General features: G+C 64.5%; 49 protein-coding genes and 1 tRNA gene. 40 read left to right on the top strand and 10 right to left on the bottom strand.

Annotated features, from left to right (window positions below; translation table 11 throughout):
- Positions 1–58: 58 nt before the first annotated feature.
- The 27 genes from rpsJ (at position 59) to rplQ (ending at position 13,518) form a co-directional block, all read left to right on the top strand.
- Positions 59–370 carry a 30S ribosomal protein S10 gene (rpsJ, locus tag AWR35_RS04210; protein WP_058574720.1) on the top strand — a complete coding sequence of 104 codons (312 nt, stop codon included), beginning with the start codon at positions 59–61 and terminating at the stop codon, positions 368–370.
- A 174-nt stretch (positions 371–544) separates the two neighbouring features.
- Positions 545–1,189, top strand: a complete 645-nt coding sequence (gene rplC / locus AWR35_RS04205) for a 50S ribosomal protein L3 (protein WP_058574719.1) — start codon at positions 545–547, stop codon at positions 1,187–1,189.
- Between the two features lie 11 nt (positions 1,190–1,200).
- Positions 1,201–1,809 (top strand): 50S ribosomal protein L4, encoded by a 609-nt coding sequence (rplD, locus tag AWR35_RS04200; RefSeq protein WP_058574718.1) that lies wholly within the window; start codon positions 1,201–1,203, stop codon positions 1,807–1,809.
- A complete protein-coding gene (locus AWR35_RS04195; RefSeq protein ID WP_058574717.1) occupies positions 1,806–2,099 on the top strand; it encodes a 50S ribosomal protein L23 in 294 nt (97 codons plus the stop codon). Before rplD ends, AWR35_RS04195 begins: the two co-directional genes overlap by 4 nt.
- Positions 2,100–2,117: 18 nt before the next feature.
- Positions 2,118–2,945: a 50S ribosomal protein L2 gene (gene rplB / locus AWR35_RS04190; protein WP_058574716.1), complete on the top strand. Its 828-nt coding sequence runs from the start codon at positions 2,118–2,120 to the stop codon at positions 2,943–2,945.
- A 22-nt stretch (positions 2,946–2,967) separates the two neighbouring features.
- Positions 2,968–3,243: a 30S ribosomal protein S19 gene (gene rpsS / locus AWR35_RS04185; protein WP_058574715.1), complete on the top strand. Its 276-nt coding sequence runs from the start codon at positions 2,968–2,970 to the stop codon at positions 3,241–3,243.
- Positions 3,244–3,255: 12 nt separating this feature from the next.
- Positions 3,256–3,588, top strand: coding sequence for a 50S ribosomal protein L22 (gene rplV / locus AWR35_RS04180; protein WP_058574714.1), 333 nt, complete (start codon positions 3,256–3,258; stop codon positions 3,586–3,588).
- A 9-nt stretch (positions 3,589–3,597) separates the two neighbouring features.
- The gene (rpsC, locus tag AWR35_RS04175; protein WP_058574713.1) at positions 3,598–4,269 is read left to right on the top strand and encodes a 30S ribosomal protein S3; all 672 of its coding nucleotides are present in this window, start codon (positions 3,598–3,600) and stop codon (positions 4,267–4,269) included.
- 28 nt (positions 4,270–4,297) lie between these two features.
- Positions 4,298–4,711 (top strand): 50S ribosomal protein L16, encoded by a 414-nt coding sequence (rplP, locus tag AWR35_RS04170; RefSeq protein WP_058574712.1) that lies wholly within the window; start codon positions 4,298–4,300, stop codon positions 4,709–4,711.
- Positions 4,711–4,902: a 50S ribosomal protein L29 gene (rpmC, locus tag AWR35_RS04165; protein ID WP_058574711.1), complete on the top strand. Its 192-nt coding sequence runs from the start codon at positions 4,711–4,713 to the stop codon at positions 4,900–4,902. Before rplP ends, rpmC begins: the two co-directional genes overlap by 1 nt.
- Position 4,903: 1 nt before the next feature.
- Positions 4,904–5,173: a 30S ribosomal protein S17 gene (gene rpsQ / locus AWR35_RS04160; RefSeq protein ID WP_058574710.1), complete on the top strand. Its 270-nt coding sequence runs from the start codon at positions 4,904–4,906 to the stop codon at positions 5,171–5,173.
- 11 nt (positions 5,174–5,184) lie between these two features.
- On the top strand, positions 5,185–5,553 hold the full coding sequence (rplN, locus tag AWR35_RS04155; protein WP_058574709.1) for a 50S ribosomal protein L14: 369 nt from the start codon (positions 5,185–5,187) through the stop codon (positions 5,551–5,553).
- Positions 5,554–5,564: 11 nt separating this feature from the next.
- On the top strand, positions 5,565–5,885 hold the full coding sequence (gene rplX / locus AWR35_RS04150; RefSeq protein WP_058574708.1) for a 50S ribosomal protein L24: 321 nt from the start codon (positions 5,565–5,567) through the stop codon (positions 5,883–5,885).
- Positions 5,886–5,899: 14 nt separating this feature from the next.
- A complete protein-coding gene (gene rplE / locus AWR35_RS04145) occupies positions 5,900–6,439 on the top strand; it encodes a 50S ribosomal protein L5 (protein ID WP_058574707.1) in 540 nt (179 codons plus the stop codon).
- 18 nt (positions 6,440–6,457) lie between these two features.
- Positions 6,458–6,763, top strand: a complete 306-nt coding sequence (gene rpsN, locus AWR35_RS04140) for a 30S ribosomal protein S14 (RefSeq protein ID WP_058574706.1) — start codon at positions 6,458–6,460, stop codon at positions 6,761–6,763.
- A 12-nt stretch (positions 6,764–6,775) separates the two neighbouring features.
- Positions 6,776–7,168 carry a 30S ribosomal protein S8 gene (gene rpsH / locus AWR35_RS04135; RefSeq protein WP_058574705.1) on the top strand — a complete coding sequence of 131 codons (393 nt, stop codon included), beginning with the start codon at positions 6,776–6,778 and terminating at the stop codon, positions 7,166–7,168.
- A gap of 15 nt (positions 7,169–7,183) precedes the next feature.
- Positions 7,184–7,711: a 50S ribosomal protein L6 gene (gene rplF, locus AWR35_RS04130; protein ID WP_058574704.1), complete on the top strand. Its 528-nt coding sequence runs from the start codon at positions 7,184–7,186 to the stop codon at positions 7,709–7,711.
- Positions 7,712–7,725: 14 nt separating this feature from the next.
- Entirely contained in the window at positions 7,726–8,079 is a 354-nt protein-coding gene (rplR, locus tag AWR35_RS04125) for a 50S ribosomal protein L18 (RefSeq protein WP_058574703.1), read from the top strand.
- Positions 8,080–8,091: 12 nt separating this feature from the next.
- On the top strand, positions 8,092–8,607 hold the full coding sequence (rpsE, locus tag AWR35_RS04120) for a 30S ribosomal protein S5 (RefSeq protein WP_058574702.1): 516 nt from the start codon (positions 8,092–8,094) through the stop codon (positions 8,605–8,607).
- A complete protein-coding gene (gene rpmD / locus AWR35_RS04115) occupies positions 8,604–8,801 on the top strand; it encodes a 50S ribosomal protein L30 (protein ID WP_058574701.1) in 198 nt (65 codons plus the stop codon). Before rpsE ends, rpmD begins: the two co-directional genes overlap by 4 nt.
- On the top strand, positions 8,801–9,229 hold the full coding sequence (rplO, locus tag AWR35_RS04110) for a 50S ribosomal protein L15 (protein WP_058574700.1): 429 nt from the start codon (positions 8,801–8,803) through the stop codon (positions 9,227–9,229). The genes rpmD and rplO overlap by 1 nt, the downstream gene beginning before the upstream one ends.
- Positions 9,230–9,232: 3 nt before the next feature.
- On the top strand, positions 9,233–10,567 hold the full coding sequence (secY, locus tag AWR35_RS04105; RefSeq protein ID WP_058574699.1) for a preprotein translocase subunit SecY: 1,335 nt from the start codon (positions 9,233–9,235) through the stop codon (positions 10,565–10,567).
- 80 nt (positions 10,568–10,647) lie between these two features.
- Positions 10,648–11,004, top strand: a complete 357-nt coding sequence (rpsM, locus tag AWR35_RS04100; protein ID WP_058574698.1) for a 30S ribosomal protein S13 — start codon at positions 10,648–10,650, stop codon at positions 11,002–11,004.
- A 34-nt stretch (positions 11,005–11,038) separates the two neighbouring features.
- Positions 11,039–11,428 (top strand): 30S ribosomal protein S11, encoded by a 390-nt coding sequence (gene rpsK, locus AWR35_RS04095; RefSeq protein WP_058574697.1) that lies wholly within the window; start codon positions 11,039–11,041, stop codon positions 11,426–11,428.
- A gap of 28 nt (positions 11,429–11,456) precedes the next feature.
- A complete protein-coding gene (rpsD, locus tag AWR35_RS04090) occupies positions 11,457–12,080 on the top strand; it encodes a 30S ribosomal protein S4 (RefSeq protein ID WP_058574696.1) in 624 nt (207 codons plus the stop codon).
- 20 nt (positions 12,081–12,100) lie between these two features.
- Positions 12,101–13,096 carry a DNA-directed RNA polymerase subunit alpha gene (gene rpoA / locus AWR35_RS04085; protein WP_058574695.1) on the top strand — a complete coding sequence of 332 codons (996 nt, stop codon included), beginning with the start codon at positions 12,101–12,103 and terminating at the stop codon, positions 13,094–13,096.
- Positions 13,097–13,119: 23 nt separating this feature from the next.
- Complete coding sequence (gene rplQ / locus AWR35_RS04080) at positions 13,120–13,518, top strand: 50S ribosomal protein L17 (RefSeq protein WP_058574694.1); 399 nt, start codon at positions 13,120–13,122, stop codon at positions 13,516–13,518.
- A 98-nt stretch (positions 13,519–13,616) separates the two neighbouring features.
- Here rplQ and AWR35_RS04075 read toward each other — a convergent pair whose 3' ends face one another.
- Positions 13,617–14,006, bottom strand: coding sequence for a DUF302 domain-containing protein (locus AWR35_RS04075; RefSeq protein WP_058574693.1), 390 nt, complete (start codon positions 14,004–14,006; stop codon positions 13,617–13,619).
- 248 nt (positions 14,007–14,254) lie between these two features.
- On the opposite strand from AWR35_RS04075, the gene AWR35_RS04070 reads away from it, so the two are divergent.
- A complete protein-coding gene (locus AWR35_RS04070) occupies positions 14,255–14,869 on the top strand; it encodes a hypothetical protein (RefSeq protein WP_058574692.1) in 615 nt (204 codons plus the stop codon).
- A 76-nt stretch (positions 14,870–14,945) separates the two neighbouring features.
- Here the strand turns inward: AWR35_RS04070 and uvrB are convergent, their stop codons facing one another.
- Positions 14,946–16,994: an excinuclease ABC subunit UvrB gene (gene uvrB / locus AWR35_RS04065; protein ID WP_058574691.1), complete on the bottom strand. Its 2,049-nt coding sequence runs from the start codon at positions 16,992–16,994 to the stop codon at positions 14,946–14,948.
- A gap of 239 nt (positions 16,995–17,233) precedes the next feature.
- On the opposite strand from uvrB, the gene rnr reads away from it, so the two are divergent.
- The 9 genes from rnr (at position 17,234) to AWR35_RS04020 (ending at position 27,989) form a co-directional block, all read left to right on the top strand.
- Positions 17,234–19,633, top strand: a complete 2,400-nt coding sequence (gene rnr / locus AWR35_RS04060) for a ribonuclease R (RefSeq protein ID WP_058574690.1) — start codon at positions 17,234–17,236, stop codon at positions 19,631–19,633.
- Between the two features lie 11 nt (positions 19,634–19,644).
- Entirely contained in the window at positions 19,645–20,415 is a 771-nt protein-coding gene (gene rlmB / locus AWR35_RS04055) for a 23S rRNA (guanosine(2251)-2'-O)-methyltransferase RlmB (RefSeq protein ID WP_058574689.1), read from the top strand.
- A 140-nt stretch (positions 20,416–20,555) separates the two neighbouring features.
- Entirely contained in the window at positions 20,556–21,737 is a 1,182-nt protein-coding gene (locus AWR35_RS04050; RefSeq protein ID WP_058574688.1) for a pyridoxal phosphate-dependent aminotransferase, read from the top strand.
- A gap of 86 nt (positions 21,738–21,823) precedes the next feature.
- Entirely contained in the window at positions 21,824–22,867 is a 1,044-nt protein-coding gene (recA, locus tag AWR35_RS04045) for a recombinase RecA (RefSeq protein WP_058574687.1), read from the top strand.
- 15 nt (positions 22,868–22,882) lie between these two features.
- Complete coding sequence (locus tag AWR35_RS04040) at positions 22,883–23,368, top strand: regulatory protein RecX (RefSeq protein ID WP_197408128.1); 486 nt, start codon at positions 22,883–22,885, stop codon at positions 23,366–23,368.
- Positions 23,369–23,464: 96 nt separating this feature from the next.
- Complete coding sequence (gene alaS / locus AWR35_RS04035; RefSeq protein WP_058574686.1) at positions 23,465–26,080, top strand: alanine--tRNA ligase; 2,616 nt, start codon at positions 23,465–23,467, stop codon at positions 26,078–26,080.
- Between the two features lie 146 nt (positions 26,081–26,226).
- Positions 26,227–27,459 carry an aspartate kinase gene (locus AWR35_RS04030; RefSeq protein WP_058574685.1) on the top strand — a complete coding sequence of 411 codons (1,233 nt, stop codon included), beginning with the start codon at positions 26,227–26,229 and terminating at the stop codon, positions 27,457–27,459.
- A gap of 79 nt (positions 27,460–27,538) precedes the next feature.
- Positions 27,539–27,736, top strand: a complete 198-nt coding sequence (csrA, locus tag AWR35_RS04025; RefSeq protein WP_058574684.1) for a carbon storage regulator CsrA — start codon at positions 27,539–27,541, stop codon at positions 27,734–27,736.
- Positions 27,737–27,896: 160 nt separating this feature from the next.
- Positions 27,897–27,989: transfer RNA gene (locus AWR35_RS04020), tRNA-Ser, on the top strand.
- 69 nt (positions 27,990–28,058) lie between these two features.
- On the opposite strand, the gene AWR35_RS04015 is transcribed toward AWR35_RS04020, so the two are convergent.
- The 3 genes from AWR35_RS04015 to AWR35_RS04005 all read right to left on the bottom strand — a co-directional run bounded on the left by AWR35_RS04015 (position 28,059) and on the right by AWR35_RS04005 (position 30,944).
- A complete protein-coding gene (locus AWR35_RS04015) occupies positions 28,059–29,111 on the bottom strand; it encodes an NAD(P)-dependent alcohol dehydrogenase (RefSeq protein WP_197408127.1) in 1,053 nt (350 codons plus the stop codon).
- A gap of 195 nt (positions 29,112–29,306) precedes the next feature.
- Complete coding sequence (locus tag AWR35_RS04010) at positions 29,307–29,663, bottom strand: cyclophilin-like fold protein (RefSeq protein ID WP_058574682.1); 357 nt, start codon at positions 29,661–29,663, stop codon at positions 29,307–29,309.
- Positions 29,664–29,783: 120 nt separating this feature from the next.
- On the bottom strand, positions 29,784–30,944 hold the full coding sequence (locus AWR35_RS04005) for a carboxymuconolactone decarboxylase family protein (protein ID WP_066185067.1): 1,161 nt from the start codon (positions 30,942–30,944) through the stop codon (positions 29,784–29,786).
- Between the two features lie 419 nt (positions 30,945–31,363).
- Between AWR35_RS04005 and AWR35_RS04000 the strand changes: the two genes are divergently transcribed.
- Entirely contained in the window at positions 31,364–32,266 is a 903-nt protein-coding gene (locus AWR35_RS04000; protein WP_058574721.1) for an AraC family transcriptional regulator, read from the top strand.
- Positions 32,267–32,285: 19 nt separating this feature from the next.
- Here AWR35_RS04000 and AWR35_RS03995 read toward each other — a convergent pair whose 3' ends face one another.
- The 5 genes from AWR35_RS03995 to glyQ form a co-directional block, all read right to left on the bottom strand.
- Positions 32,286–33,059, bottom strand: coding sequence for an SDR family NAD(P)-dependent oxidoreductase (locus AWR35_RS03995; protein WP_058574681.1), 774 nt, complete (start codon positions 33,057–33,059; stop codon positions 32,286–32,288).
- A gap of 11 nt (positions 33,060–33,070) precedes the next feature.
- Positions 33,071–33,997 carry a fructosamine kinase family protein gene (locus AWR35_RS03990; RefSeq protein ID WP_058574680.1) on the bottom strand — a complete coding sequence of 309 codons (927 nt, stop codon included), beginning with the start codon at positions 33,995–33,997 and terminating at the stop codon, positions 33,071–33,073.
- Entirely contained in the window at positions 33,963–34,712 is a 750-nt protein-coding gene (locus AWR35_RS03985) for a lysophospholipid acyltransferase family protein (RefSeq protein WP_058574679.1), read from the bottom strand. The genes AWR35_RS03990 and AWR35_RS03985 overlap by 35 nt, the downstream gene beginning before the upstream one ends.
- A 10-nt stretch (positions 34,713–34,722) precedes the next feature.
- Positions 34,723–36,801, bottom strand: coding sequence for a glycine--tRNA ligase subunit beta (gene glyS, locus AWR35_RS03980; RefSeq protein WP_058574678.1), 2,079 nt, complete (start codon positions 36,799–36,801; stop codon positions 34,723–34,725).
- 74 nt (positions 36,802–36,875) lie between these two features.
- Positions 36,876–37,802: a glycine--tRNA ligase subunit alpha gene (glyQ, locus tag AWR35_RS03975; RefSeq protein WP_058574677.1), complete on the bottom strand. Its 927-nt coding sequence runs from the start codon at positions 37,800–37,802 to the stop codon at positions 36,876–36,878.
- A gap of 694 nt (positions 37,803–38,496) precedes the next feature.
- Here glyQ and AWR35_RS10720 point away from each other — a divergent pair.
- Positions 38,497–40,035, top strand: a complete 1,539-nt coding sequence (locus AWR35_RS10720; protein WP_156413929.1) for a hypothetical protein — start codon at positions 38,497–38,499, stop codon at positions 40,033–40,035.
- A 177-nt stretch (positions 40,036–40,212) separates the two neighbouring features.
- Positions 40,213–40,790 (top strand): anthranilate phosphoribosyltransferase (trpD, locus tag AWR35_RS03970; protein WP_066185066.1); only part of this gene is annotated, 578 nt, incomplete at its 3' end.

The following is a 40,790-nucleotide window of genomic DNA, read 5'->3' as shown; positions in this document are numbered from 1 at the left end:
TGAAGGCGGTCGTACCGTCGGCGCTGGCGTCGTTTCCAAGATCATCGAGTAATCAGATATGGCAGGACAAACGATTCGCATCCGGCTGAAGAGCTTCGATCACCGTCTGATCGACCGTTCGACCGCGGAAATCGTCGAGACCGCGCGCCGCAGTGGCGCGCGGATCAAAGGCCCGATTCCGCTGCCGACCCGCAAGGAGCGGTACACCGTGTTGACTTCGCCGCACGTCAACAAGGACGCGCGCGACCAGTACGAGATCCGCACCCACAAGCGCGTACTCGACATCGTCGACCCGACCGACAAGACGGTCGACCTGTTGATGCAGCTTGACCTGGCCGCAGGCGTGGACGTTCAGATCCGTCTGAACTGATCCAGCTCCTCGCAGCCTGAACGCGCCGGCCAAAACGCTTTTGGCTCGGCGCGTTTTCTGTTATAGTGCCGCGCTCTTGTTCAGCCCGATGCGTGCTAAACGCGCGTCGGGCTGGTTTTTTCCGGCGATCCGGTCAATCGAAATCGGCGTCGAAGTACATAAGAGGAAACAACAATGGCTTTAGGTGTTGTCGGTCGTAAGGTCGGCATGACCCGAGTATTTGACGACTCCGGCGTTTCCACGCCGGTGACCGTCATCGAGGTCGAGCCGAACCGTGTGACTCAGAAGAAGGTTCAGGATGTCGACGGTTACACCGCGCTGCAGGTGACCGTGGGCGAGCGCCGTCCCAACCGCGTGACCAAGCCGATGGCGGGTCATTTCGCCAAGGCGGAAGTGGCTGCCGGCCGTGCCGTGCGCGAATTCCGCGTCGACGAGGATGCTCTGGCGAACTACGAGACCGGCAGTGAGATCACTGTCGAGATCTTCGCCGAGGTCCCGTCGGTCGACGTGACCGGCACGAGCAAGGGTAAGGGCTTCGCGGGCACGGTAAAGCGTCACAACTTCCGTACCCAGGACGCCACCCACGGCAACTCGCTGTCCCACCGCGTGCCGGGCTCCATCGGTCAGAACCAGACCCCGGGTCGCGTGTTCAAGGGCAAGAAGATGGCCGGTCACATGGGTGACGAGCGCGTCTCCGCGATGAACCTCAAGGTGGTTCGCGTGGATGCCGAGAAGGGTCTGCTGCTGGTCAAGGGTGCCGTTCCGGGCGCCACCGGTGGCGACGTGCTCGTTCGCCCCTCGGTCAAGATCAAAGCGTGAGGTCGTCAGGTATGGATATCCAAGTAAAGAATGGTTCCGCGCTGAACGTCTCCGAACAGGTCTTCGGCCGGGAATACAACGAAGCGCTGGTACATCAGGCCGTGGTCGCGTTTCTGGCCGGCGGTCGTGCCGGGACCAAGAAGCAGCTGAGCCGCTCCGAGGTTTCCGGTGGCAACACCAAGCCGTGGCGCCAGAAGGGCACCGGCCGCGCCCGTGCCGGCACCACTCGTGGTCCGATCTGGCGCACCGGTGGTGTCACCTTCGCCGCTCGTCCGCGTGACTTTGCGCAGAAGATGAACCGCAAGGCGTACCGCGCCGCGATGCGTTCGATCCTCTCCGAGCTTCTGCGTCAGGACCGCCTGGTGGTGGTCGAGTCGCTGTCCGTCGACGCGCCGAAGACCAAGCAGGTCGTCAAGGCGCTCAACGATCTCGGCGTGGACAAGGGCAAGCGCCTGATCGTCACCGAGGCGATGGACGAGGCGCTGCTGCTGGGTTCGCGCAACGTCGTCGAGCTGGGCTACCGCACCGCGGGCACGCTCGATCCGGTCAGCCTGGTGGACGCAGACCAGGTGGTCATCACCCAGGGCGCCCTGAAGATGGTTGAGGAGTGGCTGTCATGAATTCGGAAAAGCTTTACGACGTGCTGCGCGCTCCGGTGGTCACCGAGAAGACCGCCCGCGCCGGCGAGTTCAATCAGTACGTGTTCCAGGTCGCCACCACGGCCTCCAAGCCGGAGATCAAGGCGGCTGTCGAGCAGGTCTTCGAGGTGAGCGTCAAGGCCGTCCAGGTGGTCAATCAGCGCGGCAAGGTGCGTCGCTTCCGCGGCATGCCGGGTCGTCGTGCCGACACCAAGAAGGCATACGTCACGCTGGCCGAAGGGCAGACCATCGACTTCGGCGCGGCCGGCTAATCCAAGGGGAATCAACTCATGGCTATCAAAGTTGCAAAACCGACTTCTCCGGGTCGCCGTGGCGTCGTCGAGACCGATCGTTCCGGTCTCTACAAGGGCAAGGCCTACGCGCCGCTGCTCGAGAAGAAGCACGGCTCGGGCGGCCGTAACAACGCCGGCCGCATCACCAGTCGTCACATCGGCGGTGGTCACAAGCACCACTACCGGAAGATCGACTTCAAGCGCAACAAGGACGGCATCATTGCCGAAGTCGAGCGGGTCGAGCACGATCCGAACCGCTCGGCGCACATTGCGCTGCTGAAGTACGCCGATGGCGAGCGTCGCTACATCATCGCCCCGCGCGGCGTGAAGGCGGGCCAGAAGCTTGTCTCCGGCGTCGAGGCGCCGATCAAGCCGGGCAACGCCCTGCCGCTGTACGCGATTCCGGTGGGTACCACCATCCACGGCATCGAGCTCAAGCCGGGCAAGGGTGCCCAGCTGGCGCGCAGCGCCGGCGGCGCCGCTCAGCTGGTCGCTCGTGAAGGCTCCTACGCGACGATTCGTCTGCGTTCGGGCGAGATGCGCAAGGTGCTGTCCGAGTGCCGCGCCACGATCGGCGAAGTCGCCAACCAGGAGCACAGCCTGCGCCAGCTCGGCAAGGCCGGTGCCAAGCGCTGGCGCGGTGTTCGTCCGACCGTGCGCGGCGTGGTGATGAACCCGGTCGACCACCCGCACGGTGGTGGTGAGGGTCGTACCTCCGGTGGTCGCCACCCGGTCACCCCGTGGGGCGTGCCGACCAAGGGTTACAAGACGCGTACGAACAAGCGTACTGACAAGTACATCGTTCGCCGTCGTAACAAGAAATAACGCAATTTAAGAGGGCTTCAAGGTGCCACGTTCACTCAAGAAAGGTCCTTTCGTGGACCATCACCTGATGCAGAAAGTGGAAGAGGCCGCGGCCGCCAACAGCCGCCGGCCCATAAAGACCTGGTCGCGCCGCTCGATGATCCTGCCCGACATGATCGGGTTGACCATCGCGGTGCACAACGGTCGTCAGCACGTTCCGGTGCTGATCAACGAGAACATGGTTGGCCAGAAACTCGGTGAGTACGCGCCCACGCGCACTTACCGGGGTCACGCCGCCGACAAGAAAGCCAAGCGTTAAGGAGGTTTCGCGATGCAAGCAAAAGCACTACACCGCTTCGCGCGGATCTCCCCGCAGAAGGCGCGGCTGGTAGCTGACCAGGTACGTGGCGCGAACGTCGCCGCTGCCCTGGAAAACCTCCAGTTCTCGACCAAGAAGGGTGCCGCGATCATCCGCAAGGTCGTCGAGTCAGCGATCGCCAACGCGGAGAACAACGAAGGCGCGGACGTCGATCGTCTGTGCATTTCCGAGATCATGGTCGACGAAGGCCCGACTCTGAAGCGATTCCGTGCGCGGGCGAAAGGCCGCGGTGTGCGGATCCTCAAGCGGACCAGCCACATCAAAGTCGTCGTCAGCGAGCGCTAAGGAGCAGTCATGGGTCACAAAGTACATCCGGTAGGCTTCCGGCTTGGGATCTCCTCCGACTGGAGCTCTCGCTGGTACGCCGACAACAAGAGTTTTTCCGATCACCTCGAGCAGGACGTCCGTACTCGCAAGTACATCCGTCAGCGTCTGAAGGATGCGTCCGTCTCGCGGGTCCAGATCGAGCGCCCGGCCCGTTCGGCCGCGGTCACCATCCACACCGCGCGTCCGGGCATCGTCATCGGCCGCAAGGGTGAGGACATCGAGCGTCTGCGCACCGAGATCGCCCCGATGCTGGGCCTCGAGCGCAGTGCCGTTAAGGTCTCGGTCGAAGAGATCCGCAAGCCGGAGCTCGACGCCCAGCTGGTCGCCGAGTCCATCGCCCAGCAGCTCGAGCGTCGCGTGATGTTCCGCCGCGCCATGAAGCGCGCCGTGCAGACCACCATGCGTCTGGGTGCCGGTGGCGTGAAGGTCAACGTGGCCGGTCGCCTGGGTGGTGCCGAAATCGCGCGTACCGAGTGGTACCGCGAAGGCCGCGTGCCGCTGCACACCCTGCGTGCGGACATCGACTACGGCATGGCAGAGGCCCAGACCACCTACGGCATCATCGGTGTCAAGGTCTGGATTTTCAAAGGCGAGGTGTTCGGTGTGCCGGGCAGCGACGACGGCAAGTCGGCCGCCTGATCAACGAATTGAAGTGGAGCTTTGAAAAATGCTGCTGCCAAAACGCACAAAATTCCGCAAGCAGTTCAAGGGCAAGAACCGCGGTGTTGCCAACAACGGCAACAAGGTGAGCTTCGGCGAGTTCGGCCTCAAGACGCTTGAGCGCGGAAACATTACTTCCCGTCAGATCGAGGCTGGCCGTCGTGCCATCTCTCGTCACGTGAAGCGGGGCGGTAAGATCTGGATCCGGATCTTCCCGGACACCCCGATTACCCAGAAGCCCCTGGAAGTCCGTATGGGTAAGGGCAAGGGCAGTGTCGAGCACTGGGTCGCCAAGGTGCAGCCCGGCAAGATGCTGTATGAAATCGAGGGGGTCAGCGAGGACGTGGCACGCGCGGCATTCGAGCGTGCGTCCGCCAAGCTGCCCGTGAAGACCACGTTCGTAACACGGTTGGTGATGTGATGACTGCAACAGAATTGCGTGAAAAATCCGTCGACGAGCTGCGCGAAGAGCTGGTGGCCGTCAAGCGCGAGCAATTCAACCTGCGCATGCAACATGCCACGGGCCAGGAAGTGAAGACTCACCTGGTTCGCGAGGCGCGGCGCAACGCTGCTCGTATCAAGACCGTGATTGCGGAAAAGGAGCGTGCCTGAGATGACGACGGTATCCGAAGAAAAGAACGTACGTACCCGCGAAGGGGTCGTAGTCAGTAACAAGGGCGACAAGTCCATCACGGTGGCGGTCGAGCGTCGCGTTCAGCACCCGCTGTACGGCAAGTACATGACGCGCACCAGCAAGCTGCGCGTGCATGACGAGGAAAACACCTGCCGTCAGGGTGACCGCGTCGAAGTGCGCGAGACGCGTCCGATCTCCAAGAACAAGAGCTGGACCCTGGTCCGCGTTGTCGAGCGCTCTGCTGAGTAAGGAGTTTCGTCATGATCCAGATGCAAACCGTGCTGAATTCGGCAGATAACAGTGGCGCGCGCAAGGTCCAGTGCATCAAGGTGCTGGGCGGCTCGCACCGCCGTTACGCCGAGATCGGCGACGTAATCAAGGTGTCCGTCAAGGACGCGATCCCGCGCGGTCGCGTCAAGAAGGGCGAAGTCTACAACGCGGTCGTCGTACGTACCGCAAAGGGTGTTCGTCGTCCGGACGGCTCGCTGATCCGTTTCGACGGCAACGCGGCGGTCCTGCTGAACGCCCAGCTCCAGCCGATCGGTACCCGTATTTTCGGCCCGGTCACCCGTGAGCTGCGTGGCGAGAAGTTCATGAAGATCGTCTCGCTGGCGCCGGAAGTTATTTAAGGGGGTTCGAGATGCGCAAGATTCGTCAGGGTGACGACGTAGTCGTCGTTACCGGCAAAGACAAGGGTCGTCGCGGCACCGTACTCCGGGTCGTCGAGAACGGCGCGCGGGTGGTCGTCGAAGGGGTGAACATGGTGAAGAAGCACCAGAAGCCCAACCCGATGATCGGTCGGACCGGCGGCATCATCGAAATGGAGAAGCCCGTTGATATCTCCAACGTGATGCTGTTTAATCCCGCCTCCGAAAAAGGCGACCGGGTCGGCTTCAAGACGCTTGAAGACGGTCGGAAGGTTCGTTACTTCAAATCCAACGGCGAAGTCGTTGACGCTTAATAGGAATCAGAGAAATGGCTCGACTTCAGGAATACTACTCCAACACGTTGCGTGACGAGCTGAAGCAGAAGCTCGGCCTCGACAACGTAATGGCCGTTCCGAAGCTGACCAAGATTACGTTGAACATGGGCCTGGGTGATTCCGCTCGTGACAAGAAAGTAATCGATAACGCAGTGGAAGAAATGGGCCTGATCACCGGTCAGCAGCCGGTGGTAACGTATGCGCGCAAGTCGATCGCGGGCTTCAAGCTTCGCGAGGGCATGCCGCTGGGTGTCAAGGTCACCCTCAGGGGACGTACGATGTACGAATTCCTCGATCGGTTGATCCATGTGGCGAGTCCCCGCATCCGCGACTTCCGTGGCCTGAGCCCGAAGTCGTTCGATGGTCGTGGCAACTACAGCCTCGGGGTTCGTGAACAGATCATCTTCCCGGAAATCGACTTCGACAAGGTCGACCAGGTCCGGGGTATGGATATCACGATCACAACGACTGCGAAGGACAACGACCAGGCCCGGGCACTGCTCGATGGCTTCGGTTTCCCCTTCCGTCGTTAACAGAGACGAAACGAGACTATGGCTAAGAAAAGCATGATTGCTCGCGAGGCCAAGCGCCAGAAGCTGGCTCGCCAGTACGCCGACAAGCGCGCCAAGCTGCGCGCGATCGTCGCGGATCCCGACGTGGATTTCGACGAGAAGATGGCGGCCTCCGCCGAGCTGCAGAAGCTGCCGCGCGACTCTTCTTACACCCGCCAGGTGCGCCGTTGTGCGCTGACCGGTCGTCCGAAGGGCGTTTACCGGAAGTTTGGCATGGGGCGTAACAAGCTCCGTCAACTGGCAATGGCCGGGGAAATCCCGGGCCTGCGCAAGTCCAGCTGGTAAGGAGATAGCGCGATGAGTATGAATGATCCGATCGCGGATATGCTGACGCGCATCCGCAATGGCCAGGCCGCGAACAAGGCGGAAATCAGCCTGCCGGCCTCCAAGTTCAAGAAGGCGGTTGCCCAGACGCTGCAGGACGAAGGCTACATCGCCGACGTTCGCGTCGAAGGCGACAAGAAGCCGACGCTGGTCCTCGGTCTGCGCTACTTCGAAGGCAAGCCGGTAATCGAGAAGATCGACCGCGTCTCCCGTCCGGGTTCGCGCAAGTTCTTCGGCGCCGAGAACCTGCCGCAGGTCCTGGGTGGCCTGGGCGTTGCCGTGGTATCCACCTCTGAAGGTGTGATGCCGGACCGTGAAGCACGTCGCCGCAACATCGGTGGCGAAGTCGTCTGCTTTGTATCGTAACCGGTTGGGGGATTTATGAGTCGAGTAGCACGAAAGCCGGTCGCGGTCCCCTCGGGTGTCGAGGTCAAGCTCGATGACCGTGTCCTGTCCTTCAAGGGCAAGAACGGTGAGCTGACCCTGAACGTTCACCCGACGGTCGGTGTGACCTTCGAGGACAACCAGATTCAGTTTACGCCGAACAGCGATGACGATGTTCCGATGGCGGGCACCATGCGCTCCCTGGCGCAGGGCAGCGTCGACGGCGTCGCCAACGGTTTCGAGGTCAAGCTGCAATTGGTCGGCGTGGGTTATCGCGCTCAGGTTCAGGGAAACAACCTGAACCTGCAGCTCGGTTACTCGCATCCGATCGACTTCCCGCTCCCGGAAGGCGTCACGGCCGAAACGCCGTCGGCGACCGACATCGTTATCAAGGGCGCGGACAAGCAGAAGGTCGGCCAGGTGGCTTCCAACGTACGGGGCCTGCGTCCGCCGGAGCCTTACAAGGGCAAGGGCGTTAAGTACGCGGATGAGCGCATCCTGCGTAAGGAAGCCAAGAAGAAATAATCGAGGGTGACGCGATGAACGAAAGTACCAAACAGCGGCTCCGCCGCGCACGTCGCGCCCGGGCCAAGATCAAGTCGCTCGGCGTGCATCGCCTGAGCGTGCACCGGAGCAGCAACCACACCTACGCGCAGCTCTTCGCGCCGGAAGGCAAGGTCGTAGCGACCGCGTCGACGGTTGGCAAGGGCGTGCTGGCCGACGGCGAGTACGGTGGCAACGTGGCCGCCGCCAAGAAGGTGGGCGAGGCCATCGCCAAGGCAGCCCTGGACAAGGGCATCGACACCGTGGCGTTCGACCGCTCGGGTTTCATTTACCACGGGCGTGTCCAGGCTGTCGCCGATGCGGCGCGCGAAGCCGGCCTGAAGTTCTAAAGAGGTAATGCAATGAGCCGTAATGCAAACGACGTCTCGAACGAAGGCCTGATCGAGAAGCTGGTCACGATCAACCGTGTATCCAAGGTGGTCAAAGGTGGTCGTCAGTTCTCCTTCACTGCGCTGACCGTGGTGGGCGACGGCGAAGGCCGTGTCGGCTTTGGCTACGGCAAGGCCAAGGAAGTCCCGGCTGCCATCCAGAAGGCGATGGAGCGGGCGCGCAACAGCATGGTCGACGTGCCGCTGCGCGACGGGACCCTGTACTACCAGACCAAGGGCGTTCACGGCGCCGGCCGCGTCTTCATGAAGCCGGCCTCCGAAGGTACCGGCGTCATCGCCGGTGGCGCGATGCGTGCCGTCTTCGAAGCCGCGGGTGTCCGCAACGTACTGGCGAAGTGCATCGGGACCCGGAATCACATGAACGTGATCCGGGCGACCATCAACGGTCTCTCCCAGATCCAGTCGCCGGAAGCGGTTGCCGCCAAGCGGGGCAAGCGCGTCGAGGAAATCCTGGGGGATGAAGCATGAGTCAGAAGGGTAACGGCAAGATCCGGGTGCGCCTGGTTCGGTCGATGAACAATCGACTCGAGTCCCACAAGGCCTGCGTTCGCGGCCTGGGCATCCGTCGTATGCACCAAGAGGTGGAAGTGGCCGATACCCCGGAGAACCGGGGCATGATCAATCGCGTCCACTACATGCTCGAAGTACAGGAAGCAAAGTAATGCGTTTGAACAAACTCTCTCCTGCCGAGGGTAGCCGCAAGGACGCGACCCGTGTGGGTCGCGGCATCGGCTCCGGCGTCGGCAAGACCGGCGGTCGTGGTCACAAGGGCCAGAAGTCCCGTTCCGGCGGCTTCCACAAGACCGGCTTCGAGGGCGGTCAGATGCCGCTGCAGCGTCGCCTGCCGAAGATGGGCTTCAAGGCGGCCAAGTCGCTGAGTCGGGCCGAGATCCGCACCGCGGAACTCAACCGTCTCGACGGCGAGGTCACGCTGGACTCGCTCAAGGCGGCCAACCTGATCCGCAACGACGTCAAGAGCGTCAAGATCATCCTTCAGGGTGACGTGACCAAGGCCGTCCAGGTGAAGGGCATTCCGGTTTCCAAGGGCGCTCGTCAGGCAATCGAAGCGGCCGGTGGTTCAGCGGAGTAAAGCGTGGCACAGGCAAACACAGGGATAGGCGCACTTGCCGGGGCCGGTCGACTGACCGAGCTCCGGCAACGTATTTTCTTCGTCATCATGGTGCTCGTGGTGTACCGGATCGGGACGTTCATCCCGTTGCCGGGCATCGACGTCGACGTCATGAAGGCGCTGTTCGAGCAGAACTCGGGCGGCATTCTGGGCATGGTGAACATGTTCTCGGGTGGCGCTCTCTCTCGGATGTCCCTGTTTGCACTGGGCGTGATGCCGTACATCTCCGCGGCGATCATCGTGCAGCTGCTCACGGCCGTGGTGCCGTCGCTGGAGAAGCTGAAGAAGGAAGGCGAAGCCGGCCGGCGCAAGATCACCCAGTACACCCGCTACGGGACGCTGGGTCTGGGTCTGGTCCAGGCGCTGGGCGTGTCGATCGCCCTGCAGGGCCAGTCCGTCGGCGGTTCGCCGCTGGTGTTCGCTCCGGGGCTCGGCTTCCTGTTCATCGCCACCCTGACACTGGTCAGCGGCACGATGCTGTTGGTCTGGCTGGGCGAGCAGATCACCGAGCGTGGTGTCGGTAACGGCATCTCGCTGATCATCTTCGCCGGCATCGTCGCGGGTCTGCCGAGCGCGATCGGTGGCACGGCCGAGCTGGTCCGTACCGGCGAGCTGCACGTGTTCACCATGCTGATCCTCGGCGTGCTGATCCTGGCGGTCACGGCATTCGTGGTCTTCGTCGAGCGCGGTCAGCGCCGGATCACGGTGAACTATGCCCGCCGTCAGCAGGGTCGCGGCATGGCAGGCCAGCAGTCCTCGCACCTGCCGCTGAAGCTGAACATGGCCGGTGTGATCCCGCCGATCTTCGCCTCGAGCATCATCCTGTTCCCGGCGACGGTGGGTAACTGGTTCGGTCAGCAGGAAGGCATGGGCTGGCTTGCGGACCTGTCCAACACGCTGTCCCCCGGTCAGCCGTTGTACGTGCTGTTCTACGCCGCGGCGATCATCTTCTTCTGCTTCTTCTATACCGCGCTGGTGTTCAACGCTCGCGAGACGGCGGACAACCTGAAGCGTTCCGGCGCCTTCGTTCCGGGCATCCGCCCGGGCGAGCAGACCGCCCGCTACGTGGACAAGGTGCTGACCCGCCTGACGTTCTGGGGCGCGCTCTACATCACTGCGGTCTGCCTGCTGCCGGAGTTCCTGATCCTGTACTGGAACGTTCCGTTCTACTTCGGGGGCACGTCGCTGCTGATCATCGTGATCGTGCTGATGGACTTCATGTCGCAGGTCCAGTCGCACCTGGTCTCGCACCAGTACGACAGCCTGGTTCGCAAGGCTCATTTCAAGAACGGGCTGTAACGAAACGGCCCGTCACATCCGTTTGCTATTGACGGCGCATTGCGTTAAGCTCTCGCGCTCTTTTTTGGGGTGATAAATCGATGGCACGTATTGCAGGGATCAACATTCCCGTACAAAAACATGTGGTCATTGGCCTGACTTCCATCTACGGAATCGGTCATACCCGCGCTCAGCAGATCTGTGAAGCCACTGGCGTGGCTCCGGACCGCAAGGTGCGCGACCTGTCCGAGGCAGAGGTCGAGTCTCTGCGTGCGGAAGTCGGCAAGTATGTGGTTGAAGGCGATCTGCGCCGTGACGTATCCATGAACATCAAGCGTCTGATGGACCTTGGTTGCTATCGTGGTCTGCGTCATCGTCGTGGTCTGCCGCTGCGTGGTCAGCGCACACGCACGAACGCACGGACTCGCAAGGGTCCGCGTCGCCTGGTCAAGCGCTAATCAGGCTTAATATTCTTTCGAGAGTAGGATCTTAATGGCTAAAGCAAGTCAAGGTACCCGTAAGAAGGTAAAACGCGTCGTCACCGATGCGATCGCGCATATCCATGCGTCGTTCAACAACACGATCGTGACGATCACCGACCGTCAGGGCAACACGCTCAGCTGGGCGACTTCCGGGGGCTCCGGCTTCCGTGGTTCGCGCAAGTCCACGCCGTTTGCCGCCCAGGTGGCGGCCGAGCGTGCCGGCGAAGCGGCGAAGGTCTATGGGGTCAAGAACGTCGACGTCGAGGTCAAGGGCCCCGGCCCGGGCCGCGAATCGACCATCCGCGCACTGAACGCGGTTGGCTTCAAGGTCGGCGTGATCACTGACGTCACCCCGATCCCGCACAATGGCTGCCGCCCGCCCAAAAAGCGTCGCGTTTGACGGTGCGTTTGTAAGGAGTATTTGACTTATGGCTCGTTATCTCGGTCCTACCTGTAAACTCGCCCGGCGCGAAGGCACGGATCTGTTCCTCAAGTCCGGCGTGCGCGCACTGGAAGACAAGTGCCATCACGACCGCGCCCCCGGTCAGCACGGTTCCGGTCGCCGCCAGAAAGTGTCGGACTACGGTCTGCAGCTGCGTGAAAAGCAGAAGCTGCGCCGGACCTACGGCGTTCTCGAGCGCCAGTTCCGCAACTACTACAAGCGCGCTGCGCAGATGAAGGGCTCCACCGGCGAGAACCTGCTGCAGATTCTCGAGTGCCGCCTGGACAACGTCGCATACCGCATGGGTTTCGGCGCCACTCGCGCCGAAGCGCGTCAGCTGGTCTCGCATCGCGGCATCATGGTCAACGGCGAGGTGGTCAACATCCCGTCGTACCAGGTATCCACCGAAGACACCGTCTCGGTGCGCGAAAAGGCGAAGAAGCAGCAGCGCGTCAAGGACGCCCTCGAACTGGCCGCTCAGCGCGAAGTCGTGCCGTGGATCACGGTCGACTCCAGCAAGATGGAAGGCGTCTTCAAGGCCATCCCGACCCGGGATGAACTGCCGGCGGACATCAACGAATCGCTCGTCGTCGAGCTGTATTCGAAGTAAACGGTTTTCGGGGGTACGTAATGCAACTGGGTTCTACAGAGCTTCTCAAGCCGCGCCTGGTCGACGTGGAAACGATCGACGACACCCATGCGCGCGTGGTGCTGGAGCCGTTGGAGCGTGGGTTCGGCTACACGCTGGGCAATGCGTTGCGGCGTATCCTGCTCTCGTCCATCCCGGGCGTTGCCGTCACCGAGGCGGAGATCGAAGGCATCCTGCACGAGTACAGCGCACTCGAGGGCGTCCAGGAGGACGTGCTCGAGATCCTGCTCAATCTCAAGGGTCTCTCGATCACCATGCACGGCCGTGACGAAGCGGTCCTGAGCATCAAGAAGACCGGTCCGGGCACCGTGACCGCCGCCGACATCAAGGCGGACCACTCGGTCGAGATTATGAATCCGGACCACGTCATCGCGACGCTGCGTGACGACGCCGAGCTGAACATGACCTTCAAGGTCGAGCGTGGCATGGGGTACGTCCCGGCCAGCGCCCGTCGCGAAGACGAGGAGACCGCGGTCGGTCGCCTGCTGATCGACGCGTCTTTCTCGCCGCTGCGCCGCGTGGCCTATTCGGTCGAGCGGGCTCGTGTCGAGCAGCGCACCGACCTCGACTCCCTGGTGCTGGACATCGAGACCAACGGTTCCATCTCGGCCGAAGATGCCATCCGCCAAGCGGCCGGCATCCTGGTTGACCAGCTGTCCGTGCTGGTCGACCTGAAGGCCGAGAAGGCCGAGCCGGTCGAAGAGCAGGCCCCGTCGGTTGATCCGGTCCTGCTGCGTCCGGTGGACGACCTGGAGCTGACCGTGCGTTCGGCCAATTGCCTCAAGGCAGAGAACATCTACTACATCGGCGACCTGATCCAGCGGTCGGAAATGGAGTTGCTCAAGACCCCGAACCTTGGCAAGAAGTCCCTGACCGAGATCAAGGACGTCCTCGCCAAGCAGGGCCTGTCCCTGGGGCAGAAGCTGGAGAACTGGCCGCCGGCCGAGCTCCAGAATCTGAGCGAGTCCAAGATTTAACGATATTTTTTGGAGTATTTGACATGCGTCATCGTCAATCCGGTCGGCAACTGGGTCGCAACGCCTCTCAGCGCAAAGCGCTGATGCGTTCGCTGACCAACGCCCTGATCGAGCACGAAGTCATCAAGACCACCGTCCCGAAGGCCAAGGAGCTGCGTCGGGTCGCCGAGCCGCTGATCACCCTGGCCAAGGAAGACAGTGTCGCTGCGCGTCGCCGTGCCTTCGCGAAGGTCGGTAACAAGGCGACCGTCGGCAAGCTGTTCTCCGACGTCGGTCCGCGTTTCAAGGAGCGTAACGGTGGTTACCTGCGCATCCTCAAGTGCGGCTACCGTGCCGGCGACGCGGCCCCGATGGCCTACGTCGAGCTGGTCGAGCGCAGCGCCGAGCCGGCGACTGCCACCGAGGAAGCAGCCGCCGAGTAATCGGTCGCTGCCGGCGGTGCCTCGCCGGTCCCAATCCAGAAAAGCCCGCCTTGATGGCGGGCTTTTTGTTTGATCGGTCGGCTCGTGGGTGGCTAGGCTCAGTGGCCGATCGTTTCCTCGATCATGCGCCCCATGGTCTGCTCGACATCGCCTGCGACCTCGGCCAGCTTGGCATCGTCGCTGAGCGTGGCGAGCATCTCGGTGGGTCGGATCATCGAGACGATCACCTCGCCATCACGTTCGTAAACCGCAATGCGGCACGGCAGGGCGTTGGCCAGGTCCATGCGCACGGCGAGGACTTCGGCGGCCCGCTTCGGGTTGCAGACCTCGAACACCCGGCACTGCGGTGCGAAGTCGACGCCCTTGGCGTTGAGCGTGCCGTGGATGTCGTGGGTGTGCAGAAGGCCGAAGCCATTGGCGGGAACTGCGTCGGTGAGACGCTGGCAGGTGGTCTCGAAGTCGTGCGGGCTGGTTTTCTCGTCGATCATGTCTGGGCTTTGCCTCTTGTCCGATGGATTGACCGCCGAGCTTAGCAAAGCTCCCCGCCTAGGCGGGGCGGGGCATGCGGCTTGGTTGATATGTGTGGCGGCCTCTCCTAGGATGCAGGAACCCTTTCGATGCCGCTTGTCGTTCCGACGGAACTTTACGTCGGGGCGCGAGGTCGCACGATTTCAATGGGTTTCGGTGCCCCGCATTTGGGATGCAAAGCCGACACATTTAAACGAGGAGTGATTGCATGTCCGTTTGGAACCAGAAGTTGCGCAAGACCATGATGGCCGCCGGCGTGTCCGCGGTGCTCGCCGTCAGCGGCGCGGCGGTGGCCCAGCAGGGTGGCGCGCCATCGGGTCAGGGGCAGATGCCCGAGCTGACCCCGGAGCAGCGCCAGCTGATGGAAGAGATGCGCGCGGTTCGACAGGAACTCCAGCAGACCCAGGCCAAACTCAGCCAGATCGAGCAGCAGGCCTACGAGAACAATCCGGAGCTGGGCGAGCAGCGTGATGCGCTGCAGGACAAGATCGCCGAGAAGATGTCGGACGACGGCTACGACGCGAAGCAGGAATTCAAGCAGATGAAGGCCAAGATGGCCGAGTACCAGCAGGGTGACAAGCAGCCGAGCCAGGCTGAGGTCCAGGCGTTCCGCGAGAAACAGCGCGAATTCCAGCAGCGCCAGCAGAAGGCCTTCAAGGACAAGGAAGTGCAGAGCATGGCTCAGGACCTCCGCGCCGACGTGAAGAGCGAGATGGAGCAGAGCAACCCGGAAGCCAAGGAGCTGTTCGCCGAGATGGAGAAGAAGGCGAAGGAAATGCAGCAGCTGCGACAGAAGGCAATGCAGATGCAGCAGGGCGGTTGATCCCCCTGCCATTGGCATAAAAAAAGGCCGGCCCGATGGGGTCGGCCTTTTTTGTTTGGTCAGTCGGCCGGTGGCGCTAGTCGTCGCTGTAGCCGGGCTCGATGGCGCCGAAGAACCCCTCCTTGAGTTTCTGCAACTCGTCGCGCGCCTGGGCGGCGGCCTCGAACTCGAGGTCGCGGGCATGACGGTGCATGTCGGCCTCCAGCTGCTTGATCCGCTTGGCCGCCTGGTCGGGTGACAAGGCGGCGTAGTCGGCCGCCGGTTCGGCCGCCTTTTCGCTGCCGCGACGTTTGCGACCCGGGCGGGCGCCCGGGATCCGTGATTCGCCCGCCTCGAGGATGTCCTCGACACTCTTCTCGATGCCGCGCGGCGTGATGCCCATGGCCTCGTTGTGCGCCAGCTGCTTTTCGCGCCGACGTTCGGTCTCGTCGATCGCCTTGCGCATGGCATCCGTGATGGTGTCGCCGTAGAGGATCGCCTTGCCCTCGAGGTTGCGCGCCGCCCGGCCGATGGTCTGGATCAGCGAGCGTTCCGAGCGCAGGAAGCCCTGCTTGTCGGCATCGAGGATGCCGATCAGAGACACCTCGGGGATGTCGAGGCCCTCGCGCAGCAGGTTGATGCCCACCAGCACGTCGAACTCGCCCAGGCGCAGGTCCTGGATGATCTCCATGCGTTCGACCGTGTCGATGTCCGAGTGCAGGTAGCGCACGCGCACATCGTGCTCCATCAGGTAGTCGGTCAGGTCCTCGGCCATGCGCTTGGTCAGCACGGTCACCAGGACCCGCTGGTTCTTTTCCGTGCGCAGGCGGATTTCGGAAAGCAGGTCGTCGACCTGGCTCGCCACCGGGCGCACCTCGATCTGGGGGTCGACCAGGCCGGTGGGGCGGACCACCTGCTCGGCGACCTGGTCGGCGTGGCTCTCCTCGTAGGGCCCCGGCGTGGCCGAGACGTAGACCGTCTGAGGCATCAGTCGCTCGAATTCCTCGAATTTCAGCGGGCGGTTGTCGAGCGCCGAGGGCAGGCGGAAACCGAAGTTGACCAGGGTCTCCTTGCGCGAGCGGTCGCCCTTGTACATGCCGCCGAGCTGCGGGACGGTCACGTGCGACTCGTCGATGATCAGCAGGGCGTCGGCGGGCAGGTAGTCGTAGAGGCACGGCGGCGGCTCGCCGGGCTGACGTCCGGAGAGGTAGCGCGAGTAGTTCTCGATGCCGTTGCAGTAGCCGAGCTCCTGGATCATCTCGATGTCGAAGCGGGTGCGCTGGGCGAGGCGTTGTGCCTCGACCAGCTTGTCCTGCGACTCGAGCTCCTTGAGTCGCTCGTCGAGTTCGACCTTGATCTGTTCGATCGCGTGCAGCAGCCGTTCGCGCGGCGTGACGTAGTGCGAGGAGGGGTAAACCGTGTAGCGCGGCACCCGGCGGCGTACCTGGCCGGTGAGCGGATCGAACAGCGTGATCTGCTCGATCTCGTCGTCGAACAGTTCGATGCGCACACCCTCGTCGTCGGCCTCGGCCGGGTGGATGTCGATGACGTCGCCGCGGACGCGATAGGTGCCACGGCGAAACTCCATGTCGTTGCGGGTGTACTGCATCTCGGCCAGCCGACGGATGATCTGGCGCTGGCTGACCTCCTCGCCGCGCACCAGGTGCAGGATCATCTTGAGGTAGGCCTCGGGGTCGCCCAGGCCGTAGATCGACGAGACGGTGGCGACGATGATCACGTCGCGGCGCTCGAACAGTGCCTTGGTGGCCGACAGCCGCATCTGCTCGATGTGCTCGTTCACGGAGGCGTCCTTCTCGATGAAGGTGTCCGACGCCGGTACGTAGGCCTCCGGCTGGTAGTAGTCGTAGTAGGAGACGAAGTACTCGACCGCGTTGTGCGGGAAGAAGCCCTTGAGCTCGCCGTAGAGCTGCGCGGCCAGTGTCTTGTTAGGTGCGAGCACCATCGCCGGGCGCTGCACCTCGTTGATGACGTTGGCCATCGTGAAGGTCTTGCCCGAGCCGGTCACGCCCAGCAGGGTCTGGTGCATGAGCCCGTCGCCGAGCCCCTCGACAAGCGTCTCGATGGCAGCCGGCTGGTCGCCGGCCGGCTGATAGTCTGTTGCGATCTGGAAACGGTGTTCGGACATGGGGTGGGAGTATATAGGTTGGGGCGTCGGCTTACCGATGCTGGTCGCTTCGGGAGAGTCGGCCCGAATGGCTCGTGCGCCTTCGGAGCAACGCCTTGATGGCAAACGGGCCGGCAAGCCAGAGACATTGGCTATTCGGGCAATGTTTCCTTTATGATGGCCGGCTATATCTCTCGCCGACACGTCAGATTAAGTCCGTGTTTCGCGAGCGACTTTCCAGACGCACTTTTCAGGTATCCATGACCGATTCAAACCTCGAAGACCCGAACGCCCCGCGTGAAGCCGAGAAATACGACAACCCCGTCGCCAGCCGCGAGTTCCTGCTCGATCTGCTGGCCAAGCAGGACGGGCCGATCACGCTCAACAAGCTGATCAGCGAACTCGGCTACGACGGTGACGAGGAGCGCATCGAAGGGCTGCGCCGTCGCCTGCGGGCGATGGAGCGTGATGGCCAGGCCATCCGCAACCGCCGCGGCGGCTACGTGCCGGTCACCAAGGCGGAGCTGGTGCGCGGCCGGGTGATCGGTCATCGGGACGGTTTCGGCTTTCTGGTGCCGGACGAGGGCGGCAACGACGTCTTCCTCTCGCCGCGCATCATGCGGGCCCTGTTGCACGGCGACCGCGCCGTGGTGCAGGTGGTCGGCGAGGATCGTCGCGGCCGTCCCGAGGGCGCGCTGGTCGAGGTGATCGAGCGGGCCAACGCCGAGGTCGTCGGTCGACTGGTGATCGAGGCCGGCGTGGCCTTCGTCATCCCCGACAACACCCGCATGACCCAGGACGTGCTGATCCCGATGGAGGCCCTGGGCGGTGCGAAGGACGGCCAGATCGTCCGGGTCGCGCTGGTCGAGCAGCCCACCCAGCGACACAAGCCGGTCGGCAAGGTGATCGAAGTGCTGGGCGACCACATGTCGCCGGGCATGGAGATCGACGTCGCCATCCGCGCCCACGGCATCCCGCACGAGTGGCCGGAGCCGGTCAAGAAGCACGTCGAGGACATGAGCGACCAGGTCGCCGAGGAAGACAAGGTCGGCCGGGTCGACCTGCGCGACGTGCCGCTGGTGACCATCGACGGCGCGGACTCCAAGGACCTCGACGACGCGGTCTTCTGCGAACCCACGCCCAAGGGCTTCCGCCTGCTGGTGGCGATCGCCGACGTCTCGCACTACGTGCGCATCGGGTCGGCGCTCGACGAGGAAGGCTTCCGCCGCGCGACCTCGGTGTACTTCCCGGGTCGCGTGGTGCCGATGCTCCCCGAGATCCTTTCCAACGGCCTGTGTTCGGTGAACCCGGACGTTGATCGCCTCTGCCTCTGCGCCGAGATGCTGATCAATAGCCAGGGCCAGATCATCCGCTCGCGCTTCTTCGAGGGCGTGATGCGCAGTCACGCGCGCCTGACCTACGACAACGTCGCGGCCATGCTGCTCGACAACGACCAGGAAGAGCGCGACAAGCACAGCCACGTGATCAAGCCGCTCGAGGCGCTGCACTCGCTCTACAAGGTGCTGCGCGCCGAGCGCGAATCGCGCGGGGCGATCGACTTCGACACCATCGAGACCAAGATCGTCTTCGGCGAGAACCGCAAGATCGAGGCGATCGTGCCCTACGAGCGCAACGACGCGCACAAGATCATCGAGGAGTGCATGATCGCGGCGAACGTCGCCGCCGGCCGCTTCCTCGCGCGTCGCAAGATCCCGTCGCTCTACCGGGTCCACGATCGCCCGGGCGCGGAGAAGATCGACGACCTGCGCGCCTCGCTCAAGGAGAAGGGGTTGACCCTCGGCGGCGGCGACAAGCCGACCCCGGCGGACTTCAACGCCCTGATCGCCGAGGCGCAGGGTCGTCCGGACTTCGCCACCATCCAGACGCTGCTGCTGCGCTCGCTGCAGCAGGCGGTCTACGCGCCGGACAACCTGGGCCACTTCGGCCTGGCGCACGAGCACTACGCGCACTTCACCTCGCCGATCCGCCGCTACCCGGACCTGATGGTGCATCGCGCCATCCGCCACGTGCTGCGTACCGGCTCGGCCGAGCAGTTCCCGTACAGCCACGAGGAAATGCTGCTCATCGGCGAGCATTGCTCGAACAACGAGCGCCGCGCCGACGAGGCGACCCGGGCGGCCACTGACTGGCTCAAGTGCGAGTTCATGCTCGACAAGGTCGGCAACGTCTACGAAGGGCGAGTCGCCTCGGTGCTCGGCTTCGGCCTGTTCGTCGAGCTCAAGGACTTCTTCGTCGAGGGTCTGCTGCACATCACCGCCCTCAAGCGCGACTTCTACCACTTCGATCCGGTCAGCGTCTCGCTCAAGGGCGAGCGCAGCGGCAAGACCTACTCGCTCAACGACACCATCCGGGTGCGCGTCGCGCGTGTCGATCTCGACGAGCGCAAGATCGACTTCATGCTGCCGGACGAGGAGGAGCCGTCGGACGACGAGGGTGCCTCTGCCGACGAGTCCGGCGGTGACGAGTCTGGCAGTGACGAGTCACGCGGGGACGAGGAGAAGTCCGGTTCCGGCGAGGGCGGTGGCAAGAAGCGCCGTCCGCGCCGCCGTCGCCGCCGCAAGCCGCAGGGCGGCGGCAAAGAGGGTGGCGACAAGGGCGCGGATCAGGGCGGCGAGTCCTCCGGCGACTCGTCCGACTGATCGCCGCGGCGATGGCCCGTTCCCATGACCTGACCTGGATCGGTGGCTTTCATGCCATCGAGGCCGCCCTGCGCGACCACCCCGAGCGGGTCGAGCAGGTGGTGCTCTCGGGGCGGGACGACAAGCGCGCCCGCCGGCTGCAGTCGCTTGCCAACCGCGCTGGTGTGGCGGTCGAACACCGCGATCCGGCGTGGTTCGATAAGCTGCGCAGCGACGGCAAGCCCCTGCGCCACCAGGGCGTGGCGGCGCGTGTCGCGCTGGCTCAGGCCGGCGACGAGAACGATCTGGCCGCCTTGCTCGACGAGGCAGGCGAGCCGCCGCTGCTGCTGGTGCTCGACGGCGTCACCGACCCGCACAATCTCGGTGCCTGCCTGCGTGGGGCCGAGGCGGCCGGCGTGCTGGCGGTGGTCGCGCCCAAGGATCGTGCCTGCGGTCTCACCGCGGCGGCGCGCAAGACCTCGGCCGGCTCGGCCGAGCGATTGCCCTTCATCCAGGTCACCAACCTCGCCCGTACGCTGGCCGACCTTCAGGGCCGCGGTCTGTGGATCGTCGGCGCGGCCGGCGAGGGTCCGGTGTCGCTCTACGAGAGCGACTTTGCCCGCGAACCGGTCGCGCTGGTGATGGGTGCCGAAGGCGGCGGTCTGCGCCGCCTGACCCGCGAGCGCTGCGACCAGCTGATCCATATCCCGATGGCCCCCGGCGTGGAAAGCCTCAACGTCTCGGTGGCCACGGCCGTCTGCCTGTTCGAGTTCCGTCGCCAGCGACTGACCGGTGCCGACTGAGGCCCTTTTGCCCGCCCCGCGGCCCGCAACTCCCTTCGAAACCGCTCCGCGTTTCCGGTAAAATGCCGGCCAAACCAATTCAACGTGGTGCGGTGTCTTCGCCTCGCACGCGAACGCCTGCCAGGGAGTCAATTGCCGTCATGAACCTTTCCGACCGGGTACGCCGGGTCCGTCCCTCGCCGACACTTGCCGTCACCGCCAAGGCGGCCGAGCTGCGTGCCGCCGGGCGAGACATCATCAGCCTCGGCGCCGGCGAACCGGACTTCGACACGCCGAAACACATCGGCGAGGCAGGCATCCAGGCGATCCGCGACGGCTTTACCCGCTACACCGCAGTCGAGGGCATCGTCGAGCTGCGTCAGGCCATCGCCGACAAGCTCAAGGCCGACCAGGGCCTCGAGTACGGCCTCGACCAGATCATCGTCTCGACCGGCGGCAAGCAGAGCATCTTCAATCTCTGCCAGGCGCTGCTCAACCCGGGCGACGAGGCCATCGTCACTGCCCCCTACTGGGTCTCCTATCCGGACATGGTCCGCCTGGCCGGCGGCGAGCCGGTGATCGTCTCGGCCAGCCAGGACCAGGGCTTCAAGGTAACGCCGCGCCAGCTGGCCGCCGCGATCACCGACAAGACCCGGCTGGTGATGCTCAACAGCCCGTCGAACCCGACCGGCGTGGCCTACACCCGCGAGGATTGGGCGCAGCTCGCCGACGTCCTGCGCGATCACCCCGAGATCGTGATCGCGACCGACGACATGTACGAGAAGATCCTCTGGGCGGACGAGCCGTTCTCCAACATCGCCATGGTGGCGCCGGACCTCGCGCCGCGCACCGTGGTGCTGAACGGCGTGAGCAAGGCCTACGCCATGACCGGCTGGCGGATCGGCTATGCCGCCGGGCCGGCCGATCTGATCAAGGCGATGAAGGTGATCCAGTCGCAGAGCACCTCCGGGGCCTGCTCGATCGCGCAGAAGGCGGCCTGCGAGGCCATCGCCGGCGACCAGTCGGAGATCGACGCCATGGTCGCCGCCTTCCGCGAGCGCCACGACTACGTGGTCGAGGCGCTCAACGCGCTGCCGGGCGTCACCTGCCTGCCGGGGCAGGGCGCCTTCTACAGTTTCCCGGACGTCTCGGCGGCGATGGCCGCGCTGGGCATCGACGACGACGTCGCCTTCTCCGAGCATCTGCTCGAGAAGGCCGGCGTGGCGGTGGTGCCGGGCTCGGCCTTCGGTGCGCCGGGGCACGTCCGCCTGAGTTACGCGACCAGCCTGGACGCGCTGCGCGAGGCCATCGGCCGGATCGAGGCGGTCCTGCCGACGGCCTGATACCGTTACGTTTTTCGCATGACTGACAGGAGGTCGGTCGTGCCCTGTTGCCTGCATATCAAGCCCGAAGGGGTGGGAGTTGATTGATGGATGAGAACCGCAAGAAGGCCCTAGGCGCCGCCCTGTCCCAGATCGAACGCCAGTTCGGCAAGGGAGCGGTAATGCGCATGAACGACGAGGGGCGACGGAATGTCCCCGCGATCAGCACCGGCTCGATTTCCCTGGATGCCGCGCTCGGCATCGGTGGCCTGCCGCGCGGCCGCGTGGTCGAGATCTACGGTCCGGAATCCTCGGGCAAGACCACGCTCACCCTGCAGACCATCGCCCAGGCGCAGAAGGAAGGCGGGACCTGCGCCTTCATCGACGCCGAGCACGCGCTGGATCCGGGCTACGCCGAGAAGCTGGGCGTCAACGTCGACGACCTGCTGGTCTCCCAGCCGGATACCGGCGAGCAGGCACTCGAGATCGCCGACATGCTGGTGCGCTCCGGCGCGGTGGACGTGGTCGTGGTCGACTCGGTCGCCGCCCTGGTGCCCAAGGCCGAGATCGAGGGCGAGATGGGCGACTCCCACGTCGGCCTGCAGGCCCGTCTGATGAGCCAGGCGCTGCGCAAGCTCTCCGGCAACATCAAGCGCACCAACTGCATGGTGATGTTCATCAACCAGATCCGGATGAAGATCGGCGTCACCTACGGCAGCCCGGAAACCACCACCGGCGGCAACGCGCTCAAGTTCTACTCCTCCGTGCGCCTCGACATCCGTCGTGTCGGCGCGGTGAAGAAGGGCGAGGAAGTCATCGGCAACCAGACCCGCATCAAGGTGGTCAAGAACAAGATGGCGCCGCCGTTCAAGGTGGTCGACTGCGACATTCTCTACGGCGAGGGCATCTCTCACCTGCTCGAACTGGTCGATCTGGGTGCCAAGCACGGCATCATCCAGAAGGCCGGCGCCTGGTACTCCTACGGCGATACCCGCATCGGTCAGGGCAAGGACAACGCTCGCCAGTTTCTCGCCGAGAACCCGGAGATTGCCGCGGAGATCGAGACGCAGATCCGCGACATCATGATGCCCAAGCCGGCGCCGGCCGAGGCCAGCGAAGCCGACGAGGCACCGGTCGACCAGACCTCGTAAGGCCGTCCGCGTCTCGTGGACGAGGAGAAGCGTCGCCTGCTCGACTGCGAGAAGCGCGCCGTCGGCATGCTGGCTCGCCGCGAGCACAGTCGGCTGGAACTGGCGCGCAAGCTCGCCGACAAGGGCTTTGCCGACGAGGAGATCGAGCCGGTACTCGACCAGTTGGTCGAGGAGGGCTGGCAGTCGGATCGTCGTTATGCCGAGAGCCTGATCCGCGCCCGCTCGGCGCGGCGCTACGGCCCCGACCGGATCGCCAACGAACTCGCCCAGCAGGGCGTCGACGAGGGCGTGATGGCCGAGGCCTTCGCTGCCGAACCGCGTGACTGGGAGGTACTGGCACGCGAACAGCTGCTGGCCCGCTACCGCGAGCCACCCGCCGACTTTCCCGACCGGGCGAAACGCCATCAGCACCTCGTTCGACGCGGCTTTCCGCCCGATCTTTCCCACGAACTGGCCGGCTGGTGGCCCGAATCGGACGAGTCGGAGGCGACTCCTCTCTGATCGGCTGATCCGGCTCTGGCCCGGACGCATCGGAAATGGCATCGGACTGCGCTACAATCCGCGCTTTGTCCTCCCGTTTTCCGAGATGGTTCGTGCATGAAGACCAGCGCCGAGATTCGCCAAAGCTTCCTGGATTTCTTCGCCGAGCGGGGGCACGAAGTCGTGCCCTCCTCGTCGTTGATTCCGGCCAATGACCCGACGCTACTGTTCACCAACGCCGGGATGGTGCCCTTCAAGGAGGCCTTTCTCGGTCAGGAGAAGCGCGCCAACCCGCGCGCGGTCTCGGTGCAGCGTTGCGTGCGCGCCGGCGGCAAGCACAACGACCTCGAGAACGTCGGCTACACCGCCCGGCATCACACCTTCTTCGAGATGCTGGGCAACTTCAGCTTCGGCGACTACTTCAAGCGCGACGCGATCCGCTACGGCTGGGACTTCCTGACCGAGACCCTCGGTCTGCCGGCCGAGCGTCTGCTGGTCACGGTCTACGAGAGCGACGACGAGGCCTACGCCCACTGGCGCGACGACATCGGCCTGCCGGAGGACCGCATCCTGCGCATCGGCGACGATCCCGACGGCGGCTCCGACAACTTCTGGCAGATGGGCGACACCGGCCCCTGCGGGCCGTGCTCCGAGATCTTCTACGATCACGGCCCGGAGATCCCGGGCGGCCCGCCGGGCTCGCCGGACGAGGACGGTGACCGGTTCATCGAGATCTGGAACATCGTCTTCATGCAGCACGACCGGGCGGCCGACGGCACGCTCTCCGACCTGCCCAAGCCGTCGGTGGACACCGGCATGGGCCTCGAGCGCCTCGCCGCCGTGCTTCAGGGCGTGCACTCGAACTACCAGATCGACCTGTTCCGTCACCTGATCGACGCCGCCGCCGAGGCCACTGGGGCGAGCGACCGCGAGTCGAGCTCGCTCAAGGTGATCGCCGACCACATCCGTTCCTGCGCCTTTTTGATCGTCGACGGCGTGCGCCCGGGCAATGAAGGCCGCGACTACGTGCTGCGCCGGATCATCCGCCGTGCGGCCCGTCACGGCCACAAGCTCGGCCAGGATGCGCCGTTCTTCCACAAGCTGGTTCAGCCGCTGGTCCGTGAGATGGGCGACGCCTACCCGGAACTGGCCGAGGCGGCCGACGAGGTCTCGCGCGTGCTGCTGGCCGAGGAAGAGCGTTTCCTGCAGACGCTGGCCTCCGGCATGCAGGTGCTCGAGCAGGCGGTCGCCAAGTTGCCGGAAGGCGGCACCATCGATGGCGAGACCGCCTTCAAGCTCTACGACACCCACGGCTTCCCGCTCGACCTGACCGCCGACATCGCCCGCGAGCGGGGTCTCGCGGTGGACGAGGCCGGCTTCGAGCGGGAGATGGCCGAGCGCCGCGCCCAGTCGCGTGCCGCGAGCCACTTCACCGCCGAGACGGTGAAGATCGGCATCGACGAGCCGACCGTGTTCGAGGGCTACGAGCAGGAGGCCCTGCAAACGCAGGTGGCCGCGGTCGCCCGCGAGGGCAGCCAGGCGGATGCGCTCGAGGGCGGACAGGACGGCGTGATCGCGCTTGAGCGCACGCCGTTCTACGCCGAATCCGGCGGCCAAGTGGGCGATACCGGCGTGATCGAGTCGGCCAACGGCCGCTTTGTCGTGCACGACACCCAGAAGCAGGGCGGCGTCTTCCTGCATCACGGCACGCTTACCGACGGCCGCATGGGGGCGGGTGACGCGGTCACCGCCCGCATCGATGCCGATCGCCGTGCCGCGATCCGCTTGAACCACTCCGCGACGCACCTGCTGCACGCCGCCCTGCGCGAGGTGCTCGGCGAGCACGTCCAGCAGAAGGGCTCGCGTGTCGCCCCCGAGGCCCTGCGCTTCGACTTCTCCCACGACCAGCCGGTCACCCGCGAGCAGCTCACCGAGGTCGAGCGGCTGGTCAATGCCCAGATCCGCGAGAACCACGCCGTCGAGACCCGCGAGATGGCGATCGACGACGCCCGCGCTGCCGGCGCGATGGCCCTGTTCGGCGAGAAATACGGCGATACCGTGCGCGTGGTGACCATGGGGCCGTTCTCCATGGAGCTCTGCGGCGGCACGCACGCCCGCCGCGGCGGCGACATCGGCCTGTTCAAGATCGTGGCCGAGTCCGGCGTCGCCTCCGGTGTGCGCCGCATCGAGGCGGCCACCGGTGCCACGGCGCTGGCCGAGGCCGAGCGGGCCGACCAGACCATCGGCGAGATTGCCGAGCTGCTGCGTGGGCCCAAGACCGAGGCGGCCGAGCGCGTGGCACAGATGCTGGAGCGCTCGCGTCAGCTGGAGCGCGAACTGGCCCGGATCAAGGCCGAGCTGGCCTCCGCCAGTGGTGACGAGCTCGCCGACAGCGCCGAGACCATCGGCTCGGCCAAGGTGCTGGTCGCGGCGCTGCCGGGCGCGGATGCCGGCACCCTGCGCGAGAGCATGGACAAGCTGCGCGACAAGCTCGGCACCGCCGCGATCCTGCTCGGCACCGTCGATGACGGCAAGGTGCGCCTGGTGGCGGGGCTGTCCAAGGATCTGACCAAGACCTTCAAGGCCGGCGACTGGGTGAATGTCGCCGCGGCCGAGGTCGGCGGCAAGGGTGGCGGTCGCCCCGACATGGCGCAGGCCGGCGGCAGCCAGCCCGAGCGGCTTGACGACGCCCTTTCGGCGGCCCGTCAGTGGGTGGCCGAGAAGCTCGGCTGAACCCGGGCGCTCCCGGTGTGTCAAGGGGGAAGGCGGCCTGACGGGTGAAAAAATGCGGCGAGCCGTTTATACTGCCCGGCTGCTTTGACTTTAATCACGTCAGCGAAAAGGAGCTGGCACCGGCATTCGGGTGCTAAGGAAACCATATGGCGTTAATCGTTCAGAAATACGGCGGTACCTCGGTCGGCAGTGTCGAGCGTATCCAGGCGGTCGCCGAGCGAGTCCAGCGAGCGACCGAAAACGGCGACTCGGTGGTCGTGGTGGTCTCGGCCATGAGCGGCGAGACCAATCGCCTGATCGGCATGGCCAACGAGATCCAGGCCGAGCCGACCCCGCGCGAGCTCGACACCCTGGTCGCCACCGGCGAGCAGGTGACCATCGCGCTGCTCTCCATGGCCCTGCAGGCGCGCGGTCAGGACGCGCGCTCCTACACCGGCGCGCAGGTGCGCATCCTCACCGACAGCACGCACACCAAGGCGCGCATCCAGTCGATCGACACCGACACCATCCGTGGCGATCTCGATGCCGGCCGCGTCGTCGTGGTCGCCGGCTTCCAGGGCGTGGACGAGCATGGCCAGATCACCACGCTCGGCCGGGGCGGCTCGGACACCTCCGCGGTGGCCCTGGCCGCGGCGCTCAAGGCCGACGAGTGCCAGATCTACACCGACGTCGACGGCGTGTACACCACCGATCCCCGGGTGGTGCCCAAGGCGCGCCGCCTCGACCGGATCACCTTCGAGGAAATGCTGGAAATGGCCAGCCTGGGCTCGAAGGTCCTGCAGATCCGTTCGGTGGAGTTCGCCGGCAAGTACAACGTGCCCATGCGGGTGCTGTCCTCGTTCCAGGACGGCCCCGGCACCCTGATTACCCTGGAGGAAGACGGCGTGGAAGAACCAGTAATTTCCGGGATCGCGTTCCACAAGGACGAGGCCCAGCTCACCATCAAGGGCGTGCCGGACAGCCCGGGGATCGCCTACAAGATCCTCGGCCCGATCGGTGACGCCAACATCGAAGTCGACATGATCCTGCAGAACATCGGTGCCGACGACACCACCGATTTCACCTTCACGGTTCATCGCAACGACTTCGACAAGGCCCTCGAGCTGATGCGCAAGACCGCCGACGAGCTCGGCGCGCGCGAGGTCTCCGGCAACCACAACATCGTCAAGATCTCGCTGGTGGGCGTGGGCATGCGCTCGCACGCCGGCATTGCCTCGAAGATGTTCCGGGTGCTTTCCGAGGAGAAGATCAACATCCGCATGATCGCCACCTCCGAGATCAAGATCTCCGTGGTGATCGACGACAAGTACCTGGAGCTCGCGGTCCGTGCCCTGCACGATGCCTTCGAGCTGGATACCCCCGAGGTATCCCTGAGCTGATCGACGGCTTACAGGCTAATATCCGGCAAGGCCCCCAACGGAGACAGGTGGGGGCGTCAAACACAGAGGCTGACCCGATATGTTGATTTTGACCCGCCGAATTGGTGAGGTGCTGCGCATTGGCGACGACGTCGCCATCACCGTGCTCGGCATCAAGGGCAACCAGGTCCGAATCGGTATTGATGCGCCCAAGGATGTCGCCGTGCATCGCGAGGAGATCTATCAGCGCATCAAGAGCGAGACCGAGGAAGGCGACGAGGGTAGCTCCTCGAGCTGATCGGCCCGATCCCGAGCTGATGGTGACCGTCACCAGTTGACGGTCGTGACCCCCCGCGTTTTTCCGCTGGCCGAAAAGGCGGGTGGAAAGGCCCTGTTGGCGGCCTGTCCGGGCCGTTGATTCTTGCCGTCAAAGCCGCTACCATGCGGCGCTCTTGATTGGAGAGGTGGCCGAGTGGCTGAAGGCGCTCCCCTGCTAAGGGAGTAAGGGGTTTATAGCCCCTTCGAGGGTTCGAATCCCTCTCTCTCCGCCATAACGAAGAAAAGCCCCGTCGGCGTTGCCGGCGGGGCTTTTTGCTGTTCCGGGCAGGGGCCGGTGGCGGTCAGATCGTTGCTGGATCGATCACGTACCGGTAGCGGGCCTTCTTGTTGACCACGTTTTCCCAGGCCTCATTGATCTGATCGGCCGAGATCATCTGGATCTGCGGGTGGATCTTGTGGTCCGCGCAGTAATTGACCACCTCCTGGGTCTCCGGCATGCCACCGATCAGGGAGGCGTTGAAATTGACGCGGGTATTCGCCAAGGCAATGGCGCTGAGCGTGGTTTCGAACCCGATCGGCATGCCCACCTGGGTAAAGGTGCCGAACGGCTTGACCACCGACAGGTACGTTGCGACGTCGTACTCGTAGGGAATGGTGCAGATCATGTAGTCGAGCATCCCCCGGTAGGGCGCCATCCGGGCGGGATCGTCGACGACTACCGCCTCCTTGGCGCCGAAGCCGAGAATGTCGTCGACCTTGTCCGGCGAGGTGGTGAAGGCATAGACCTCCGCCCCCTTGGAGAGCGCGATCTTGATGGCCATGTGGCCCAGCCCGCCGATCCCGGCGACACCGACCTTGTCCCCCGGCTTCAGGTCGAACTTCATGATCGGGGAGTAGGTGGTGATGCCGGCACACAGCAATGGGGCGGCCTGCTCGAAGGTGATGTGCTCGGGGATGTGCACGACGAAGTGCGCGTCGACGACGATGTTGGTGGAGTAGCCGCCCTGCGAAATGCCGGTCGGTGAGCTCTCCTGCGGGTAGCCGTAGGTGAAGGTGGTGTCGGCGCAGTACTGTTCCTCGCCGCGCTGGTAGCTCTCGCATTCGGGGTTGCCGTCCACCATGCAGCCGACGCCGGCCCGGTCGCCGACCTTGAACTCGGTGACGTTCCTGCCCACGGCGGTGACGATGCCGACGATCTCGTGGCCGGGCACCTGGGGGTACTGCTGCGGCCCCCAATGCCCCTTCATCTGATGGATGTCGGAGTGGCAGATGCTCGCGGCCCTGGTCTCGATCAGGACGTCGTTGTCGCCGACCGGGCGGCGTTCGAATTCCCAGGGTTGTAGTTTCCCGGAGGTGTCGACCGCTGCGTAGCCCTTCGATTTGATGTTCGTCATTTCGGGTGTTCCTCCCCATGCGTTCAGGTAGGGGGCAAGGAGCAGACCGCTACCGCTCGCTGCCGTCAGTTGGATGAATCGCCTGCGTGAAAGCCGTGTGTCGTCTGTCATGGCTGTGGGTCCTTGGTGTCGGTCATGCCTTGTTCACGGGTTTGGTTGTTTTCCGTCCCGTTCGTCGTTCGCCAGCAGCGGGCGCTACTCCTCGGCCCGTTCGATGCGCACGGGGATTTCACCGTCCTGCCGCAGCGCATCGATCGATCCTTCGATTTCACCGAGGCGGACCAGTCCCCGGGCGGCCGGGAACGGCCGGTAGAAGATCGCAAGGTTGCCCCAGGGGGCGTAATAGGTGATGTCACCGACCTGTGCGGCGTAGCGGTCCGGCGCGTTCGTGGTATCGAGCCGGCGTGGCAGGTCCGCGACCTTCTCGGTGGCGTGGAAGTCGGTGAGCGTGAGCTCGATCGGCAGCAGGCGGGCGAAGTCGCGTCCTGCCGCCGTGTCGTCGAGCCTTGCCTCCAGCCTCTCGCCCGCGGCACTCAGGTGAATGTGGATCATGGTCGTTCCCCTGGGAGCGTCCGCTTCCGGCGGCCCGGCGAGAGCCTGAGAGGCAAGGAGCGTCACGGCAGCCATCACGCTCGTCGTGCCGAGGTGGTGGGCCGGTCTCATGGCGCCGATCTACGGCTCGTCCCGATCGGGCAGGGCCGCCTGAATGGCCTGCTCGACCCGGGTCTGCTGTTGGGAGCCAGCTGATCCTCCCAGCACGGCGGCCAGTGCGGTGAGTTCTTCCCGGCTCAGGCCGACATTGGTGGCGATCCCGATGTGCGCTTTCAGCTGCGATTCGACACCGTCCATGCTCGCCAGCGCGGACACGGTCACCAGTTCGCGATCCCGCTCGTCCAGCAGGCCCCGGGCGAACAGGTCGCCGAACAGGTGGGCCTGCAGCAGCTCGTTGATCCCTGGGGCGAACTCGAACAGTGGGCCGGTGACCGGCTGACCGGCCAGGCGTGTCTGTACCTCCCGGCCCCGCTCGAGGCTGTCCTTGCCCCCGGGCATGGAGTGGGGTGGCTCGCCGCGCTCGTCCTCGATGCCCTTGGCCCGTCGCTCCTCGACGACGGCCATCACGGTGCCCAGGGCGTTGAGCGCTCTCGGGAAGCCGGCGTAGGCGTAGAGGTGAATCGGGATTTCCTTGACTTCGTTGATGGTCAGGCCGTCATCGAGGCCGTTGTCCGTCGCGGTCTTCAACGACTCGAGGTCGCCGCTGGCGGTGAACGCAGCGATCGGCACGAGTGCCTGCTGTCTCGACGAGAGGGCGCCGACGTCGGCAGTCGTCTCCTCGCGCTGACGGTCGCCAAGGTAGGTTGCGTCGTCGACCTTCTCCTTCCAGACGACGTTCTCGCCATCCTTGCTGCCGGTGATGACCAGGTGGGTCATCGGCGCGTCGGGTGTCGCGCCATGCCAGTGGTCGATCTCGGGTGGGCACCAGACCGTCTCGCCTTCCTCGAATTCGAGTATCCGGCCGTCACGCGTTCCGGTCAGGGCGATGCCGTCGGTCACCACCATGTGCTGGCCGGCGGGGTGGGCGTGCCAGGCCGTTCGTGCGCCCGGATGAAAGGTGACGTAGGCCCCCGAGTAGTGGGCGGTGTCGGTTTCCGGGAAGAGCACGTCCACCCGCACCTTGCCGGTGAAGTACTCGGCCGGGCCGGTAAACGACTGTTGCGAGCCGGCCGGGTAGAGCACCTGGTGCCTGGGCGGGGTGTCGGCCGCCATCCCGGAGGCCGTGCAGCAACTGGTCATCGCGAGCAACAGCTTGCGGAAAAATGGCGTTCTGGTGCGCATGGCGAGTCCTCCTGAATGATCGTCGGCTCTTGTGCTGGCGGGTTTCCGTACGCGAGATCGACGTTGTCGGGTTCATTGCCAGTGTAGGAATCGGCGTCGTCGTTTTTTCAAAGTGTGGTTCGCCGCGCCGGCCGGGCGGTAGAACGATCGTGTTTCACTCTTGCCCATTCCTGTTTCGTTCGATGTCGCCCGGCGAAAGAACGGTGTCCGGGGTGCCTGTCGTTGAATCATGGTCGAAGCCCGAGCACGAGTCTGGCCTGATCCACCTGGATCTTTGCCTGATCCTGCTCGGTATGGCGATTCGGCTTTGTCGACCCGGAACTGGGCGAGTACTCTTTACTTCGGGCGAGTGGGAAAGTAACGCGTTGACGGGGCGTGCCTTTCTCGAGCTGGGGCTGCCGGTGTGCTGGGAGGGGGTGATGACTGACGAAATGGGGAAAGCGCAGGATCTGGCCCAGCGGATTGCCCGATGGACCGGCGGCAGCAATCGGCTCGATACGGCGATCGAGGGCCTCGGCCTGCATCGCTGGGAAACGCCGACCGAGCCGACCAGCTACATGCTGCCTCCCAGTGTTTGCCTGATCGGCCAGGGGCGCAAGCGGCTGGTGCTGGGCGAGGAGAGCTACGTCTACGACGCCCACCGCTTCCTGATCACCTCCGTCGATCTGCCGGTGGTGGCGCAGATCACGGAGGCAAGCGAAGCAGAGCCCTACCTGGGGTTGACACTCGAACTCGATCTTCGCCTGATTGCACAGCTGATGCTGGGGCAGGGCGCGCCGTCAGCCCGGTCGGCCGAACCCCATTCCGGCATCGCGGTCAGCGAGGTCTCCGAGCCCCTGCTGGATGCGACCAACCGGCTGATCGACCTGCTGGCGCAGCCGGAGGACATTCCTGTTCTCGCGCCGTTGATCAAGCAGGAGATCTTCTACCGCCTGCTGGTCGGGGAGCAGGGCGCGCGCCTGCGGCAGATCGCCATGGTCGGTCACCACGGCTACCGGATCTCGCGGGCGATCGACTGGCTCAAGGGGCATTACAGCGAGGCGGTGAAGGTGGAGGAGCTGGCGGGCAAGGCCGGCCTGAGCCTGTCGGCCTTCCACAGCCACTTCCGGGCGATGACGGCCATGAGCCCGTTGCAGTACCAGAAGCGGATGCGGCTCTACGAGGCGCGTCGACTGATGCTGACGGAGCACGTCGATGCGTCACGAGCGGCATTCGAGGTCGGTTACGAAAGCCCGTCGCAGTTCAGCCGCGAGTACCGGCGCCAGTTCGGCGCCCCGCCCATGCGCGACATCCGCACCCTGTTGCAGGACGCGCCGGGCTGACGGCTCCGGGGAAGGCGATTCAGCCGCCCGGTCGGTTGCGGGCGGCCATCAGCTCCTCGTATTCCTTAGGCGCGAGGATCTGGCGCACGTCGACGAAGCTGCCGCTTTCGAAATCCTTCTTCAGGGCCGGTAGTGCCTCGAGGAGGCGTTCGGCGGCAGCGGCCGGCGACAGGAGGGTCTCTGTGCCGCGGGCGGCATGGATGCGTGCCAGCGCCGGGAAGCGCTCCGTGTCCTTCAGCTCGCAGAGCGTGTCGATGATGCGCGTGTCGATCAGGCCCGGGGCGACGGCCGCGACGTGCGTGTCCGGGAACTCGTGGGCATACAGCCGGCAGAGCATGTTCAGGGTCGCCTTGGAGAGCGCGTAGCCGCCCCAGCCGCGGTTGCCCAGCACCGCCGCGCCCGAGGAGATCGCGACGATCTGGTCGATGGCGATCCCCGAGCCGAGCAGCCAGTCGAGGACCACCTTGTTGGACCAGACGTTGATGTCCATGATCTCGCGCAGCCGTTCCACCGACATCCGGCTCATGTCCTCGATCTCGCCGAGGATGCCGGCGTTCAGCACCACCAGGTCGAGCCGGTCGACACCGGCCAGCAGCTGGTCGAGCGCCGGCCCGATGGCATCGAAGTCCGACAGGTCGCAGTGGACGTCGACCACCCGGTCGGCGAGCGCGGCGCAGCCGCGCCGGCTGCAGCCATGAACCTGATAGCCGCGGTCGAGCAGGGCGTGGCTCAGGCCCAGCCCGAGGCCGCTGCTGTTGCCCGTGATCAGGGCGCGGGGCGATGCGTTCGTCATGGAATCCTCCTTCAGCGAATCTCGGCGAGCAGCTGGCGGATCATGCCGTCGGCGCGGCTGCCGTAGCCGCCGCCGAACAGGTTGAAGTGGTTGAGGACGTGGTAGAGGTTGTAGAGCGTCTTGCGCACCCGGTAGCCGGGGTCGAGCGGCAGGTGGGCCTCGTAGGCACGGTAGAAGCCGGGCGCGAAGCCGCCGAACAGCTCGGTCATGGCGATCTCGGCCTCGCGGTCGGCGCGGTAGGTGGCCGGGTCGAACAGCACCGGGGTGCCGTCGGTGAGCGCGCCGTGGTTCGCGCCCCACATGTCGCCGTGGATCAGCGCCGGGTAGGGCTGGTAGTCGCTGAAGAAGGCGGGCAGGGTGTCGATCAGCTCCCGGCCGGCATCGATGGTCCGCCCCGAAAGGCCGCGCTCGGCCGCCCAGTCGAGCTGTGGGGCAAGACGGCGCTGGCCGTAGAAGCGGGCCCAGTCGTCGTCCTCGCCACCCAGCTGCGGCATCGCGCCGATGAAGTTGTCCTCGTGCCAGCCGAAGGCCGGTTGCGGTTCGGCGTGCAGCTCGGCCATCGCCTCGCCCAGTGCCGCACCGTCCACCGAGGCCAGGTCCAGCCATTCCAGCAGCAGGTAGGCGGTGCCGTCGACGCTGCCCGAGGCGACCACGTCCGGCGTGCGGATGCGCTCCCCCAGCGCCTCGAGTCCACGGCCCTCGGCGGGGAACATGCCGTCGTCGCGGTCCGGGTGGGTCTTGAGAAACAGCGGCCCGATGCTGGTCTCCAGCCGGGTGGCATCGGCAATGCAGCCGCCGCCGACGCCACGCTGGTCGGTCAGCTCGAGCGAGCCCGCGTCGGCGAGACGCTCGGTGAGCGCGTTTTCGGGTGCCTCGCCGCGCTGGATGCGGGCGATGGTGTCGTCAAGAAGTGCCTGATACGTGGTTGGGGCAGCCATGGCGGGTATAGAGAGCCTCCTGTCTTGCCTCGATCCACTCCTGGGTGGCGTCGTTGATCTCGGTGGCCGTCCGGCCCTCGGTCTCGATCGGCGGGCCGAACGCCACGTGAATGGTGCCGGGGCGCATGCGAAAGCCCTTCTTCGGCCACAGGCAGCCCGAATCGACGGCCATGGGGACGACCCGGGCGCGACTGCGCTCGGCCAGCATGGCCCCGCCGATGCGGTAATTGGCCGGCATGCCCGGCAGACGGCGGGTGCCCTCGGGGAAGATCACCACGTCGCGGTGGTCGGCCAGTGCCGCCTTTCCCTGGGTCAGGATCTGGGCCAGTGCCTTGCGCCCGGCGGAGCGGTCGATCGCGACCGGCTCGATCGCCTTCAGGCCCTGGCCGAACACCGGGATGCGCAGCAGTTCGCGCTTGAGGACGAACGCCGGGAATCGCAGCGTGCTCGGCAGGAACATCGTCTCCCACATCGACTGGTGCTTGGCCAGCACCAGGTTGCCGCCATTCGGGTCGAGGTGCTCGAGCCCCTCGACCTCGTAGCGGATGCCGGTGATCACGCGGGCGAGCCACAGGATCGAGCGGCCGAAGGAGAACAGCAGCCGGTAGCGGCGCTCGAAGGGCAGGAACCGCCCGGCGAGCAGGATCGGCGTGTGCAGCAGCAGCGAGCACGTCGCCAGCAGCGCGAACAGGGCCGTCCGTAGCCAGGTGAGCATCGCGTCGGCCTTACGCCTGCAGCTGGGAGACGTCGGCGATGGCGAGGAACAGCGCGTTGATGCGGGCCAGCAGCGCGAGGCGGTTGTCGCGCAGGGCCGTATCGTCGGCCATCACCATCACCGAGTCGAAGAACGCATCCACCGGCTCGCGCAGGTCGGCCAGCGCGGTGAGCGCGGCGGTGTAGTCGCCCTCGGCCAGCAGGCCCTCCAGGCGCGGGCCGATCGCGTCGACCGCCTCCCACAGGCGCTGCTCGGCCGGCTCGACCAGCCGTTTCTCGTCGACCGTCTCCGGCACCGGCCCGTCATGCTTCTTGAGGATGTTGCCGATGCGCTTGTTGGCCGCGGCCAGTGCTTCTGCTTCCGGCAGCTCGATGAAGGCGTTGACCGCCCGCATGCGCTGCTCGAAGTCCAGCGGCCGGCGGGTGCCGGTCATCGAGACGGCCTGGAAGACGTCGCTGCGGATGCCGCGGTCGAGGCTGTAGCGATGCTGGCGCTCGGTGACGAACTCGAACACGCCCATGACGTGGTCCTGCGCTTCCGGCACCTTCTCCGCGATGCCCTCGGCGGCGTCGAGCAGCAGGTTGACCAGGTCGAGGTCCAGTTCCTCCTCGACCAGGATGCGCAGCACGCCCAGCGCGGCGCGGCGCAGGGCGAACGGGTCCTTGGCGCCGGTGGGCGCCTGGCCGATGGCGAAGATGCCCATCAGCGTGTCGAGCCGGTCGGCCAGCGCCACGGCCTGGGCCACCTTGTTGCGCGGCAGGTCGTCGCCGGCACGACGCGGACGGTAGTGGTCGTCTAGCGCGATCGCGACGTCCTCGTCCATGCCCTCGTGGCGGGCCAGGTGGTAGCCGATGGTGCCCTGCAGGCCGGCGAACTCGCCCACCATCTGGGTCTGCAGGTCGCACTTGGAAAGCCGTGCGGCGCGACGGGCCGCCTGCGGTTCGGCGTCGATCTCCTCGGCGATCTTCTCCGCGAGCCGCTCGATGCGGACCACCTTGTCGAACACGCTGCCGAGGCGTTTCTGGAACACCAGGTGCTTGAGTGATTCGAGGTGCGATTCCAGCGGGGTCTTGAGATCGCCTTCCCAGAAGAACATCGCGTCGGCGAAGCGCGGCCGGATGACCCGCTCGTTGCCGTGGCGCACCGCCTCCATGTCGCGGCTCTCGATGTTGGCGACGGTGATGAACCAGGGCATCAGCGCGCCGTTCGCATCCAGGACGGGGAAGTACTTCTGGTCGTCCTGCATGGTGTACATCAGCGCCTCGTGCGGCACCTCGAGGAAGCGGGCCTCGAACTCGCCGGCCACGGCCACCGGCCACTCGACCAGCGCGGTCACCTCGTCGAGCAGGTCGGCATCGATGTGCGCCCGGCCGCCGATCTCGTCGGCCTTCTTGTTGACCTGCGACTCGATGTGGGCACGGCGCTCGGCGAAGTCGGCCAGCACATGGCCCTGCTTCTGCAGGGTGGCGGCGTAGTCGGCCGGGGCGGCGACGGTCAGCGCGTCCGGGTGATGGAAGCGGTGGCCAAAGGTCTTATTGCTGGCGGCGTGGCCGAACAGGGTCATGTCGACGACGTCGCTGCCGTGCAGGGCAAGTGCCCAGTGCACCGGGCGGATGAACTCGGCCTTGGAGGTGCCCCAGCGCATGCGCTTCGGGGCGGGGAGCTTGTCGAGTGCGCGCTCGACGATGCCGGGCAGCAGGTCGCCCGCCGACTGGCCCGGCTCGGTGTAGCGGTGGACCAGCCACTCGCCCTTGTCGGTCTTCATGGTCTCGAGCTGGTCGGGTTCGACACCGCAACCGCTGGCAAAGCCGGTCAGGGCCTTGGTCGGGTTGCCGTCCGCGTCATAGGCGGCCTTGACCGCCGGGCCGCGGCGCTCGACCGGCTTGGGCTCGGTGGCACGGGCGAGATCGTCGACCAGCACGGCCAGGCGGCGCGGGGCGGCATAGGCCGTGAGCTTGCCGTGAGCCAGCCCGGCCTCGTCCAGTCCCTCGCGGATGCCATCTTCAAGGGCGTCGCGCAGGGTGGTCAGTGCCTTGGGCGGGAGTTCCTCGGTGCCCAGTTCGAAAAGAAAGTCCGCCGTGTCAGTCATGAAAGTCCGTACCTGTTATGCGTAGTCTTCGTGGCCCGTCCGGCCGCGTACCTGTCTCGTGGCCCGTGTGACGTTCAGTCGGTGTTGCCGGCCGCCATGGGGAAGCCCAGTGCCTCGCGTGCCGCGTAGTAGCGCTCGGCCACGGCGCGGGCCATGCCGCGCACCCGCAGGATGAAGCGCTGGCGCTCGGTCACCGAGATCGCGCGGCGGGCGTCGAGCAGGTTGAAGGCGTGCGAGGCCTTGAGTACCTGCTCGTAGGCCGGCAGCGGCAGGTCCGCCTCCACCAGGCGCTGGCACTCGCCCTCGGCGTGGTCGAAGTGCTGGAACAGGAATGCGGTGTCGGCCTGCTCGAAGTTGTAGGCCGACTGCTCGACCTCGTTCTGGTGGTAGACGTCGCCGTAGGTAATCACGCCGGCATCCGAGCGCGACCAGACCAGGTCGTAGACGTTTTCCACCCCCTGCAGGTACATCGCCAGGCGCTCGAGACCGTAGGTGATCTCGCCCGAGACCGGGTGGCAGTTGAGCCCGCCGACCTGCTGGAAGTAGGTGAACTGGGTCACCTCCATGCCGTTGAGCCAGACCTCCCAGCCCAGGCCCCAGGCGCCCAGCGTCGGCGACTCCCAGTTGTCCTCGACGAAGCGGATGTCGTGGGTCAGCGGGTCGAAGCCCAGCCGGGTCAGGGACTCGAGGTAGAGCTCCTGGATATTGTCCGGCGAGGGCTTCAACAGCACCTGGAACTGGTAGTAGTGCTGAAGCCGGTTGGGATTGTCGCCGTAGCGGCCGTCGGTCGGCCGTCGTGACGGCTGCACGTAGGCCGCGCGCCACGGCTCCGGGCCGATCGAGCGCAGGAAGGTGGCCGGGTGGAACGTGCCGGCGCCGACCTCGATGTCCAGCGGCTGGAGGACCGCGCAACCCTGCTCGGCCCAGAAGCTCTGCAAGGCCAGGATCAGGCCCTGGAAGGTCGACAGGTCGAAGCGCGTTTCGATGGAAGGCTGACTCATGAGAATTCTTGTGTAGATCGTGTCTGGACGCGCCCGGCGCCGAGCCGAACGCAAAGCGGCCATAGTATACCGATGGGCGGTGGCTCTGCACGGGCAAGGCGGTTGCCAGAGGAGATGGCCGTTGAAGGTCAGTTGGTCTCGTCGATGTCTGGCAGGCAATAAGCAAGAAAGGAGGCCGGTTCGCCGATTCTAGCCAAGCCGGATCGAAGGGGGTTCCCCTTGGCGTCCTGCCTCACGAGCGAAGGGCGGCCGGGGCGAAGCTACAGGGACGTCGCTTCGAGGTTCGCGGCGACAGGAGGTCGCGTCGAACCGACCCCGATCAGCCGGCTTTCGCTCGTGAGGCCGGTAGCCTCGATGAGAGGCTACCGGGTCCGCAGGACTAGGGCGCAGGGTGTCCTTCTTTTCGCCCCTTTTCTTGGACAAGCAAGAAAAGGGGCTCGCCCGCCGGGCAACCGGTCCGCTAAGGTTGGCCAATGATGATTGGCGGGCAAAACCGACAGCCACAGCTGTAGGATCTAAGGTCCGCGGCTTGAAGGAGAAAAAGGTCTATGACCCCTTTTTCGAAAGGTGACCAAGTTATGGTCGGGCCAAGGGCTATCCGGAGAGAGGATTGCTAACTAATGAATCAAGCCGACCGTTTTGCGCTGGCGCTCCAAACGGCGGCTTATTCTGGCGTTAGGTTTTGGAGTAGATGGTGAGCGTAGAAGAAGAATTATCTCAGTGGCTGGACACAAATATCCCCCAAAGGAGGGAAAACAAGTCTAGGGACGCCCAAGCTGTTTTGCTTCACTATGGATTTGGCGACATTGCTTGGCCCACTCTTGAGCAAATAGGCGATCAGCTTTCCATAGGAACCAGAGAGCGAGTTCGGCAGATTCTCAAGTCTGCTTTCAAGGCCAAAGCGTCGATCGAAGATTTCCCAGTGCTTCAAGTTGCGTTAGAAGAAATAAGTAAAGTTGATTTCGAATCTATACCTGTAATTCGTAAAAGGCTTACAAGATTGGGCGTTATTTCCCCGAGCACTCGAATTCTTGGACTGTTAAACCTAGGGAGTGACCTCGGGGCGATTGGCAACTACCAGTTTGTAGATCACAATCTGAAGAAGCTTTCTCGTTCTGAAGCAGAGTTTGACGAAAAAACTTTTCTGGGCACCAAGTCAGCGATAGTAGATCTCAAGAGGTTTTTTAAAAAAGCGAAGACCTTGCCAGGGCTTCTTGGGTTGGCTACCAAGGCGTACCTCGAAAATGAAATCGGGCCTGAGGCGGCTGATCGTATATGGCGTTTTATGGAACTTGGCGCCGAGGCGGAGGTTATCCAAGACGGTGATCAACAGTGGTATATATTCGAGGATCGAGATAACACAATTATAAACAGCTGCGAGAAAATAGCCTCAGTTTCCAATGCCAATAATGTCCATATTCTTGCTGAGACGCTCCGAAATTCTTTACGTCGTCGGACTCAAAAGTATGAGTACCCCAGCTCTGAAGTCATCCGAAAATGGCTATATCAGTCAAAGTGGTTTGAAATTACTGATGGGACTGCGGTTTTCCTTGGTTCACCTCAGCCCTTGACCGAAATTGAACAGGCTGTAGTCCAACATCTAGCTGGCAAAGGGGCGAGTAAGTATCCGCCTCTGAAACACCACCTACTTGGACTTGGATTTAGCAAGCCAAATGTTGATAAGGCTGTCACCGCGTCTCCTCTAGTACACGTTGACAAAACACATACTCGTAAGAAGTACACCTACACCCTCATTTCTGAGGTTGGGTGTCCCAGCAAATCATCAACTGATCTTGATGAAAGATATAGAATGTTCAGTAATCGCTTGAAGAGGTTGTTGTCTACTGGCGCGGCAGAAGTCTCCAGAGAGGTCTTTGTAAGACGGGAGCAAGCGATCCTTCGGGAATGGCTGTTTAATGGAAAAGTGACCGAAAGCTGTGCTATTTGTGGAAAAGAATATTCCGTTGCAGCGTTGGTTGCCGCTCATAAGAAGAAGCGTGCTTATTGCACTGATTCGGAGAAGACGGACCCAAGAATCGTATTCCCTCTATGTTTATTTGGGTGCGATTTTCTGTATGAATCCGGTATGGTAACGATAATTAACGGAGAGGTTGTCAGTTCCCGAAAAGATGCAGGGCAAACAACGGATATTTTGATGGCTAATGCAGTGGATGGGAATGCTGTCGAAAAGCGCTGGCGTGAAGGTAAAGCCTCCTATTTTGGTCCAACCTAACAAGTTGCTGCACGCTGATAAATTACTCGCTGCGCTCCCAATTTACCGGCAAGCAAGGCGTGAGCTGTCCCGTCCCGGACGATGACCTTGGCTTCCGTCCACCCCCGATTGCTGCGCACCATCCCCCACCCGTGCTACCGTTTCCCGCCAGATTCACGCCGGAACGCCGAACACCCCATGGATATCCGCGAAGCCATTGCCCGCACCATTGACCGTCATGATCTGAGCCGCGAGCAGATGTACGCGGTCATGCATCAGATCATGGCTGGCGAGGCCACGCCGGTGCAGGTCGCCGGCCTGATGGTCGCGCTGCGCATGAAGGGCGAGACCATCGACGAGATCACGGCCGCCGCCGAGGTGATGCGCGAGCTGGCGGTGGGCGTGCAGGTCGACGTGCCGCACCTGGTCGATATCGTCGGTACCGGCGGTGACGGTTCAGCGTTGTTCAATGTCTCCACCGCCTCGAGCTTCGTGGTCGCCGCGGCCGGCGGTCACGTCGCCAAGCACGGCAACCGCTCGGTCACCAGCCGCTCGGGCAGTGCCGACATGCTCGAGACCGCCGGGGTGAACCTCGAGGTCGACAGCGATTGCGTCGCCCGCTGCGTGCGCGAGCTGGGCATCGGCTTCATGTTCGCCCCGCGCCACCACGGCTCGATGCGCCACGCCGCCGTGCCGCGCAAGGAGCTGGGCGTGCGGACCCTGTTCAATGTCCTTGGTCCGCTGACCAACCCGGCCGGCGCGCCGGCGATGCTGCT

Source organism: Guyparkeria sp. WRN-7, assembly GCF_001641825.1.
In the GTDB taxonomy this organism is placed as follows: Bacteria; Pseudomonadota; Gammaproteobacteria; order Halothiobacillales; family Halothiobacillaceae; genus Guyparkeria.
The sequence above is the reverse complement of the archived record's forward strand: the minus strand, read 5'-3'. Positions and strand labels throughout refer to the sequence as shown.

Coding starts and splice junctions, on each gene's coding strand:
- rpmD (WP_058574701.1), top strand. CDS start 8,604: ATGAGTCAGAAGGGTAACGGCAAGATCCGGGTGCGCCTGGTTCGGTCG.
- rpsM (WP_058574698.1), top strand. CDS start 10,648: ATGGCACGTATTGCAGGGATCAACATTCCCGTACAAAAACATGTGGTC.
- rplF (WP_058574704.1), top strand. CDS start 7,184: ATGAGTCGAGTAGCACGAAAGCCGGTCGCGGTCCCCTCGGGTGTCGAG.
- AWR35_RS04195 (WP_058574717.1), top strand. CDS start 1,806: ATGAATTCGGAAAAGCTTTACGACGTGCTGCGCGCTCCGGTGGTCACC.
- rpsD (WP_058574696.1), top strand. CDS start 11,457: ATGGCTCGTTATCTCGGTCCTACCTGTAAACTCGCCCGGCGCGAAGGC.
- AWR35_RS03995 (WP_058574681.1), bottom strand. CDS start 33,059: ATGACGAACGCATCGCCCCGCGCCCTGATCACGGGCAACAGCAGCGGC.
- rpsK (WP_058574697.1), top strand. CDS start 11,039: ATGGCTAAAGCAAGTCAAGGTACCCGTAAGAAGGTAAAACGCGTCGTC.
- glyS (WP_058574678.1), bottom strand. CDS start 36,801: ATGACTGACACGGCGGACTTTCTTTTCGAACTGGGCACCGAGGAACTC.
- rplP (WP_058574712.1), top strand. CDS start 4,298: ATGCTGCTGCCAAAACGCACAAAATTCCGCAAGCAGTTCAAGGGCAAG.
- rpsE (WP_058574702.1), top strand. CDS start 8,092: ATGAGCCGTAATGCAAACGACGTCTCGAACGAAGGCCTGATCGAGAAG.
- rplN (WP_058574709.1), top strand. CDS start 5,185: ATGATCCAGATGCAAACCGTGCTGAATTCGGCAGATAACAGTGGCGCG.
- rpsJ (WP_058574720.1), top strand. CDS start 59: ATGGCAGGACAAACGATTCGCATCCGGCTGAAGAGCTTCGATCACCGT.
- rplR (WP_058574703.1), top strand. CDS start 7,726: ATGAACGAAAGTACCAAACAGCGGCTCCGCCGCGCACGTCGCGCCCGG.
- rpsH (WP_058574705.1), top strand. CDS start 6,776: ATGAGTATGAATGATCCGATCGCGGATATGCTGACGCGCATCCGCAAT.
- rpoA (WP_058574695.1), top strand. CDS start 12,101: ATGCAACTGGGTTCTACAGAGCTTCTCAAGCCGCGCCTGGTCGACGTG.
- recA (WP_058574687.1), top strand. CDS start 21,824: ATGGATGAGAACCGCAAGAAGGCCCTAGGCGCCGCCCTGTCCCAGATC.
- rpsQ (WP_058574710.1), top strand. CDS start 4,904: ATGACGACGGTATCCGAAGAAAAGAACGTACGTACCCGCGAAGGGGTC.
- AWR35_RS04010 (WP_058574682.1), bottom strand. CDS start 29,663: ATGATCCACATTCACCTGAGTGCCGCGGGCGAGAGGCTGGAGGCAAGG.
- rplE (WP_058574707.1), top strand. CDS start 5,900: ATGGCTCGACTTCAGGAATACTACTCCAACACGTTGCGTGACGAGCTG.
- AWR35_RS03985 (WP_058574679.1), bottom strand. CDS start 34,712: ATGCTCACCTGGCTACGGACGGCCCTGTTCGCGCTGCTGGCGACGTGC.
- rplQ (WP_058574694.1), top strand. CDS start 13,120: ATGCGTCATCGTCAATCCGGTCGGCAACTGGGTCGCAACGCCTCTCAG.
- AWR35_RS04050 (WP_058574688.1), top strand. CDS start 20,556: ATGAACCTTTCCGACCGGGTACGCCGGGTCCGTCCCTCGCCGACACTT.
- AWR35_RS04070 (WP_058574692.1), top strand. CDS start 14,255: ATGTCCGTTTGGAACCAGAAGTTGCGCAAGACCATGATGGCCGCCGGC.
- csrA (WP_058574684.1), top strand. CDS start 27,539: ATGTTGATTTTGACCCGCCGAATTGGTGAGGTGCTGCGCATTGGCGAC.
- AWR35_RS04030 (WP_058574685.1), top strand. CDS start 26,227: ATGGCGTTAATCGTTCAGAAATACGGCGGTACCTCGGTCGGCAGTGTC.
- AWR35_RS04075 (WP_058574693.1), bottom strand. CDS start 14,006: ATGATCGACGAGAAAACCAGCCCGCACGACTTCGAGACCACCTGCCAG.
- rpsC (WP_058574713.1), top strand. CDS start 3,598: ATGGGTCACAAAGTACATCCGGTAGGCTTCCGGCTTGGGATCTCCTCC.
- rplX (WP_058574708.1), top strand. CDS start 5,565: ATGCGCAAGATTCGTCAGGGTGACGACGTAGTCGTCGTTACCGGCAAA.
- AWR35_RS04015 (WP_197408127.1), bottom strand. CDS start 29,111: ATGACGAACATCAAATCGAAGGGCTACGCAGCGGTCGACACCTCCGGG.
- uvrB (WP_058574691.1), bottom strand. CDS start 16,994: ATGTCCGAACACCGTTTCCAGATCGCAACAGACTATCAGCCGGCCGGC.
- AWR35_RS04000 (WP_058574721.1), top strand. CDS start 31,364: ATGACTGACGAAATGGGGAAAGCGCAGGATCTGGCCCAGCGGATTGCC.
- rpsN (WP_058574706.1), top strand. CDS start 6,458: ATGGCTAAGAAAAGCATGATTGCTCGCGAGGCCAAGCGCCAGAAGCTG.
- rplC (WP_058574719.1), top strand. CDS start 545: ATGGCTTTAGGTGTTGTCGGTCGTAAGGTCGGCATGACCCGAGTATTT.
- rlmB (WP_058574689.1), top strand. CDS start 19,645: ATGGCCCGTTCCCATGACCTGACCTGGATCGGTGGCTTTCATGCCATC.
- rpmC (WP_058574711.1), top strand. CDS start 4,711: ATGACTGCAACAGAATTGCGTGAAAAATCCGTCGACGAGCTGCGCGAA.
- glyQ (WP_058574677.1), bottom strand. CDS start 37,802: ATGAGTCAGCCTTCCATCGAAACGCGCTTCGACCTGTCGACCTTCCAG.
- AWR35_RS04005 (WP_066185067.1), bottom strand. CDS start 30,944: ATGCGCACCAGAACGCCATTTTTCCGCAAGCTGTTGCTCGCGATGACC.
- rplO (WP_058574700.1), top strand. CDS start 8,801: ATGCGTTTGAACAAACTCTCTCCTGCCGAGGGTAGCCGCAAGGACGCG.
- rplD (WP_058574718.1), top strand. CDS start 1,201: ATGGATATCCAAGTAAAGAATGGTTCCGCGCTGAACGTCTCCGAACAG.
- AWR35_RS03990 (WP_058574680.1), bottom strand. CDS start 33,997: ATGGCTGCCCCAACCACGTATCAGGCACTTCTTGACGACACCATCGCC.
- rnr (WP_058574690.1), top strand. CDS start 17,234: ATGACCGATTCAAACCTCGAAGACCCGAACGCCCCGCGTGAAGCCGAG.
- rplV (WP_058574714.1), top strand. CDS start 3,256: ATGCAAGCAAAAGCACTACACCGCTTCGCGCGGATCTCCCCGCAGAAG.
- alaS (WP_058574686.1), top strand. CDS start 23,465: ATGAAGACCAGCGCCGAGATTCGCCAAAGCTTCCTGGATTTCTTCGCC.
- rplB (WP_058574716.1), top strand. CDS start 2,118: ATGGCTATCAAAGTTGCAAAACCGACTTCTCCGGGTCGCCGTGGCGTC.